Annotated in this window: 63 protein-coding genes (2 of these 63 running past the window's edge); 30 read left to right on the top strand and 33 right to left on the bottom strand. The window is 70.8% G+C overall.

Going from position 1 to position 55,249, the window contains the following annotated elements; genetic code table 11:
* A protein-coding gene (locus F4558_RS29345) for an MFS transporter (protein ID WP_167946899.1) crosses the window boundary here: on the top strand, positions 1-538 show its 3' end. Its footprint begins 746 nt before the window's first position; the window shows 538 of its 1,284 coding nt (coding positions 747-1,284); the start codon falls outside the window, past its left edge; it ends in the stop codon at positions 536-538.
* Between the two features lie 385 nt (positions 539-923).
* Here the strand turns inward: F4558_RS29345 and F4558_RS29340 are convergent, their stop codons facing one another.
* From F4558_RS29340 to mshA, 3 genes are all read right to left on the bottom strand, one after another.
* A complete protein-coding gene (locus F4558_RS29340) occupies positions 924-1,754 on the bottom strand; it encodes a hypothetical protein (RefSeq protein WP_376767604.1) in 831 nt (276 codons plus the stop codon).
* Between the two features lie 425 nt (positions 1,755-2,179).
* On the bottom strand, positions 2,180-2,695 hold the full coding sequence (locus F4558_RS29335; RefSeq protein WP_053655004.1) for a type III secretion system chaperone family protein: 516 nt from the start codon (positions 2,693-2,695) through the stop codon (positions 2,180-2,182).
* Positions 2,696-2,752: 57 nt separating this feature from the next.
* Positions 2,753-4,117: a D-inositol-3-phosphate glycosyltransferase gene (gene mshA, locus F4558_RS29330; RefSeq protein WP_053655006.1), complete on the bottom strand. Its 1,365-nt coding sequence runs from the start codon at positions 4,115-4,117 to the stop codon at positions 2,753-2,755.
* A 216-nt stretch (positions 4,118-4,333) separates the two neighbouring features.
* Between mshA and F4558_RS29325 the strand changes: the two genes are divergently transcribed.
* Positions 4,334-5,101, top strand: coding sequence for an SDR family oxidoreductase (locus tag F4558_RS29325; RefSeq protein WP_053655008.1), 768 nt, complete (start codon positions 4,334-4,336; stop codon positions 5,099-5,101).
* 25 nt (positions 5,102-5,126) lie between these two features.
* Positions 5,127-5,918, top strand: coding sequence for a class I SAM-dependent methyltransferase (locus F4558_RS29320; RefSeq protein WP_167946895.1), 792 nt, complete (start codon positions 5,127-5,129; stop codon positions 5,916-5,918).
* A 25-nt stretch (positions 5,919-5,943) separates the two neighbouring features.
* On the opposite strand, the gene F4558_RS29315 is transcribed toward F4558_RS29320, so the two are convergent.
* On the bottom strand, positions 5,944-7,026 hold the full coding sequence (locus F4558_RS29315; RefSeq protein ID WP_312877411.1) for a UDP-N-acetylmuramate dehydrogenase: 1,083 nt from the start codon (positions 7,024-7,026) through the stop codon (positions 5,944-5,946).
* Positions 7,027-7,095: 69 nt separating this feature from the next.
* Between F4558_RS29315 and F4558_RS29310 the strand changes: the two genes are divergently transcribed.
* From F4558_RS29310 to F4558_RS29285, 6 genes are all read left to right on the top strand, one after another.
* Positions 7,096-7,857, top strand: a complete 762-nt coding sequence (locus F4558_RS29310) for a maleylpyruvate isomerase family mycothiol-dependent enzyme (protein ID WP_053654207.1) — start codon at positions 7,096-7,098, stop codon at positions 7,855-7,857.
* A gap of 192 nt (positions 7,858-8,049) precedes the next feature.
* Positions 8,050-9,357 carry an ABC transporter substrate-binding protein gene (locus F4558_RS29305; protein ID WP_053654209.1) on the top strand — a complete coding sequence of 436 codons (1,308 nt, stop codon included), beginning with the start codon at positions 8,050-8,052 and terminating at the stop codon, positions 9,355-9,357.
* A 70-nt stretch (positions 9,358-9,427) separates the two neighbouring features.
* Entirely contained in the window at positions 9,428-10,423 is a 996-nt protein-coding gene (locus F4558_RS29300; protein ID WP_167946891.1) for a carbohydrate ABC transporter permease, read from the top strand.
* Positions 10,420-11,253 carry a carbohydrate ABC transporter permease gene (locus F4558_RS29295; RefSeq protein ID WP_167946889.1) on the top strand — a complete coding sequence of 278 codons (834 nt, stop codon included), beginning with the start codon at positions 10,420-10,422 and terminating at the stop codon, positions 11,251-11,253. The genes F4558_RS29300 and F4558_RS29295 overlap by 4 nt, the downstream gene beginning before the upstream one ends.
* On the top strand, positions 11,250-12,629 hold the full coding sequence (locus tag F4558_RS29290; protein ID WP_167946887.1) for a GH1 family beta-glucosidase: 1,380 nt from the start codon (positions 11,250-11,252) through the stop codon (positions 12,627-12,629). Before F4558_RS29295 ends, F4558_RS29290 begins: the two co-directional genes overlap by 4 nt.
* A 22-nt stretch (positions 12,630-12,651) precedes the next feature.
* Positions 12,652-13,659, top strand: coding sequence for a LacI family DNA-binding transcriptional regulator (locus F4558_RS29285; RefSeq protein ID WP_053654217.1), 1,008 nt, complete (start codon positions 12,652-12,654; stop codon positions 13,657-13,659).
* Between the two features lie 99 nt (positions 13,660-13,758).
* On the opposite strand, the gene F4558_RS29280 is transcribed toward F4558_RS29285, so the two are convergent.
* Complete coding sequence (locus F4558_RS29280) at positions 13,759-14,445, bottom strand: hypothetical protein (RefSeq protein ID WP_167946885.1); 687 nt, start codon at positions 14,443-14,445, stop codon at positions 13,759-13,761.
* A 155-nt stretch (positions 14,446-14,600) separates the two neighbouring features.
* Between F4558_RS29280 and F4558_RS29275 the strand changes: the two genes are divergently transcribed.
* Positions 14,601-15,014, top strand: coding sequence for a RidA family protein (locus F4558_RS29275; RefSeq protein WP_167946883.1), 414 nt, complete (start codon positions 14,601-14,603; stop codon positions 15,012-15,014).
* A 1-nt stretch (position 15,015) separates the two neighbouring features.
* Positions 15,016-15,912 carry a GNAT family N-acetyltransferase gene (locus F4558_RS29270; RefSeq protein ID WP_167946881.1) on the top strand — a complete coding sequence of 299 codons (897 nt, stop codon included), beginning with the start codon at positions 15,016-15,018 and terminating at the stop codon, positions 15,910-15,912.
* A 21-nt stretch (positions 15,913-15,933) separates the two neighbouring features.
* Here F4558_RS29270 and F4558_RS29265 read toward each other — a convergent pair whose 3' ends face one another.
* From F4558_RS29265 to F4558_RS29230, 8 genes are all read right to left on the bottom strand, one after another.
* Complete coding sequence (locus tag F4558_RS29265; RefSeq protein ID WP_167946879.1) at positions 15,934-16,518, bottom strand: TetR/AcrR family transcriptional regulator; 585 nt, start codon at positions 16,516-16,518, stop codon at positions 15,934-15,936.
* A gap of 67 nt (positions 16,519-16,585) precedes the next feature.
* Complete coding sequence (locus F4558_RS29260) at positions 16,586-17,317, bottom strand: ABC transporter ATP-binding protein (RefSeq protein WP_053654226.1); 732 nt, start codon at positions 17,315-17,317, stop codon at positions 16,586-16,588.
* Positions 17,314-18,444, bottom strand: a complete 1,131-nt coding sequence (locus F4558_RS29255; protein ID WP_053654228.1) for an ABC transporter permease — start codon at positions 18,442-18,444, stop codon at positions 17,314-17,316. The genes F4558_RS29260 and F4558_RS29255 overlap by 4 nt, the downstream gene beginning before the upstream one ends.
* A gap of 169 nt (positions 18,445-18,613) precedes the next feature.
* On the bottom strand, positions 18,614-19,129 hold the full coding sequence (locus F4558_RS29250; RefSeq protein WP_167946877.1) for an O-acetyl-ADP-ribose deacetylase: 516 nt from the start codon (positions 19,127-19,129) through the stop codon (positions 18,614-18,616).
* Between the two features lies 1 nt (position 19,130).
* Positions 19,131-19,961: an EI24 domain-containing protein gene (locus F4558_RS29245; RefSeq protein ID WP_053654232.1), complete on the bottom strand. Its 831-nt coding sequence runs from the start codon at positions 19,959-19,961 to the stop codon at positions 19,131-19,133.
* 39 nt (positions 19,962-20,000) lie between these two features.
* Positions 20,001-20,798, bottom strand: coding sequence for a MerR family transcriptional regulator (locus F4558_RS29240; protein ID WP_167946875.1), 798 nt, complete (start codon positions 20,796-20,798; stop codon positions 20,001-20,003).
* A 43-nt stretch (positions 20,799-20,841) separates the two neighbouring features.
* The gene (locus tag F4558_RS29235) at positions 20,842-21,603 is read right to left on the bottom strand and encodes an ABC transporter permease (protein WP_167946873.1); all 762 of its coding nucleotides are present in this window, start codon (positions 21,601-21,603) and stop codon (positions 20,842-20,844) included.
* A complete protein-coding gene (locus F4558_RS29230; protein ID WP_245241372.1) occupies positions 21,600-22,397 on the bottom strand; it encodes an ABC transporter ATP-binding protein in 798 nt (265 codons plus the stop codon). The genes F4558_RS29235 and F4558_RS29230 overlap by 4 nt, the downstream gene beginning before the upstream one ends.
* 171 nt (positions 22,398-22,568) lie before the next feature.
* Here F4558_RS29230 and F4558_RS29225 point away from each other — a divergent pair, with 171 nt between their 5' ends.
* From F4558_RS29225 to F4558_RS29205, 5 genes are read left to right on the top strand one after another with little or no spacing between them, the layout of a single operon-like run.
* Positions 22,569-23,477, top strand: coding sequence for an ABC transporter ATP-binding protein (locus tag F4558_RS29225; protein WP_167946869.1), 909 nt, complete (start codon positions 22,569-22,571; stop codon positions 23,475-23,477).
* A gap of 12 nt (positions 23,478-23,489) precedes the next feature.
* Positions 23,490-24,224, top strand: coding sequence for an ABC transporter permease (locus F4558_RS29220; RefSeq protein ID WP_167946867.1), 735 nt, complete (start codon positions 23,490-23,492; stop codon positions 24,222-24,224).
* 11 nt (positions 24,225-24,235) lie between these two features.
* On the top strand, positions 24,236-25,504 hold the full coding sequence (locus F4558_RS29215) for a sensor histidine kinase (RefSeq protein ID WP_053654242.1): 1,269 nt from the start codon (positions 24,236-24,238) through the stop codon (positions 25,502-25,504).
* Positions 25,501-26,142: a response regulator gene (locus F4558_RS29210; RefSeq protein WP_306273345.1), complete on the top strand. Its 642-nt coding sequence runs from the start codon at positions 25,501-25,503 to the stop codon at positions 26,140-26,142. The genes F4558_RS29215 and F4558_RS29210 overlap by 4 nt, the downstream gene beginning before the upstream one ends.
* 24 nt (positions 26,143-26,166) lie before the next feature.
* Positions 26,167-27,171, top strand: a complete 1,005-nt coding sequence (locus F4558_RS29205; RefSeq protein ID WP_053654244.1) for a helix-turn-helix transcriptional regulator — start codon at positions 26,167-26,169, stop codon at positions 27,169-27,171.
* Here F4558_RS29205 and F4558_RS29200 read toward each other — a convergent pair.
* The 6 genes from F4558_RS29200 to F4558_RS29175 form a co-directional block, all read right to left on the bottom strand.
* Entirely contained in the window at positions 27,162-28,076 is a 915-nt protein-coding gene (locus F4558_RS29200; RefSeq protein WP_167946865.1) for an SDR family oxidoreductase, read from the bottom strand. The genes F4558_RS29205 and F4558_RS29200 overlap by 10 nt on opposite strands.
* 58 nt (positions 28,077-28,134) lie before the next feature.
* The gene (locus F4558_RS29195) at positions 28,135-28,872 is read right to left on the bottom strand and encodes an alanyl-tRNA editing protein (protein WP_053654248.1); all 738 of its coding nucleotides are present in this window, start codon (positions 28,870-28,872) and stop codon (positions 28,135-28,137) included.
* 11 nt (positions 28,873-28,883) lie between these two features.
* Positions 28,884-29,771: an alpha/beta fold hydrolase gene (locus F4558_RS29190; RefSeq protein WP_053654250.1), complete on the bottom strand. Its 888-nt coding sequence runs from the start codon at positions 29,769-29,771 to the stop codon at positions 28,884-28,886.
* Positions 29,768-30,082, bottom strand: coding sequence for a DUF2516 family protein (locus tag F4558_RS29185; RefSeq protein ID WP_053654252.1), 315 nt, complete (start codon positions 30,080-30,082; stop codon positions 29,768-29,770). Before F4558_RS29185 ends, F4558_RS29190 begins: the two co-directional genes overlap by 4 nt.
* A 71-nt stretch (positions 30,083-30,153) precedes the next feature.
* Positions 30,154-30,957: a hypothetical protein gene (locus F4558_RS29180; protein ID WP_167946863.1), complete on the bottom strand. Its 804-nt coding sequence runs from the start codon at positions 30,955-30,957 to the stop codon at positions 30,154-30,156.
* Entirely contained in the window at positions 30,954-31,571 is a 618-nt protein-coding gene (locus F4558_RS29175; protein WP_167946861.1) for a helix-turn-helix domain-containing protein, read from the bottom strand. Before F4558_RS29175 ends, F4558_RS29180 begins: the two co-directional genes overlap by 4 nt.
* 113 nt (positions 31,572-31,684) lie before the next feature.
* On the opposite strand from F4558_RS29175, the gene F4558_RS29170 reads away from it, so the two are divergent.
* Positions 31,685-32,482 carry an alpha/beta fold hydrolase gene (locus F4558_RS29170; protein ID WP_167946859.1) on the top strand — a complete coding sequence of 266 codons (798 nt, stop codon included), beginning with the start codon at positions 31,685-31,687 and terminating at the stop codon, positions 32,480-32,482.
* A 242-nt stretch (positions 32,483-32,724) separates the two neighbouring features.
* On the opposite strand, the gene F4558_RS29165 is transcribed toward F4558_RS29170, so the two are convergent.
* From F4558_RS29165 to F4558_RS29150, 4 genes are all read right to left on the bottom strand, one after another.
* Positions 32,725-33,684, bottom strand: coding sequence for an asparaginase (locus F4558_RS29165; protein ID WP_167946857.1), 960 nt, complete (start codon positions 33,682-33,684; stop codon positions 32,725-32,727).
* 94 nt (positions 33,685-33,778) lie between these two features.
* On the bottom strand, positions 33,779-34,606 hold the full coding sequence (locus tag F4558_RS29160; protein ID WP_053654262.1) for a beta-keto acid cleavage family enzyme: 828 nt from the start codon (positions 34,604-34,606) through the stop codon (positions 33,779-33,781).
* Between the two features lie 23 nt (positions 34,607-34,629).
* A complete protein-coding gene (gene ygfZ / locus F4558_RS29155) occupies positions 34,630-35,742 on the bottom strand; it encodes a CAF17-like 4Fe-4S cluster assembly/insertion protein YgfZ (protein ID WP_053654265.1) in 1,113 nt (370 codons plus the stop codon).
* Complete coding sequence (locus F4558_RS29150; protein WP_082377401.1) at positions 35,739-36,143, bottom strand: Fur family transcriptional regulator; 405 nt, start codon at positions 36,141-36,143, stop codon at positions 35,739-35,741. The genes ygfZ and F4558_RS29150 overlap by 4 nt, the downstream gene beginning before the upstream one ends.
* Positions 36,144-36,235: 92 nt before the next feature.
* Between F4558_RS29150 and F4558_RS29145 the strand changes: the two genes are divergently transcribed.
* A complete protein-coding gene (locus F4558_RS29145) occupies positions 36,236-37,117 on the top strand; it encodes an aminotransferase class IV (protein ID WP_053654269.1) in 882 nt (293 codons plus the stop codon).
* A 3-nt stretch (positions 37,118-37,120) separates the two neighbouring features.
* Here the strand turns inward: F4558_RS29145 and F4558_RS29140 are convergent, their stop codons facing one another.
* Both F4558_RS29140 and mtfM read right to left on the bottom strand, forming a co-directional pair.
* Positions 37,121-37,711 carry a heme-binding beta-barrel domain-containing protein gene (locus tag F4558_RS29140; protein WP_053654271.1) on the bottom strand — a complete coding sequence of 197 codons (591 nt, stop codon included), beginning with the start codon at positions 37,709-37,711 and terminating at the stop codon, positions 37,121-37,123.
* A 19-nt stretch (positions 37,712-37,730) separates the two neighbouring features.
* Positions 37,731-37,835, bottom strand: a complete 105-nt coding sequence (mtfM, locus tag F4558_RS32025) for a small membrane protein MtfM (protein WP_053655014.1) — start codon at positions 37,833-37,835, stop codon at positions 37,731-37,733.
* Between the two features lie 12 nt (positions 37,836-37,847).
* On the opposite strand from mtfM, the gene F4558_RS29135 reads away from it, so the two are divergent.
* The 3 genes from F4558_RS29135 (at position 37,848) to F4558_RS29125 (ending at position 40,735) form a co-directional block, all read left to right on the top strand.
* A complete protein-coding gene (locus F4558_RS29135) occupies positions 37,848-38,222 on the top strand; it encodes a DsrE family protein (RefSeq protein ID WP_053654273.1) in 375 nt (124 codons plus the stop codon).
* Positions 38,223-38,303: 81 nt separating this feature from the next.
* Positions 38,304-38,684 carry an SCP2 sterol-binding domain-containing protein gene (locus tag F4558_RS29130; RefSeq protein WP_053654275.1) on the top strand — a complete coding sequence of 127 codons (381 nt, stop codon included), beginning with the start codon at positions 38,304-38,306 and terminating at the stop codon, positions 38,682-38,684.
* The gene (locus F4558_RS29125; protein ID WP_167946855.1) at positions 38,681-40,735 is read left to right on the top strand and encodes an amylo-alpha-1,6-glucosidase; all 2,055 of its coding nucleotides are present in this window, start codon (positions 38,681-38,683) and stop codon (positions 40,733-40,735) included. Before F4558_RS29130 ends, F4558_RS29125 begins: the two co-directional genes overlap by 4 nt.
* A 15-nt stretch (positions 40,736-40,750) precedes the next feature.
* On the opposite strand, the gene F4558_RS29120 is transcribed toward F4558_RS29125, so the two are convergent.
* The gene (locus tag F4558_RS29120) at positions 40,751-41,626 is read right to left on the bottom strand and encodes a hypothetical protein (protein WP_376767588.1); all 876 of its coding nucleotides are present in this window, start codon (positions 41,624-41,626) and stop codon (positions 40,751-40,753) included.
* Between the two features lie 76 nt (positions 41,627-41,702).
* Positions 41,703-42,203 carry a winged helix-turn-helix domain-containing protein gene (locus tag F4558_RS29115; protein WP_053654281.1) on the bottom strand — a complete coding sequence of 167 codons (501 nt, stop codon included), beginning with the start codon at positions 42,201-42,203 and terminating at the stop codon, positions 41,703-41,705.
* 330 nt (positions 42,204-42,533) lie between these two features.
* Between F4558_RS29115 and F4558_RS29110 the strand changes: the two genes are divergently transcribed.
* Positions 42,534-42,719, top strand: a complete 186-nt coding sequence (locus F4558_RS29110; RefSeq protein ID WP_167946853.1) for a hypothetical protein — start codon at positions 42,534-42,536, stop codon at positions 42,717-42,719.
* A complete protein-coding gene (locus F4558_RS29105; RefSeq protein ID WP_167946851.1) occupies positions 42,709-43,458 on the top strand; it encodes a PH domain-containing protein in 750 nt (249 codons plus the stop codon). Before F4558_RS29110 ends, F4558_RS29105 begins: the two co-directional genes overlap by 11 nt.
* Before the next feature lie 67 nt (positions 43,459-43,525).
* Here F4558_RS29105 and F4558_RS29100 read toward each other — a convergent pair whose 3' ends face one another.
* From F4558_RS29100 to F4558_RS29085, 5 genes are all read right to left on the bottom strand, one after another.
* A complete protein-coding gene (locus tag F4558_RS29100; protein ID WP_053654284.1) occupies positions 43,526-43,846 on the bottom strand; it encodes a DUF1416 domain-containing protein in 321 nt (106 codons plus the stop codon).
* A 2-nt stretch (positions 43,847-43,848) separates the two neighbouring features.
* Positions 43,849-44,697, bottom strand: a complete 849-nt coding sequence (locus F4558_RS29095; RefSeq protein ID WP_053654286.1) for a sulfurtransferase — start codon at positions 44,695-44,697, stop codon at positions 43,849-43,851.
* Between the two features lie 207 nt (positions 44,698-44,904).
* Complete coding sequence (locus F4558_RS32280) at positions 44,905-44,982, bottom strand: Ms5788A family Cys-rich leader peptide (RefSeq protein WP_312877454.1); 78 nt, start codon at positions 44,980-44,982, stop codon at positions 44,905-44,907.
* A 117-nt stretch (positions 44,983-45,099) separates the two neighbouring features.
* A complete protein-coding gene (locus tag F4558_RS29090; protein ID WP_053654288.1) occupies positions 45,100-45,888 on the bottom strand; it encodes an LmeA family phospholipid-binding protein in 789 nt (262 codons plus the stop codon).
* 122 nt (positions 45,889-46,010) lie between these two features.
* Positions 46,011-47,066 (bottom strand): hypothetical protein, encoded by a 1,056-nt coding sequence (locus F4558_RS29085; RefSeq protein WP_053654290.1) that lies wholly within the window; start codon positions 47,064-47,066, stop codon positions 46,011-46,013.
* Positions 47,067-47,308: 242 nt separating this feature from the next.
* Between F4558_RS29085 and F4558_RS29080 the strand changes: the two genes are divergently transcribed.
* The 7 genes from F4558_RS29080 (at position 47,309) to pstB (ending at position 54,412) form a co-directional block, all read left to right on the top strand.
* Positions 47,309-48,028, top strand: a complete 720-nt coding sequence (locus F4558_RS29080) for a winged helix-turn-helix transcriptional regulator (protein ID WP_179781168.1) — start codon at positions 47,309-47,311, stop codon at positions 48,026-48,028.
* Between the two features lie 178 nt (positions 48,029-48,206).
* The gene (locus tag F4558_RS29075; RefSeq protein WP_053654292.1) at positions 48,207-49,076 is read left to right on the top strand and encodes a polysaccharide deacetylase family protein; all 870 of its coding nucleotides are present in this window, start codon (positions 48,207-48,209) and stop codon (positions 49,074-49,076) included.
* 76 nt (positions 49,077-49,152) lie between these two features.
* The gene (mshD, locus tag F4558_RS29070; protein ID WP_167946849.1) at positions 49,153-50,079 is read left to right on the top strand and encodes a mycothiol synthase; all 927 of its coding nucleotides are present in this window, start codon (positions 49,153-49,155) and stop codon (positions 50,077-50,079) included.
* A 213-nt stretch (positions 50,080-50,292) separates the two neighbouring features.
* Positions 50,293-51,399: a phosphate ABC transporter substrate-binding protein PstS gene (gene pstS, locus F4558_RS29065; RefSeq protein WP_053654296.1), complete on the top strand. Its 1,107-nt coding sequence runs from the start codon at positions 50,293-50,295 to the stop codon at positions 51,397-51,399.
* Positions 51,400-51,438: 39 nt separating this feature from the next.
* Positions 51,439-52,530: a phosphate ABC transporter permease subunit PstC gene (gene pstC, locus F4558_RS29060; protein ID WP_167946847.1), complete on the top strand. Its 1,092-nt coding sequence runs from the start codon at positions 51,439-51,441 to the stop codon at positions 52,528-52,530.
* Complete coding sequence (gene pstA / locus F4558_RS29055) at positions 52,527-53,615, top strand: phosphate ABC transporter permease PstA (protein WP_167946845.1); 1,089 nt, start codon at positions 52,527-52,529, stop codon at positions 53,613-53,615. The genes pstC and pstA overlap by 4 nt, the downstream gene beginning before the upstream one ends.
* 20 nt (positions 53,616-53,635) lie before the next feature.
* Entirely contained in the window at positions 53,636-54,412 is a 777-nt protein-coding gene (gene pstB / locus F4558_RS29050; RefSeq protein WP_053654301.1) for a phosphate ABC transporter ATP-binding protein PstB, read from the top strand.
* A 33-nt stretch (positions 54,413-54,445) separates the two neighbouring features.
* Here the strand turns inward: pstB and F4558_RS29045 are convergent, their stop codons facing one another.
* On the bottom strand, positions 54,446-55,249 hold the 3' portion of the coding sequence (locus F4558_RS29045; RefSeq protein ID WP_167946843.1) for an NUDIX hydrolase. The gene runs 30 nt beyond the window's last position; 804 of the gene's 834 nt are visible here — the last part of the coding sequence; its start codon lies off the right edge, out of view; its stop codon occupies positions 54,446-54,448.

Raw genomic sequence — 55,249 nt, 5'->3', positions numbered from 1 at the left:
GCTGGCGATGCGCGCGGACGGTCTCGGCCCATCGGCGTACGGGGTGGTGGTGGCCCTGGGCGGCGCGCTGATCGTGCTGGGGCAACTGTTCGTGCCCCGGCTGATCGACAGGCACCGCAAGGACGTCGTCCTGGCGGTCTCGACCGCTCTGCTCGCTGTCGGTTTCGGCGTGCTGGCCGTGGCCGACGTGCTGGGCGTCTACCTGGCCGCCGCTGTGGTCTGGACGGTCGGCTCGATGCTCGCCGCCCCACCCAACGCGCAGATCAACGCGGATCTGGCGCCACCGCAGCTACGCGCCCGGTATCAGTCGGTCTTCTACCTGACCTTCCCGGCGGCGGCGTTCGTCGCACCCACGCTGGGCGGGGTGAGCCTGCAACACCTCGGCGACGGGCACTGGCTGATCGTGGGCGGGCTGGGCCTGCTTGCCGCACTTGGGCACCTGCTGGCCGGGCCGCACCGGGAGCGCCACGTCGCCGCGCTGCGCCGGGCCGCCGGCCTGGAGCCGGCTCCGGCCGTGGACCACGCGCCGGCCCGCTGACCTCACCAAATGGGAGTACGAACACGCAAAGCGCCCACCATGCCCCGAAGGTCATGGTGGGCGCCCGCTGGTGGGGCCGGCGGCGGCGGGCAACACTCACCCCCGTAAGCATCGCCCGCTCACGCCGCCGGTCCAAACAGGTGGGCACCGTCCCCCAACGGTAGATCCACCCGTTCCTCGCATCTCGCCTGGTGCACGGATCTGATCGATCCGCCGCTCCCCCGAACGTTTCCAAGCGCGACGCGGTGCAATAAAGCTAGTTCGCCCGGATTCTGGATTCAACCCAACTGGATGTCTCGCCCGTCACAACTGGCGGGTATCCCCCAGTCGGGGGTCACCGTCTCTGGTAACCGCCGCATACCCCTCGGGCATTCCCGCAAACACCTCAGCCGTCTTCCCGATCGGGTGACTCGGTCCGGAAGAAGTTGCTCTGCCGGCCGTCGCGCATCTGCTCCTGATAGATCAGGTTCAGCCGGCGCAGATCGAAGGTGTGGAACCACTGGTCCCAGGTGATCTCGCGAATCTTGCTGCTCTCGCGATAGCCGGGGATGTTGAAGGTCAACACACCCGCCCGGCCGTCCCGCTCGGTGCCGGCGATGGTGGCCGGCTTCGCGCCACGCTCCCGTGCCCAGCGCTGGATCACCTCGTGGTTCGCGGTGATCAGACTGCGCCCCGGGCGCTCCGGCCGGTCCGCGATCGACGAGATCACCTGCGAGCTGCGGACCGACCGACCGGTGCCCCGCCCGGTCCGGATGCCACCGGCCGCCGTACCGCCGCCGGCCGGACGGCTCGCGGCAGCACGCTTCGCGGGCGCCGCACGCTTGGCCGCCGGTCGCGCCGGTGCCTTACGCGCGGTACGGGCCGCAGACGTCTTCGCCTCGGCGGTGGACTTGGCTCCGGCCGCCTTCCTGGCCGGGGCCGTCTTGCGCGCCGCCGCCGGCTTCGACGCGGCAGCAGTGGTACGCGCTGTCGTCGACTTCCGCGCCGCAGCAGTGGTACGCGCTGTCGTCGACTTCCGTGCGGCGGTCGTCTTCTTGGCGGCGGCCCGCTTCGCGGGGGCGCTCTTGTTGGCCGGCGCGGCCTTGGCGCGGCTGGGTGCCGCCCTCGACGCCGACTTCTTCGTCGCGGCGGCCCGCCCGGCCGACGCCCTGCTGCCGGTGGCCCGACCAGCCGGGCCGGTGCTGCCCCGGGCCGCGCCACCGCGTTCGGAACGCAGCGAGCGCACCAACTGTTTCACCAGATCGGGCTTGCGCAGTGCGGAGATCCCGGAGATCCCGCGTTTGCGCAACTGGCCGCGGATGTCGTCCACACGCATCCGGGAGATCTCCGACTCGGAGACCCCTGGAGTATTCGGCGTCTGGTTGCCGGCCTGCCGTTTGGTCCTGGTCGCAGTCCCGCCGCGACCTGAGCTGTTCCGCTGAGCCATGGGATGCTCCGCTCCTCGACACTCCGTCCTCGGCGCGCGGGGGTCCCTGTGCCGTACCGCGCGGTGCGGCATACCCGTCAGGAGCAGTCCGAACCACAGACAACCGGCGGGCTGGAATCCGGGTCATCAGGCCAGGCGGAAACGGGCGTCAGGCCAGGCGGAAACGGGCGTCGGGCCAGGTGGAAAACGGGTGCCGGGCCGGACGGAAGCGGGCGTCAGGCCGGGTCGGGACCGGTGCCGGACGGTTCGAAGAGGTGGGCGAAGGCGGCCAGGTTCGCTGTCGACTCGCCGCGCTTGACCCGCCACTCGTACTCGCGCCGGATGGAGCTGCCGAAGCCGATCTCCAGCATCGTGTCGAACGACTCGTCGGAGTACGTGAGCACCGCGCCGAGCAGCCGGTCCAGTTCGTCGGCGTCCACACCGGCCGGGTTGACCCGCCCGGTCAGATACACGTCGCCGACCTTGTCGGTGGAGAAGGAGACGCCGTACATCCGGGCGTTGCGCTGCAACAGCCAGGCCCACAGCTCCTCGCGGCGCTCGTCGGGCTGGCGCATCACGAACGCCTCGATCCGCAGCGCGTGCTCCCCGACGATCAGGTTGCAGATCGTCTTGAGCTTGTGGGTGCCTGGCAGGGTCACCGCGTACGAGCCGGGGCCCGTCGATTCCCACACCAGGTCACGCTCGGCGCACACCGACTCGATCAGGGACGCGAGATCGCTTTTCGGGCTCACCGGACCCACTCTACGACCGGCCGGGGCGGCGCACCCGATGAGAGCCGGTGCCCTCGATCACCAGGAGCAGGACAGCGCCGGGTCACCCGCCAGGTCGGCGGCGAGCCGTGCGCGGCGCGCGGCGACCGCCTCGCCGTAGACGTCGAGCAGGCCCGAGACCGTGCGATCCCAGGAGAAGTGCCGGGCGTGCTGTTCGGCGCCCCGGCCGAGCACCGCCCTGCGGGCCCGGTCGGGAAGCAGGCGGGCCAGCGCGCGGGCCCAGTTCACCGGGTCGTGCCCGTCGATGAGCACCCCGCTCACCTGGTCCCGTACGGCGGTGACAAGCCCGCCGACGGCTGCGGCCAGCACCGGCGTACCGCAGGCCTGTGCCTCGAGCGCGACCAGGCCGAAGGATTCGTTGTGCGACGGCACCGCGACCAGGTCGGCGGCCCGGTACAGGGCCGGCAGGTCGTCGCCGGTGCGCGGCGGCAGGAAGCGGATCCGGTCGCTGACTCCCAGCGTGCTGGCCAACTCGATAAGTGCCGTCGGCCGGTCCAGACCGCTGCCGCTGGGCCCTCCGCAGATCGCGACAGTCACCTGATCGGCCAGGGCCGGGTCACGCTCGCGCAGCGCGGCGACCGCGCGGATCAGCACGTCGGGTGCCTTCAGGGGCTGGATCCGGCCGACGAAGGCCACCAGGTACCCGTCGACGGGGAGCCCGAGGCGGCGACGGGCGGCCTGTGCGGCCACGTGCCGGTCGCCGGGAGCGGGCCGGAACCGTGCCAGGTCGACGCCGGGCTGCACGACGGCGACCTGGCTGGGGTCGGCGTCGTACCGCTCGACCAGGTCGCGGGCCTCCACGCGGGTGTTGGCGACCAGGCGGTCCGCCTCCGCGACCACCTGCTCCTCGCCGATCACCCGGGCCTTGGGCTCCGGACGATCCCCGGCCGCGAGCTGGGCGTTCTTGACCTTCGCCAGGGTGTGCGCGGTGTGTACCAGCGGCACTCCCCAACGTTCCTTGGCCAGCCAACCGACCTGCCCGGAGAGCCAGTAGTGGGAGTGGATCAGGTCGTAGTGACCGGGTGGCCGGGATGCCTCGGCGCGCAGCACCCCTGCGGTGAAGGCGCAGAGCTGGCCGGGCAGTTCCTCCTTGGTGAGCCCTTCCAGGGGGCCGGAGGTGATGTGCCGGACCTGCACACCGGGGGCCATCTCGGTCACCGGGGGCAGGTCACCAGAGGTTGCCCGGGTGAAGATCTCCACCTCGACGTTGGCCTCGGCGAGCCGCCGGGCGACCTCCAGGATGTAGACGTTCATCCCGCCGGCGTCGCCCGTGCCGGGCTGGTGCAGCGGGGAGGTGTGTACGGACAGGGTGGCGATGCGACGCGGCCGGGGCCACGGTCGAGCACCTCGCTGACGACCGACACCGGTGTGCACTTCCGCCACGTCCGCTCCCTCTGCCACGGTCAACGTCGTCTCGCACGACCGGCGCATCTCGGTCAACCTGTACGCCGGATGTCATCTTCCCCACCCGACCACGGAAATTCGCCGGCACGGGCCCCGGGCGTGACGGACCTCATCACGGCCGCCTCTGTCCGGTCCGGTCCCGCCCGTGTCGACGCCGGACCGGAGCGGAGCGGACGGGCGCGCGACAATGAACGGATGACCTCTGTCGCCATCGTCACCGGAGCGTCCAGCGGGATCGGGGCGGCCACCGCCCGCCGGCTCGCCGCCGACGGTTTTTACGTGCTCGCCGCCGCCCGCCGCACCGACCGGCTCGCCGGTCTGGTCACCGAGATCACCTCCGCCGGCGGTCAGGCAACCGCGGTGACCTGCGACGTCACCTCGGACGAGTCGGTAGCCGGGCTCGCCGAGGCGGCGGCGCGGGCACCCGGGCCGGTTACCCTGCTGGTGAACAACGCCGGCGGCGCGCGCGGTCTGGACCCGGTGGAGTCCGGCTCCGTCGACGACTGGCAGTGGATGTACGACGTGAACGTGCTCGGCACGCTGCGGGTGACCCAGGCGCTGCTGCCGGCGCTGGAGGCGTCCGGTTCGGGGACCATCGTCGTGGTCTCCTCCACGGCCGGGCTGACGGTGTACGAGGGCGGTGGCGGGTACACCGCCGCGAAGCACGCGCAGACCGCCATCGCGGGAACGTTGCGGCTGGAGCTGTGCGGCCGGCCGCTGCGGGTGATCGAGATCGACCCCGGGATGGTGAAGACAGACGAGTTCGGGCTGGTCCGCTTCGAGGGCGACGCGGACCGGGCGGCTGCCGTCTACGCAGGGGTTCCCGATCCGCTTGTCGCCGAGGACGTGGCGGACTGCATCGCCTGGTGCGCCACCCGCCCCGAGCATGTGAACGTGGATCGGCTGGTGGTACGGCCGAGGGCGCAGGCCGCGCAGCACAAGGTGCACCGCGTCAACCCGTGAGGCGCACGGTCGTCGGGAGGTCACGATGAGCGGGACGGCGCGACGCCGGCCGCTCGGCGTTGTCACCCGGGGCACCACGAACCCGAACCGGCTCCGCCGGGTGGACAACTGGATCGTGGCCACCTGCGCCGACCGGCTGCGGGCTGCGGCCGACCCGCTCGTGGTCGACCTCGGCTTCGGTGCCACCCCGGTGACCGCCGTGGAGCTGCGGGCACGGTTGGCCGCGGGCGTCCGTCCGGACGTACGCCTGGTCGGGCTGGAGATCGATCCGGCCCGGGTGGCCGCCGCGACGCCGGCCGCCGACCCGCCGGGCCTGACCTTCGCCCGAGGTGGCTTCGAGCTGGCCGGATTGCGGCCGGTGCTGGTCCGCGCGTTCAACGTCCTGCGACAGTACGACGAGCGCGAGGTGCCCGAGGCGTGGCGGACGATGACCGCCGCCCTCGCCCCGAGCGGCGCGCTCGTCGAGGGCACCTGTGACGAGCTGGGCCGGCTCGCGAGCTGGCTGCTGATCGACGCCGAAGGCCCGCAGACGCTGACACTCGCCGCGAAACTCACGACCCTGGGCAGCCCCGCCGAGCTGGCCGAACGACTGCCCAAGGCGTTGATCCACCGCAACGTCCCCGGTGAGCCGGTGTACGACCTGATCGGCGCGTTGGACGACGCCTGGCGTGCCGCCGCCCCCTACGCGCCGTTCGGGCCGCGTCAACGGTGGCTGCGAGCCGTGGCCCAACTGCGCGAGACGGGCTGGCCCGTCCTCCACGGCCCGCACCGCTGGCGCCACGGCGAGCTGACCCTCCCCTGGCCACCGCGCGGCTGACGGTACGGCCGCGCCGGGATGGTTGTCAGAAGGCGCAGTTGATGAGGACCGGCTCGGGGTGCAGGGTCACGCCGAAGCGGGCGTGCACAGCGTCGCGGATGGTGCCGGCCAGGGTGAGCAGGTCGCTGGTGCTGGCGGTGCCGCTGCGGTTGGTGAGGGCGAGGGTGTGCTTGCCGGAGATGGCAACACCACCCGGGCCGGGGTGACCCTTCTCGAAGCCCGCCTTGTCGATCAGCCAGGCGGCGCTCACCTTGACTGTGTCGTCGCGTCCGGGCCACGCCGGTGGTTCGCCCAGGTCGGTGGCGCGTTCCCGGAGCAGCTCGTACGTCGCCCGGTCGAGCACCGGGTTGGTGAAGAAGGAGCCGACCGAACGGGTGTCCGGGTCGGCCGCGTCGAGCACCATGCCCTTGCCGGCGCGCAGCCGCAGCACCGCCGCGCGCGCGTCGACAAGAGGCACCTGGTCGCCCACCTCGACACCGAGCGCCCGGGCCAGCTCGGCGTAGCGCACCGGGCCGGAGAGCGGTGACCGGGTGAGCCGGAAGTCGACCGACAGCACGATCCAGCGGTCCTGGTACTTGAAGATGCTGCCCCGGTAGGCGAAGCCGCATTCGCCGGCCGGGATCATCTGGCGGGTGCCCTCGGCGCGGTCGTACACCTCGACCCCGGTGATCGTCTCGGCGACCTCCTGGCCGTACGCGCCGACGTTCTGGATCGGGGTGGCCCCTGTCGCGCCGGGGATGCCGGAGAGGCATTCCAGGCCGGCCCAGCCGTTGGCGACGGTGGCGGCGACCAGGTCGTCCCACGGCTCGCCTGCTTCGACACGTACGGTGACGGTTTCGGTGTCCTCGGCGACGACCCGCAGGCCCCGCGAGCGCACCAGCACGACGGTGCCGGGGAAGCCGGCGTCGCCGATCACCACGTTGCTGCCGCCGGCCAGGACCAGGACCGGGTCGCCCGCGTCCCGGACCGCCCGGACGAGTTCGTCGGCGTCCTTCGCCGCTACGATCCGCCTGGCCGGCCCGCCCATCCGCAGCGTGGTGTGGTGGGCCAGTGGAACCGGGATGGCACGATCGGTTTCGGTTGTCGGCTGGGCATAGGCGTCTGACACGTATCTCACCTTAGGCTGATGTGCAGCCGCAGCACCCATTGGTCGCTCGGCACCCCCGGGAGGATGGCGATGAGCAGACTGCAGGGCAGCAAGGATTTCTGGATTGGGGCACTCCGGACCGAGGGTCCGGCCTTCGCTGCGGCGGTCGCCGAGGCGCCGCCGGAGACACCTGTGCTGTCCTGTCCCGGCTGGACGGTCGGTGACCTCACCCTGCACCTCGCCGGGATCTACCACTGGGTGGGTTCGTTCGTCGGGACGGGCGAGACGAGCGCGCCGCCGCCCCGCCCGCAGCCGCCGGAGATACCGCCGGGTGTGAGTCCGCTCCAGCTCTGGCAGCAGGGGTACGACCAGCTGATCACCCGGTTCGACGGGCTCGACCCGGAGGCGCCGGCGTGGAACTGGGCGCCGCAGCCGAAGAGGGCGGGCTTCTGGCCGCGCCGGATGGCGCACGAGACGGCTGTGCACCGCTGGGACGCCCAGCTCGCCATCGCCTCTGGTGAGCCGATCGAGGCGAAGCTGGCGGCCGACGGGGTGAGCGAGGTGCTGGACACCTGGCTGCCCGCGGGCCGGCGGCGGACGCCGGGCGGCTGGCACGGCGTGGTGCAGCTGACGTCGACCGACGCGGAGCAGCAGTGGTATCTGCGGCTGCGCGGCGAGGGGGTGGCGCTGCTGGACACGGCGACCATCTTCGACCACGACGACCATCACGCCCGTGCGCAGGTAAGCGGCACCGCGAGCGACCTGCTGCTTGCGCTCTGGGGGCGGGTCAGCTTCGAGACGCTCGACGTGGCAGGGGATCGCGCGCTGCTGGAGGGCCTGCGTACCCGCTGATCTGGTAACGGGCCGACCTGGCTCGACGAGGGCGCCACCGGTCCCGGTGGCGCCCTCGTCGCATGTCGGGATCGATTCGGACAACCGAGAGAGCGCTCTCTTGACAGCGGGTCGAGGACCCACCACCCTGTCGTGAGAGCGCTCTCTTGGCTACCGCCATCACCTGACCACCTTGAGAGAGGTCCATATCCCATGGCTGTCTTCCCACGCCGCCGCCTCGCCGCGGTGGCCCTCGTCGCCGCCACCGCCCTTCTCGTCACCGCCGGCTGCGGCGGTGGCGACGACGCCGAAGGAGACGGGCCGATCACGCTTACCGTCGACGTCTTCGGCCAGTTCGGCTACGAACAGCTCTACCAGGACTACATGGCCGCGAACCCCGGCGTGAAGATCGTCGAGCGGGGCACCGGCACCAATCTCGACGAGTACTCACCGAAGCTGACCCAGTGGCTCGCCGCCGGCCGGGGCGCCGGTGACGTGGTGGCCATCGAGGAAGGCCTCATGGTCGAGTACAAGGCGAACCCCAACAACTTCGTCAACCTGCTGGACCACGGCGCCGCCGACCTCAAGGGCAACTTCCTCGAGTGGAAGTGGAACGCCGGCCTGACCGCCGACGGCAAGCAGCTCATCGGCCTCGGCACCGACGTCGGCGGCATCGCCATGTGCTACCGCAAGGACCTGTTCGAGAAGGCCGGCCTGCCCACCGAGCGCGAGGCCGTCTCCAAGCTGTGGCCGACCTGGCAGGACTACATCGCCACAGGCGAGAAGTTCGTCGCCGCGAAGACCGGTGCGTCCTTCCTCGACGCGGCCACCAACACGTTCAACACCATCCTGCTCCAGACCGCCGGCAACACCACCGGCTACAGCTACTACGACACCAGCGACAACCTGGTCGTCGACAGCAACCCGGCCATCCGGCAGGCCTGGGACACCACTATGGACATCGTCGACTCGGGCCTCTCCGGCAAGTACGGCTCCTGGTCCGAGGAGTGGGTGTCCGCCTTCAAGCAGTCGAAGTTCGCCACCATCGCCTGCCCTGCCTGGATGACCGGGGTCATCGAGAGCAACGCCGGCACTGGCGCCCAGGGCAAGTGGGACATCGCCAAGGTGCCCGGCAACGGCGGCAACTGGGGCGGCTCGCACCTCGCCGTACCGAAGCAGAGCAAGCACCAGGCCGAGGCAATCGAGCTGGCCAAGTTCCTGACCAGCGCCAAGGGCCAGATCGGCGCGTTCAAGGCCAAGGGCCCGCTGCCCTCCTCGCCGCAGGCGCTCGACGACCCGGCGATCTCCGGCGCGACGAACACGTACTTCTCCGGAGCGCCCATCGGCTCGATCTTCGGCGCGGGCGCGAAGAGCCTCAAGCCTGTCTACATGGGCCCCAAGAACCAGGCCGTACGCACCGAGGTGGAGAACGCCGTGCGGACCGTGGAACTGGGCCAGCGCAGCCCGGCGCAGGGCTGGACGGACGCGGTGACGAACGCCAAGAAGGCCGCCGCCAAGTAGCCCGAACGAGCGTGTGTGCGGGCCTCCGTCCGCCGGAGGCCCGCACACACGGCGAAAGGAGTTCCCGGGCATGACCGTCCAGCTCGACGCCCGCCCGCCGGCCGCACCGGCAACCGGGCCCCGCCGCCGATCGACGGGTCGGCTCAGCCGGCTCGACACCCGCTACTCGCCGTACCTCTACATCGCCCCGTTCTTCCTGCTCTTCGCGGTCTTCGGGGCCTACCCGCTGGTGTACACCTTCTGGGTCTCGCTGCACGACTGGGACCTGCTCGGCACCGACCACCCGTTCGTCGGCGCGGAGAACTACACCCGACTGCTCGCCGACGCCGACTTCTGGCACGCACTCGTCAACACGATGGGCATCTTCGTGATCTCCACAGTTCCGCAGTTGCTCGCCGCGCTCTGGCTGGCCAACCTGCTGAACCGGGGACTGCGCGGGCGCACCGGCTGGCGGATGGCGGTGCTCGTCCCGAACGTCACCTCCACCGCGGCCGTGGCGATCGTGTTCGGGGTGCTCTTCGGCCGCGAGTTCGGCATGATCAACTGGATGCTCGACCTGGTCGGGGTGGACGCGATCGAGTGGAAATCCAACCGGCTCGCCTCCTGGGTGGCCATCTCCACGATGGTCGACTGGCGGTGGACCGGCTACAACGCGCTGATCCTCCTTGCCGCGATGCAGGCCATCCCCCGCGACCTGTACGAGGCGGCGGCGATCGACGGCGCCGGTCGGGCCCGACAGTTCTGGTCGGTCACCGTGCCGATGCTCAAACCGACGATCCTCTTCTGCACCATCATCGCCACCATCGGCGGGTTGCAACTCTTCACGGAGCCCCGGATGTTCAACTCCGGCACCAACCCGATCCGCGGTGGACCGCTGCGTGAGTCGCAGACCCTGACCATGTACATGTTCGAGAACGCATTCGCGCCGCACTACAACTTCGGGTACGGGTCGGCTGTCGCCTGGCTCCTCTTCGCGCTCATCGCGGTTGTCGCGGCTGTCAACGTGCTGGTGCTGCGCCGGCTGGGCGGGTCCCGGCCGGGCGCCCGGAAGGGAGTCACCCGATGAGCCGGCTCTGGCGGGCCAGCCCGCTCACCTACCTGGCCCTTGTGGTCGCCGGCGGCCTGTCGGTCTTTCCGATCTGGTGGATGTTCGTCGTCGCCAGCCGCACCAACGACGCGATGGGCCAACTGCCGCCGCCGATCACCCCAGGCGGCAACCTCGGCGCGAACATCTCCCGCCTCTTCGACAACACCGACGCGTACTTTCTGACCGGCCTGATCAACTCGACCGTCGTGGCCACCACGGTGACCGTCTCGGTGGTGTTCTTCTCCAGCCTGGCCGGTTTCGCCTTCGCAAAACTGCGGTTCCGGGGTCGCAACGCGCTGCTGCTGGTGATCATCGCGACGATGATGGTGCCGACCCAGCTCGGCGTGATTCCGCTCTACATGCTCATGAGCAAGCTCCAGTGGAACGACCGGCTGCCCGCGGTGATCGTCCCGGTGCTGGTCACCGGGTTCGGGGTGTTCATGATGCGGCAGTACGCCGGCCAGGCGATCAGCGACGAACTGATCGAGGCGGCCCGGATGGACGGCTGCGGGACCGCCCGGATCTGGTGGCACGTGGTGGTGCCCGCGCTACGCCCGGCCGCCGCAGTCCTCGGTCTGCTCACGTTCATGACCACCTGGAACGACTTCCTGTGGCCGTACGCTGTGCTGAACGACCCGGCGAACCCCACAGTGCAGCTCTCCCTGCGAGCGCTGTCGGACGGCTATTACCAGGACATGTCGCAGGTGTTCACCGGGACGGCCATCGCGACGCTGCCCCTACTGCTGGTCTTCGTGCTGTTCGGGCGGCAGATCATCGGTGGGATCATGGAAGGTGCGGTCAAGGCGTGAACGAACTCCGATTTCCCGAGCATTTCCTCTGGGGAGCGGCCACCGCCGCGTATCAGATCGAGGGCGCCACCCGCGACGACGGACGCGGCCCGTCCATCTGGGACACCTTCAGCCGCACACCGGGCAAGGTCTACCAGGGCCACACCGGCGACGTCGCCTGCGACCACTACCACCGGTACGCCGACGATGTGGCGATCATGGCCGAGCTGGGGCTGCGGGCGTACCGGTTCTCCGTGGCCTGGCCCCGGATCCAGCCCGACGGCACCGGCCCGGTCAACACGCGCGGGCTGGACTTCTACGACCGGCTGACCGACACCCTCCTCGCCCGGGGAATCGATCCGATCGTCACCCTCTACCACTGGGATCTGCCGCAGTCCCTCGGCGACCGTGGCGGCTGGACCAACAGGGACACCGCCGAGCACTTCGCCACGTACGCCACAGCCGTGTACGGCCGCCTCGGCGACCGGGTGGACGTGTGGACGACGCTCAACGAGCCGTGGTGCTCGGCGTACCTCGGCTACGGCAACGGTGTGCACGCGCCGGGCGAGCAGGACCCGGCGGCGGCGTTCACCGCCGTACACCATCTGCTTCTCGGGCACGGCCTGGCGGCGCGGGCGCTGCGGTCGGCCGGGGCACGCAGCGTCGGCATCACGCTCAATCCGGCCGACGTGCGGCCGGCGGACCCGCAGAGCGCTGCCGACGCCGCCGCTGTCCGCCTGGTCGACGGCCTGCACAACCGGATCTTCCTGGACCCGTTGCTTGCCGGCGGCTACCCGGACGACGTGCGGGAGCACGTGGCTCGCATCGTCGAGCCGACGTTCATCCGCGACGGCGACGAGAAGCTGATCGCCGCCCCGATCGACCTGCTCGGGATCAACTACTACCAGCCCGGTTACGTCGCCGGTCGGCCCGACGGCGAGGGCAACGCCGCGTACCCGGGCACCGAGGGCGCTGTGCACTTCCTGCCGCCGACCGGGCCACTCACCGACATGGGTTGGATGATCGAGCCCGCGGGGCTGACCCGGCTTCTCGAACGGATCGCCACCGACTATCCCGGGGTGCCGCTGCTCATCACCGAGAACGGCGCGGCGTTTCCCGACAAGCCCGGCGTCGAGCAGGCCGGCGGGCCGGGGCAGGTGATCGACACCGACCGGATCGCGTACCTCGACGGGCACCTGCGCGCCGCGCACGAAGCGATCTCCCGGGGGGTGGACCTGCGCGGTTATCTCGTATGGTCATTCCTGGACAACTTCGAGTGGGCGGAGGGTTACCGCAAGCGGTTCGGGATCGTGCACGTCGACTACCTGACCCAGCGGCGCACACCGAAGGCCAGCGCCCGGTGGTACCAGGAGGTGATCTCCCGGAACGGGCTGTGACGAGCGGGGGTGGGGAGTCGCGATGACGACGGCGCAACGGCCGACGTTGGAGGCGGTGGCGGCACGGGCCGGGGTGTCCCGGGCCACCGTCTCCCGGGTCGTCAACGGCTCCACCACCGTCGCCGAGCCCATCCGGGAGGCCGTCAACAGGGCCGTCGCCGAACTGGGGTACGTGCCCAACCTGGCCGCCCGCAGCCTGGTCACCCAACGGACCGACTCGATCGCGCTTGTCATGCCGGAAGCGGCCACCCGGGTCTTCTCCGACGACCAGGTGTTTCCCGGCATCATCCGCGGCGTCAGCCAGGAGCTGGAGACCGCCGACAAGCAGCTCGTGCTGATGCTTGCCGGCTCCCCCGCCGGGCACCACCGGGTCGAACGGTTCACCACCGGCCGGCACGTCGACGGGGTGCTGTTCGCCTCGCTGCACGGCGCAGACCCGCTGCCCGGGACGCTGGCCCGGCTCGGCATCCCGGTGGTGTGCAGCGGGCGACCGCTCGGCGACGTGCCAGTGCCGTACGTGGACGTCGACCACGTCGGTGGCGTCACCGCAGCCGTCCGCCACCTGATCGACAGCGGTCGGCGGCGGATCGCCACGATCGCCGGCCCGCAGGACATGGTCGCCGGCATCGAACGGCTCCGCGGCTACCGGGAGGCGGTCGCCGCCGCCGGCCTGCCCGAGCTGATCGCCGTGGGTGACTTCACAAGGGAATCCGGTGCGGAGGCCACGCGCCGGCTGCTCAGCGAGCACCCCGACATGGACGCCGTGTTCGCCGCCTCCGACCTGATGGCCCACGCGGCTCTGCGGACGCTGCGCGAGGCCGGCCGGCGGGTGCCGGAGGACGTGGCGGTGGTGGGCTTCGACGACATCGAGACCGCCGCGTACACCGAGCCGCCGCTGACCACCGTCCGGCAGCCCATCGTGGAGATCGGTCGCCAGATGACCCGGCAACTGCTTCGGCTGGCCGCTGGCGAGACCATCGAGCAGGCGATCATGCTGCCTACCGAGCTGATCATCCGCGAGTCGGCGTAACCGGGGGCTCTCCTCGTCGAGGAGAGCCCCCGGCTCACTGGGTATTCCGGGGCCGCTGCCCGTGCTGGCCGATCAGCCCTGCGCGTCCCGGCGACCCGATCAGCCCTGCGCGTCCCGGCGACGGCGCACGGCGATCAGCGCGACGCCGAGCGCCACGGCACCGACGCCGAGGATGGCCATGGGGACCAGGGTTCCCCCCGCTGACGTGCCGGTGATCGGCAGATGGCTCTTCGTCGGGGTAGCCGTGGGCGGCGCGCTCGTGGGCGGCGCGCTCGTGGGCGGCGGGGTGGTGGGTGGCGGGGTGGTCGGCTGGCCGCTGGCGGCACAGGTGTGGGTGAGCACGAAGAAGTCCGCCGTACCCGTGATCACCGCTGTGGCGTCGGTCAGCGTCCAGCCGGCGGGCAGTCGGATCCACGCCTTGCTGGTGCCCATGTCGTTGACGATCTCCCCACCGTCAGTGGGGATCGTCCGGTTCACGGTGCCGTCGTCCGGGATGGTCCAGGTGCCGGTGACCGTGACGAACTGACCGGAGGTCTGCGGGTTCCCGGGCAGGTTGAACACCCACACGTCCTGGTCCGGGAACGGGCCACCGCCGAGGTTCGGGTCGCATTCCTGGCTGTACACGGCTGCGGTCGTGGGAACGTTGCCCGGGTTGATGTCGAGGGTGCTGACGTTGGGCACCGGCTGGGTCGGGTCCGGCTGGGCGAACGCCGCACCTCCCGTCCCCACCAGGAACGCACCGGCTATGGCCCCGGTAGCGACGAGTTTGACGAGTACTGCTCTCACGATTCCCCCTGATATTCACGATGTTTCCACCGTTTTAGGAGGTTAATCCCATCTAGGCTGATTGTGGACTTAGTTTGCTTTTTTATCCCTAACGCAGGGTTAGACGGCCGGTTAATCCGTCGCTCACGCTTCCGATCGTCGCTAGCCTCGCCGGCATGCCCGATCCCGTCGCCCTGCTGCACGTGCCCGCCCTGTCCGACGCCGCCGAGTACGCGTACGCGGCCACCGTCGAGCCGCCCGCCCGGTTGGTGTTCACCGCCGGCGCGTGCCCGCTGGACGCCGACGGGCGTACCGTCGCGCCCGGTGACCACGCGGCGCAGGCCCGGCAGGTGATGGCGAACCTGGAGACCGCGCTCACGGCAGCCGGCGCCACCCTCACCGACGTGGTCAAGACCACCGTCTACGTGGCGTCGTCCCGGCAGGCGGATCTGGTGGCCGCCTGGGAGGTCGTGCGGGACCGCTTCGGCGACCACGACCCGCCCAGCACCCTGCTGGGGGTCGCCGTGCTCGGCTACACCGACCAGCTCGTCGAGGTCGAGGCCGTCGCCGCCGTACGGACGGGGGCCTGACGTGCGGATCCGTGTGGCGCAGCCCGACGACGCGCCGGCCGTGGTGGCGCTGCGGGCGACCGTCTACCCGTACCTGGTACGCGGGGTCGAGTCGACCCGCAGGATGATCGCCGAACCGCCGCCCACCCCGGGCTGGACCGCCCTGGTGGCCGAGGTCGACAGCCAGGTGGTCGGCTGGGTGACCGCTGAGCGCGACAACACGACCTCGACGGCCAACTTCGGCAACATCAGCCTGCTGCACGTCCACCCCGAGCACCGGAAGCGCGGCATCGGCACCGCGCTGCTGGCTGCCGCGACCGGGCACCTCGTCCCGCTGGGCGTCCGCCGGGTCCGGGCCTGGGCGCAGCCGGAGGCGCTGCCCTTCGCCCGCCGGCACGGCTTCGAGCCGAGCCGGGAGATGCGGTATTCGGCCCTCGACCTCGACTCGCTGTCCGCGCTTCCCGATCCACCCCCGGGTGTACGCCTGCGCCCGATCGCCGAGTTGGACCCGCATCTGATCTACGCGGCGGACGTGGCGGCGGCCGTCGACGAACCGGGCGACGTGCCAGTGGACGCGATGAGCTACCAGAGCTGGCAGTACGACGTGTGGGACAACGTCGGGCTGGACAAGACGGCAAGCACTGCCGCCGAGGTCGACGGCGAGGTGGCCGCCTTCAGTCTGGTCAAGCGCGACGGTGACCGGATGTGGTCGGATTTCACAGCGAGTGTCCCGGCGTACCGGGGTCGCGGGCTTGCCCGGCTTGCCAAGACGGCGGCGCTGCATCGGGCCGCCGCCGCGGGTGTCCGCGTGGCGTACACGTCGAACGACGAGGCGAACGCGCCGATGCTGGCGATCAACGCCCGGTTGGGTTACCTGCCGGTCGCGGCCCAGTGGTCCTGCCTGGCCGACCTGACCTGACGTCAGGTGCGGCGACCGGCCTCAGGCTCTGCCGCCGTCGAGGTACGGGCTGAGGAGTTCGCGGCCGAGGCGGGTAGCCGCCCGCAGGGAGAGCCCGCCCTCGATCATCCGGCTGAGGGCGTAGACGATCGACTGGACCAGCTCGGCCATCCGGACCGGGTCCGAGGAGCCGTGGTCGGTGAGCGCGGTGCGCAGCGGGGCTTCCAGGCGGTCATGCATGAGTCGGCTGGAGCTGGCGAGTGCCTCGCTGCTGCTTGCCGACGCCAGGGCGCGGGCCAGAGCGTGGTCGCCCCGGGCAACCAGTTGCAGGTTGGAATCCACGTACGCCTGGATCTTCTGCCCGGGTGTGGTGGCGGCGTCCATGCGCTTCTCGACGTAGGCCGACCAGCGGGGGAACGTGTCGGTGACCAGGGCGTCGAACATGTCGGCGCGGGACTTGAAGTAGGAGTAGACGCTGGATCGGGCGAGGCCGGCGTGCTGGGCGACCTCGCCCAGGCCAGGGATCCGCTCGGGGTGTTCTGACAGCAGGGTGCGGGCCGCGTCGAGCAACGCGGCGCGTTGGGATGCCCGGTGCTCGACGACGGTCGGAGCCTGGATCTTCGGCACGCCGTCCTCCCTGTTCCGGATGGACGTGACCTTCTCCTGCGCCCCGCCCGCACCCTGCCGTCGTCGTTCAGCTGGTGGCCGCGAGCTTGCCGTCGACCATCTCGTAGACGGTGTCACAGTAGTGCAGCACATCGTGGTCGTGGGTGACCATGACCACCGCGACCGAACGCTGCCGGGCCTCATGGGCCAGGAGCTTCACGATGTCGTGGCTGCGTGCCCGGTCCAGAGCCGCGGTCGGTTCGTCGACGAGCAGCACGCTCGGCTCGGTGACGAGCGCACGGGCGATGCCGACCCGCTGGCGCTCGCCGCCCGACAGCTGGTGCGGGCGACGATCGGCCTTGTCGGCCATGCCGACGTCCGCCAGCAACTCCAGCGGGTCCCGACCGGACCGCTCCGATCGCGGCCCCAGGTGCAGCGGCAACCGCAGCTGGTCGGCGGCGGTCAGCGCAGGCAGCAGGTTGCCCGACTGGAACACGAAGCCCACGTGCTTGCGGCGCAGGGCCGTCCGCGTGCGGCGACTCGGCACGGTCATGTCCTGACCGGCCACCGTGACAGTGCCCTCGTCGGGCCGGGCCAGGCCACCCGCGACGGCGAGCAGGCTGGACTTGCCGGCGCCGGACGGACCCACGACGGCGGCGAGTTCGCCGGGTCGCACTGTCAGATCCACGTTGTCGAGCGCCTGCACGGTCTCGGCGGCGTTGCCGTGTCGCAGGGACACCGCACGCATCACCAGCCCGAGACGCTCGGCTGCGTCGGTGGTGGGTGTGGTCGCGGCGGTCGAAGCGGAATGCCTGCTCATCGGTTACCTCCCAGAGCGGTGGCCGGGTCGACGGAGGTGATGCGGATGACGGCAGCACCGGCTCCGATGAGGCCGAGGACGATGAGGCCGACACCGGCGACGGAGATGCTCGGCATGCTCAACGCGAACGGAATGCCGCTGCCCGTGATGAGGGCGCCGAGCGCGAGGCCGACTCCGACACCGATGGCGACGGCGGCAGCCAGCAGCACGAACGCCTGCGTGAGCGCGTCCCGCAACACCCAGCCGGTCGAGGCGCCGAGTGCCCGCAGAACGGCCACCTCGGGCTTGCGCTGGATCGCCCACACGGCGAAGAACGCTCCGGCCACCAGCGCCGAGATCGCGTACAGGAATCCCTGGATCAGTTGCAGGGTCGTCGTCTCGGCGGTGTAGCCCGGCGAGGCGCCGTAGGACTCCTTCAGGGTCAGGCTCTCGGTGCCCGCGGCGGTGTCACCGGCGGCCATGTCGAGGGACTTCCCGTCCTCCGCGCGGATCGCCACCGCAGTGATCTCCGTTGCGGCGCGCTGCGGCAACTCGGCCTCCGGAGGGGTACCGGACTTGATGGCCTGCCATGCCGCCAACGGCACGTACGCGACGTCCACGTGCCCGAACGTGTCCTGCTGCTCCGTGACACCGACGACCCGCAACCGCGTGCCGAGCCGGTCGATGGTGACGATGTCACCCATCTGCAAGCCCGCGTCCAGTGCGGTCGGGCTCACCACGATCCCGTCCGCCGTGCCCAACCGGTCGCCCTGGCTGACCGAGGGCGACAGGAACGAGTCGGGCAGGACGCCGAACAGCGCCAGGTCCACCTCGGTTCCCCGGTCGGTACGCGTGTTCACGAGCGTGTTGCCGAAAGGCGTCGCGTCCGCGACTCCCGGCTGGGCAGCCCACGTCTCCACGGCCGACAGGTCCACGACGCTACGGGAGAACGCGGAGTCCTTCTGGACGTCCTTCGCGAAGGCGAATGAGGTGACCGGCAGGTTCTGGAGCCCGGACACACCGTCACGGACCAGCCCCACCGACAGCCCTGACAGCATCACCATCAAGACGGCGATCAGCGCGATCACAGCACCCATCAGAACGAACCGCAGCCGGGCGAAGTTCAACTCACGTATCGCGAGGAACATCAGCGCCCACCCTCGTGGATTGTCGACATCATGTCGACATGTTATCAACACCTTGTCGGCAAAGACGACGAGGTGGCTGTCTCCCCCGCCACACCGCGGCCTGCGGAAACGGCATGGCGGAGCGACAACGGGCAGCCGTGATCACGGGCGCTGCCGCAGCGGTGAGGGTTCAGGCGGCGTCGAGGACGCGGCGGGCCACGGCGTGGGTGTCCGCGCCGAACAGCACCAGGCGCGCCTCGGCGACGTTTGCGGGCGTGGCCGCGCGCAGCACCGACAGCGCCTGACCGACAGCGTCGTCGACAGGCCAGCCGTAGATGCCGGCGGAGATCAACGGGAAGGCGAGCGTGGCAGCGCCCAACTCGTCGGCCACCCGCAGGCTGTTGGCGTAGCAGTCCCGCAACAGCGCCGAGCGGTCCTCGTCGGCCGACCAGACCGGCCCGACGGTGTGGATCACCCAGCGGGCCGGCAGCTCACCGGCCGTGGTCGCCACCGCCTGTCCGGTGGGAAGGCCCCGGCCGTACCGGGACGACCGCAGTGCCCGGCACTCCTCAAGGATCGCCGGGCCGCCGCGCCGGTGGATGGCACCGTCGACCCCGCCGCCACCCAGCAGTGACGAGTTGGCCGCGTTGACGACGGCGTCCACCCGCTGGACGGTGATGTCCCCCTCGACCAGGACGATCTCCACGTCAGCCCTCCACGGCCGGTGTGCCGGAAGGCGGCGCGGACAACGGACCGTCGATCGACTGGCCGAGCGAGCGGCGGGCCAGCAGGGCGGCGCCCGCCACCGCCGCCGGCATGATCAGCACGGCACCCAGCGGGATGAGGAAGCAGAGGAAGACCGCCACCCCGAAACCCAGCGCTGTGGGCCGGTCGGCCTTGAGGATCGCCCGGCGCTGCGGCAACCGCATGCCCCGCCTATAGAACGGCGCGCCGACCAACTCGACGGCGAGGAACCAGCCACCCACCGCCGCCCCGATCACCGGCACCACCGTCTGCCCCACCACCGGAATGAAACCGGCCACGAAGAGCGGGATACCGACGAGCAGGGAGAGGGCTACCAGACGTGCCGAGTCGGCGAGGCTGCGGCGCAGCGACGGCCAGAACGGCACCTCCACCGCGTTCGGCGTGCCGCCGTACCGCTCCTCCACCCGCTCGGAGATCTTCTCGTAGAACGGGTCGCCGATGACAAGTGTGACCGCCGTGAAGGTGAGCACACCGACAAGCCCACCGATGCCCAGGATGGCCACTCCGGCGATCACCCGGGCCAGGCTGCGTACGGTGCCCGACCAGTCATCGGCGAACGGCGTGACGAGCGCGGCCAGGTCGTCCACGAACCACACGAGGGTGGCGAACGCGCCGAGGAACAGCACGCCGGAGATCAGCGCCGGTATGACGCCCAGCAGCATCAGACCGGGGCTGCGCACATAGAGGCCGAGGCCACGAAGGAGCAGGCCCGCTCCGGAGAGGAACCGGCCGAGGGACCCGGTGACCGGGCGGGCGATGCTGCTGACATCCACGAGCGAAGAGCCTAGATGAGCGCGGCCCGGCACGCCGGTCTAGCAGGCGACCGGAGGTGGGTCGGGCGGCGGCGACAGCCGCTCCATCCTGTTCCAACCGGACCAGCCACGCTCGCGCATCAGCTCCCACAGTCGCTCGACCCGCGGGTCGGACTCCAGAGCGAGAGCGTCGATCAGGTCATGCGGGAGGTCGTCGGTGGCCTCATAGCCGGCAACGACAGTTCCGGCGTCGTACGCCTGCTCGGCCAGGGACGCCATGATGTCGGCGACCTCCGCCATCCGCGAGTCGTCGTCCTCCGTGGTGTCGAAGATTTCCGACAACAGCTGGTAGAGCCGGACGATCTGCGGGTCGTCCAGCTCGGCGACCTTCGCTGGCATCCATTCGCTGATGCGGTCGGGCCAGCGCGCCGCAACCAGGATCCACCCGTCCCGTTCGGCCTCGACGATCCGCTTCGACGCCCCGATCTGGCGCAGCCGATCCAGATAGGAGGCCACCTCCGGCGGCAGCGCCAGGCTGTCACCGGCACTGAGCTGCGCGATGTGCCTGCGGCTGGTCTCCAACCGCTCGATCTCGTCGCGCAGGTGGTCGTCGATCGCCCGAACCGCCTCGGCGAAGCCCTCCGCGTCGGCTTCGAGCATCCGGCTGATCTGCGACCGCGGCACACCGGCGTCGGCGAGCGTACGGATCTTGATGAGGGACACGACAGCTGTCGCGCCGTAACGGCGGTAACCCGAAGCGTCCCGTTCCGGCTCGGGCAGCAGCCCGATCTGGTGATAGTGCCGCACCGCCCGCACCGTGACGCCCGCGTACGCCGCGAGTTGCCCGATCGTCAGCATGCCCCAGATCCTGCCCTCGACCGACCCGGTCCGACGCCCCTGTTCAGGAGATCCGGCGCCGGTAGGACATGGTGGCGAACAGATACGCGACGACGAGGATGCCGACGCACCAGGCGAGGGCCGTCCAGAGGTCGGCACCGACCGGCTGAGACGTGAACAGGTCGCGGATCGCGTTGACGATGGAGGTCACCGGCTGGTGCTCGGCGAAGGCGCGTACCGGGCCGGGCATCGTGCCGGTGGGCACGAAGGCCGAGCTGATGAACGGCAGGAAGATGAGCGGGTAGGAGAACGCGCTCGCACCGTCGGCGGATTTCGCGCTGAGGCCCGGGATCACGGCGATCCAGGTCAGCGCCAGTGTGAACAGGATGAGGATGCCGGCGACCGCGAGCCAGGCCAGCACTCCGGCACCCGAGCGGAAGCCCATGGCCAGGGCGACCAGGACGACGACCACGAGTGAGATCACATTGGCGACCAGCGAGGTCAGGACGTGCGCCCACAGCACGGCTGGCCGGGCGATCGGCATGGACTGGAAGCGCTCGAAGATCCCGCCCTGCATGTCCAGGAAGAGCCGGAACGCGGTGTACGAGATGCCCGAGGCGATGGTGATGAGCAGGATGCCGGGCAGCAGGTAGTTCACGTACGAGTCGGCCCCGGTCTCGATCGCGCCGCCGAAGACGTACACGAACAGCAGCATGAAGGCGATCGGCATGACAGCTGTGGTGATGATGGTGTCCGGGCTGCGGCTGATGTGCCGCAGGGAACGGCCCAGCAGGACGGCGGTGTCGCCGAGGAAGTGCTTGTTCATCGTTGCCCCTTGTCCGTTCTGGTGCCGACGAGGCTGAGGAAGACGTCCTCGAGGGTCGGCCGCTTCTCGACGTACTCGATCTCGGCGGGTGGCAGGAGTTGTCTGAGCTCGTCGAGGGTGCCGTTCACGACGATCCGGCCCTCGTGCAGGATCGCGATCCGGTCGGCGAGTTGCTCGGCCTCGTCGAGGTACTGGGTGGTGAGCAGCACTGTCGTGCCGCCCTCGGCGAGTTCCTTGACGGCGTGCCACACCTCGATGCGCGCCTCCGGGTCCAGCCCGGTCGTCGGCTCGTCGAGGAAGATGACAGGCGGATTCCCGATGAGGCTCATCGCGATGTCCAGGCGGCGGCGCATACCACCGGAGTACGTCGCCACCCTGCGGTTGGCCGCCTCGGTCAGCGAGAAGCGCCTCAGCAGGTCGTCGGCTATCGCACCCGGGCCCGGGAGGTGCCGCAGCCGGGCCACCAGGACGAGATTCTCCCGCCCGGTGAGGATCTCGTCGACCGCAGCGAACTGCCCGGTGAGGCTGATGGCAGCGCGTACGTCGGCGGCCTGGGTCCGTACATCGAAGCCGTTGACCCGGGCGGTCCCGGCGTCGGCCCGGAGCAGCGTGGACAGGATCTTCACAACTGTGGTCTTGCCGGCGCCGTTCGAGCCGAGCAGGGCGAAGATGTCGCCCCGGGCCACGTCGAGGTCCACGCCCCGCAGGACATTGACCTGCCCGAACGACTTCTCCAGGCCCTGTACGGAGATGGCGGTCTGCTCGACCTGACCGGTTGCCGGCGTAATGCTCATGACGGTCAGCATGGAGGGTTGACGCAGCGTCAAGGTCAAGCCGACATCAACCAGTTGGTGGATCGGCCGCATCAACCGGGGCCCGAAAGATCACCAACTGCCGGTCGATCCGCCGTCCGGCCGCCGCCAGCAGGCTGAGGGGGCACGGATACGACGGCGGAGGGCGGGGCGATGCCGGTCATCGAGGTGACCAGTCTGCACAAGCGATACGGCGACCTGGTGGCCGTGGACGACGTGTCGTTCGCGGTGGAGGCGGGAGAGATCTTCGGGATCCTCGGGCCGAACGGCGCCGGCAAGACCACAACGGTGGAGTGCGTCTCCGGGCTGCGGACCCCGGACTCCGGCACGGTTTCGGTGCTCGGGCTCGACCCCCGCAAAGACGCGAACCAGCTCCGCCAGCAGGTGGGGGTGCAGCTTCAGGAGAGCCAACTGCCCGACCGGCTGCGCGTCGCGGAGGCGCTGGAGCTCTACGCGTCGTTCTACCGGAACCCAGCCGACCCGGCCCGACTGATCGACAAGCTTGGCCTGGGCGAGAAGCGGAACACCGCGTACAAGAAGCTCTCCGGCGGTCAGAAGCAGCGGCTCTCCATCGCGCTGGCCCTTGTCGGCAACCCGAAGATCGCCATCCTCGACGAGCTCACCACCGGGCTGGACCCGCAGGCTCGGCGGGACACCTGGGCGCTCATCGAACAGGTACGCGAGAGCGGCGTGACAATCGTGCTGGTCACCCACTTCATGGAGGAGGCCGAGCGGCTCTGCGACCGGGTCGCCGTGATCGACCGCGGGTCGGTGGTCGCGCTGGACAGCCCGGCCGGTCTGGTGTCGACGGTAGTGCCGGAGCAGCGGGTCCGGTTCCGGCCGTCCGCTCCCCTGGACGACGAACTCTTCACCGGTCTGCCCGAGGTCAGTGCCGTGCACCATTCCGGAGGCCAGGTGGTGGTGACCGGTACGGGCGACCTGCTGCACGCTGTCGCGTCGACGCTCGCCCGCCACCAGATCGTCGCCGCCAACCTACGGCTGGAGCAGTCCACCCTCGACGACGCCTTCGTCGAGCTGACCGGGCACCGGCCCGCCGAGTGAGGGAAGACGACAATGAGCGCCTTCGGGCAGATCCTCAAGATCGAAACGAGACTGTTCCTGCGGGACCCCGCCGCGCCGCTGACCACCATCGCGTTGCCGCTCGCGCTGCTCGTGGTGTTCGGATTCATTCCGGCGCTGCGTAGGCCGGACCCGATATTCGGCGACCGGACCTTCATCGAGTACTTCGTCCCGTCGCTGCTGGTGATCACTGTCGCCATGGCGGCAGTGAACATCCTGCCCACAGTGCTCGCCACCTACCGGGAACGTGGGGTGCTGCGTCGGCTCGCCACCACGCCGGCCCACCCGGCCGCACTGCTCGCCGCCCAACTGGTCATCTCGCTCGCCACCATCCTGACCAGCGCCGTGCTGCTCGTCGTCGTCGGCCGGCTGGCCTTCGACGTGCCGCTGCCCCGACATCCACTCGGCTTCACGCTTGCCCTCACCCTCGGCACGGCGGCGCTGCTCGCGCTGGGCCTGCTGGTGGCCGCGGTGGCCCGCACGACGAAGGCGGCGCAGGCCCTCGCCGTGCCGGTGTTCATGGGGAGCATGTTCTTCGGCGGCGTCTATCTGCCCCGGTTCCTCCTGCCGGACTTCCTGGCTCGGATCGGCGACTACACGCCGCCCGGCGTGCAGGCACTGCTCGACGCCTGGACCGGAGACTCCCCGCAACCGCTGCACCTGGCGATAATGGCCGTGATCACAGTGCTCGTCGGTTCGGTGGCAGCAAAGCTGTTCCGCTGGGAGTGAGCGGGGATTCGATGACCAGCAGCGATGGGCCGGACCGTCTGACCAATTGGCGAGAGCGCGAGGCACGTGTCTTCCGCGTACTCCCCTATGGAGGACTGGTTCTGGGCACCCTGCTGGCCCTCGTCGTCCCGACACCAAAGGGCCTCGGGGCGGGGCCCACCCTCGCCGTCGCCGTGGCGACGGGGTGCTGGATCGCCTGGTTCGTCACCCTGCACCCCGGCTGGCAGAGCCGGCTCAAGCTGATGGCGGTCTACTACGCCGGGCTGCTCGCGTTCGCCGCCGTGCTGGTGGCGGCCAGTCCGTGGTACGGCTTCTTCGCCTGGGTCGGTTACATCCACGCCTTTCCGGTGCTGCCCAAGCGCTGGCGGATCGCCGGGGTGACCACCACTGCCGCCCTCGTCGCCACCTCCCAGGGCGGTGGCCTGGCGATAGCGCTGTCGCACTGGCCGCTCTGGCTGGTGCTCGTGCTCTTCAACCTGGGAGCGGCCGGCTCGGTGAGCTGGTTCGCGATGGTCGGCGAACAGGAGGACGCCAAACGCCAGCGACTGATGGCGGAACTCGGCGAGGCCAACCGCCAGCTCACCGACACCGTCCGGGAGAACGCCGGGCTGCACGCCCAACTGCTCACCCAGGCCCGGGAGGCCGGCGTGCTCGACGAGCGTCAACGGATGGCGCGGGAGATCCACGACACGCTGGCCCAAGGGCTGACCGGCATCATCACCCAACTGGAGGCGGCCGAGCAGACCCGCGACCGGTCCGCAGACTGGCGTCGGCACGTGGACAACGCGCTCGCGCTGGCCCGGGAGAGCCTCACCGAGGCCCGCCGTTCGGTACGGGCGGTCCGTCCGGAGTCGCTGGAGACGGCCCGACTGCCGGACGCCCTCGTCGAGCTGGGCGAACGCTGGTCGGCCCTGCACGGCGTACGCGCCGAGGTCAGCGTCACCGGCCAGGCCCACGCGCTGCACCCCGAGGTGGAGGTGACACTGCTGCGGACCGCCCAGGAGTCCCTGGCCAACGTGGCGAGGCACGCCGGCGCGTCCCGCGTCGGGCTCACCCTGTCGTACATGGGGGACGTGGTGACGCTTGACATCCGCGACGACGGGGTGGGCTTCACGGTCGTCGAGCCGCTCGCCGCCCGCCAGCCAGCTGGCGGCTACGGTCTGACAGTGATGCGGCAGCGGGTGACCCAGGTCGGCGGGGAGTTGGCGGTGGAGAGCGAGCCGGGGGGCGGCACCGCCGTGTCGGCGTCGGTGCCCGCGCTGGCCGGGAGCGCCGGGTGAGCCTGCCGATCCGGCTGCTGATCGTCGACGATCATCCGGTGGTCCGGGACGGGCTGCGCGGCATGTTCACCGGCGACCCCGACTTCGAGGTGGTCGGCGAGGCCCGCGACGGCGCCGAAGCCCTCGCGCTGGCCGCGAACAGTCGACCCGACGTGGTGCTCATGGACCTGCGGATGCCCGGAATGGACGGGGTGACAGCGATCGGCCGGCTGGTCGGCTCGGGCAGCCCGGCGAAGGTGCTGGTGCTCACGACGTACGACACGGATGCCGACGTACTGCCGGCGATCGAGGCGGGTGCCACCGGCTACCTGCTCAAGGACGCGCCCCGCGAGGAGCTGGTCCGGGCGGTACGGGCCGCCGCCCGGGGTGAGGCGGTGCTCTCCCCATCCGTGGCCGGCCGGTTGATGGGCCGGCTGCGCGCGCCCGCCGAGGAACCGCTGAGCCACCGCGAGCTTGAGGTGCTGGCAATGGTGGCGAAGGGCACCTCCAACCGGGAGGCGGCAGCCCGCCTGTTCATCAGCGAGGCAACTGTGAAGACCCACCTGCTGCACGTCTACGCCAAGCTCGGCGTCAACGACCGGGCGGCCGCCGTGGCCGTCGCGTACGACAGAGGGCTGCTCACCCCCGGCGGACGGTGAGCGACGCCGAGGCAGGATGGGCGGGTGCGCGCATCCCGGCTGATCTCCCTGATGTTGCTGTTGCAGGCACGTGGGTCGATGACAGCGGGCGAGCTGGCGCAGGAGTTGGAGGTGTCCGAGCGGACCGTCTATCGGGACGTGCTGGCGCTCTCCGCCGCCGGCGTCCCGGTCTACGCCGATCGGGGCCGGGCCGGCGGCTACCGCCTGCTCGGCGGCTACCGGACCCGGCTGACCGGGCTGAGTCGGGACGAGGCGGAGGCGCTCTTTCTCGCCGGGCTGCCCGGACCTGCCGGCGAGATGGGGCTCGCCGACGCGGTCGCCGCCGCCGAGCTGAAGGTGCTCGCCGCGCTGCCGCCCGCTCTCCGGGACGCCCCGGCCCGCGCCGGGCAACGCTTCCACCTGGACGCGCCGGGCTGGTTCCGGGAGACGTCCCCACCGCCGGGGCTGACCGAGCTGGCCCGCGCGACCTGGCGGGACCGGGTGGTGGACCTGCGGTACCGGCGCGGCGAGCGGGAGGTCACCCGCCGCGTCGAACCGTACGGGCTCGTGCTCAAGAGTGGGATCTGGTACCTGGTCGGCCGGGTCGACGACGGCCACCGCACCTACCGGGTGGACCGGGTGACAGGCGTCGACGTCAGCGAGGAGACGTTCGACCGGGACGAGGGCTTCGACCTGGCCGGGCACTGGCGGGAGCAGGCCGGATCGTTCCTGCGGACCATCCTGCGGGCCGAGGTCACCGTCCGGCTCAGCCCTGCCGGCCTGCGCCAGCTCCGGCGCCTGGTCGATGCCCCAATGGTGTACGAAGATGTGCTCGCCGCCGCCAGCGGCAGCGACGAGCAGGGCTGGGTGGTGACCCGGCTGCCCGTCGAATCGACCGATGTCGCCTACGCCCAGTTGCTCGCGCTGGGGCCGGAGGTCGAGGCGCTCGACCCACCGGAGCTACGCGAGCGGATGGCCGACGCGGCACGCCGGGCCGCCGCACGGTACGCCGGCCCGGCACGCCGTGACGATCCGCAGGGTCAGCGGTAGCCGGTGACGTCCGACGGCTTGCCCGCGTCGACCACCTCGACGATGTACCGGAAGCCCTCCGGCTGACTGCCGTCCAGGTCGGTGAAGCCGTACACCTTGGACAGGCTGCCCGCGTCGACGGATTTGCCGTTCCAGCGGGCCTTGTCCTCGTCGGCGGCGAGGGCTGCCACCGCTCGACCAACGAAGGCCGGGCTCTCGGAGATGAGGAAGTTCGGATCGGTGGCCGCGCCGTCGCGCCAGTTGTCCTCGGTCACGCCGAAGTGCTCCAGCATCGCCTCGGAACGGATCCACCCTGGGGTCAGCGCCACGGCCGTACAGCCATGCGGCTTCAACTCGTGCGCCTGGCTGAAGGCCAGCCGGTTGACCGACACCTTGGCGAGGTCGTAGAAGACCGACAGCCGATAGTTGTTGTCGTTGTACGCCTTCGTCCCGTCGCCCATTTCCACCACCAGACCACCGGGGTTGCGGATCAGCAGCGGCAGCGCGAAGTGACTGGTGATGATGTGCGTGTCGACCGCCAGCCGCAGGGTGCGGAAACCGGCGTCCAACGGCTGCTCCCAGACCGGCTTCTCCCAGGTCACCAGCGGGTCGGCTCCCCAGATGTCGTTGACCAGCACGTCGAGACGGCCCTGCTCGGCGTCGATCCGGGCGACGAGGTCACGGACCTGCTCGGGCACCAGGTGGTCGACCCGTACCGCGATGCCCGTACCGCCGGCTGCGGTGACCAACTCGGCGGTTTCCTCGATGGTCTCCGGTCGGTCCATCTCGGAACGGCCGGCACGGCTGCTACGGCCCGTGGCGTAGACGGTGGCGCCGGCCGCCCCGAGCTGGACGGCGATCTGTCGGCCCGCACCCCGGGTCGCCCCGGCGACGAGCGCGATCTTTCCTTCGAGCGGTGGTGTCATGCCTGCGACGTAATCAGCAAAAGCTGACACCCGCCGTCCGAATTACCGATCGTGCTGCTCAGTCCACCAGTCTGACGCGGACGCGGCGGTTGGCCCGGCCCTTGCTCTCCACCTTGACCACCTGCACCTTGCCGATCTGGGCTGTGGACGCGACGTGCGTGCCTCCGTCGGCCTGCACGTCCAGTCCGACGATGTCGACGATCCGGACCTCCTGCTCGTCCGGCGGGATGAGGTTGGACTGGGTACGGATGATGTCCGGCAGAGCCAGCGCCTCGGTACGCGGCAGCACCCGGGTGGCGACCGACCGGTCGGCGGCCACCTCGGCGTTGACCAACTCCTCGATCCGGCTCTTGAAGTCGGGTGGCACCTCGGGGAGGTTGAAATCCATCCGGGCCTCGCCGGGCTCCATGTTGCCGCCAGTGACCAGGGCACCGAAGTCGCGGAACACCACGCCGCAGAGCACGTGCAGCCCGGAGTGGGTACGCATCAGTCGGGTCCGCCGGTCGTCCTCCACGGCGCCCACGACCTCGGTGCCGACCGGTGGCAGCGGGTCACCCTCGGCGGGGATCAGATAGGGGTCGTCGCCCTTGCGGGTGCCGACGATCCGGGTCTGCACGCCCTGCCAGAGCAGCACCCCGTGGTCCGGTGGTTGACCGCCGCCACCCGGGTAGAACGCCGAACGGTCCAGCACGATGCCCTGCTCCGGGTCGGAGTGCAGGACAGTGCAGGTCCACTCGCGCAGGGTCGGGTCGGCGAGGTCCAGCCGGTGCGTCCGGCCGTGTTGTGTGACGCCCATGACCGGGGACGTTACTCGTTGAGGAACCCGGACACGCGGCCCCGCAGATCGGCGCGTTCCGACCAGAGCACGCCCGGCCTGTCGTACACGTGCAGGGTGGCCCGGGGCAGCGCGGCGGCGAGCTGCTCGGCGACCTCGACCGGGTGCAGGTCGTCGCCCGCGCAGCCGATGACAAGCGCCGGTGCGTCGACGGCCGCCAGGGCGGAAGCGTCGCGCAGCGGCGCCTGCTCCGTCAACGTGGCCAGTCCGTCGGCCAGGCCGTCGCGGAGCAACTGGTCGAGCCGCTGACGCAGGTACGCCCAGCCGGCCGGGGTGTTGCGGACCGCCGGTGGCAGCTCCAGCGAGACGACGTCGGCGACCGCCGAGGCATCCCCGCTCTCCACGGCTTCGAGCAGAGCGGTGAGCCGCTCCCGGGCGACCGGGCCACGCGGTTTGTCGAGCACCGCTGGCAGGAAGAAGACGAGCTTTTCGAAGCGTTCCGGGCTCTCGACGAGCAACCGGCAGAGCGCGCCGGCGCCGAGACTCGCCCCGAACGCCCGGCTGGCACCGCCGAGGTCCGCGATGGCGCGCAGGTCCCGGGCGAGGTCCAGGTAGTTCCACGGGCCGTCCGGCGCTTCGGAGCGGCCGTGCCCACGGAACTGGAAGAACACCTTGCGGCCGGTCACCCCGCTGCCGAACGGTCGGGTGGTGGCGATCCCGTTGCCCAGCCCGTGCGCGAACACGGTGACCGGATCACCGGTGCCGGTGACCAGCCGCTCCAGCCGCACGCCGTGCGGGGTGGCGACCAGTTCGGTCTCCGGCTCCGGCAGCGCCGGCCGACCGGTACGCGGCCCGCCCGGACCCGGCCCCCAGGTGCGGGGGCCTCCGTCGGGCGGCGGCGGCCAACGGAAACCTCTCACCAGAACCCTTTGCCGTCAGTGAGGTCGCGCAGGCCGACCCGGACGTCGAGCAGGTAGATGAGTGCGGCGGCGATGCCGATCAGTCCGAAGAGGCTGATCGGACCGAAGCCGAGCAGGGTCAGCACGAGGCAGACCGCCAGGATGGCGATCCAGCCACCCTTGGGCAGCGTCCCGATGGCGGAGAAACCGTCGGATCGCTGGGTGACGGCGTGCACCAGCGCGACGCCCTGGATGATCAGCGCGAAGACGAGCAGGATCAGCTCGATCACGTAGCGGACTTCGAACGCGAAGATCGGCGCAGCGTTGGCCATGCCGGCAAGCTTATGTCGACGGCCCCGGCTACGTCCGACAAGGACGCCGCCGGGACCGTCGACGTCGCGAACTATTCGGCGGCCGGGCGGGTCCGCTTGGTGGCCCGGGGCAGCTTCGCCGACGGGGTAGCGGCCGACTTGGCAGCCTTGGTGGTCGGAGCAGCGGCCGTCTTGGCGGTCGAGGTGGCGACCGGCTTGGCCGCCTTCGCCCGGGTGGCCTTCTTGACTGCGGCCGGCTTGGCCTCGACGATCTCGGCCACCTCGGCCGGGGTCGGCACCTCGGTCGGCGCAGTCGCCGCAGTCGTGGTGCCGGCGGTCACAGCCGGGGTGGCGGCGGTCGGCGTGGCGGTCGTGGCCGGCAGGCCCTCGGTGGCCTCGATGTCGGCGTTCACCGTCTCGGCGGCCTCCAGCACACCGGCGCCGACGACCCGCTCACCGCGGGCGACGAGCGCGCCGTACGCGGCGAACGCCCGCTCCTGGGCGGCGTGGGCGCTGGCGACGACAACGGCGGCGTTGCGGGTCGCGGCGGCGCGCAGCTTGTCGAGGTCGGCCACCTCGCGCAGCTTGTCCAGGTCGGCGACCTCGCGCAGCTTTGCCAGGTCGGCGGACTCGCGCAGCTTCGCCAGGTCCAACTCGGCCTGCGCGCGGCCCTTCAGGGTCTCCGCGGTCTCGTTCGCGGTACGCAGCGTCTCGGTGGCCTTCTGGCGCAGCTCAAAACCGGTCAGGACCGCCCGACCACCCAGGTCGGCGACGACCCGGGTGCCGAGGACACCGACCACCGACGGCAGCTTGCGCAGCTGCTCGAAGGCCAGCTCGCCAACGCCTGCGGCGGCGTAGATCGGGGCAGGGATGCGGTTGGTCTTCGGCTCGGTCATGACGTCTCCTCCTCGGCCGTCGGGGCGGCCTTCTTCTCAGGGGTGTTTGTGCTTTTCGGAGCGGGAGCGGTGCCCGCCTCGGTGACGGCTACCGACTCGAGGACGGCCTCGGTCGGGGTGCCACCGGCAGTGGTGGGGCCGGTCGCGGCCAGGTTGGCCACGTCCGCAGGCTGATCGACGACGTCGGTCGGGGCGGTCGGCCCGGTCGCGTCGCCAGTGGTGTCCGGGGTGTCCGTGCGGGTGCCCTCGGCGGCGGCCTGGGCCTCGGCCAGCCGCGCGTTCTCCCGTCGGAAAGTCTCGTAGATCTGGGTCAGCGACTGCTTCTGGGCCATCGTCAGGTCGGGGTCCACTGCGATGGAGGCGAGCACGCCGTGCCCCTCCTTGTCGTCGAGCAGCCCCGCCCGCAGGTACATGGCGGGCGTGGAGACCCGTAGCGCGTTCGCCAGTTGCTGGAGCACCTCGGCGCTGGGCTTGCGCAGGCCACGCTCGATCTGGCTGAGGTACGGATTGCTGACCCCCGCCTGGTCGGCGAGCTGCCGCAGCGAGATCTTGGCGTTACGCCGCAGATCACGAATGAACCCGCCAACGTCGGGGAGATCCTTGGGTGTGGCCATGACCCAGACGCTAATCCGCGCTGCTAACTCCTGCAAGCAAAACGCTAACCAGAGTTAGCAACGTCTCAACATCCCATTTGCGCGCCACTCGTCCGTTCCGTACGGTCCGTTCCGTGCACAAGATCACAATCAACGGTGCAGCCCTCGCGTACGACGAGGCCGGCACCGGCACCCCCGTCGTACTGCTGCACGCCGGCATCGCCGACCGCCGCATGTGGCGCGGCGTGCTGCCCGCGCTCGCCGCCCGGCACCGGGTGATCGCCCTCGACCTGCGCGGGTACGGAGACTCGGAACTGCCGGCGACGCCGTTCGCGCACCACGACGACGTGGCCGGCCTGCTGGACGCGCTCGACATTCCCCGGGCCGCACTGGTCGGCTGCTCCTTCGGCGGGTCGGTCGCCATCGACACCGCGCTCGCACACCCGGACCGGGTCACCGCGCTCGCACTGTTCGGCACGGCGGTGTCCGGCAACGAGTGGTCCGAGGAGGCCAATGACCTGTGGGACGACCTCGTCGGTGAGGTCGACCCCGACGACTTCACCGCCGGGGCGGCAGGCGAGGTGCGGTTCTGGGTGGTCGGCCCGGCCCGCCAGCCGTCCGACGTCGACAGCGACCTGATCGCGTTCGCGCAGGAGATGGATCAGCGCGCGCTCGCCGCCGAACTGGCCCTCGGCGCGGTCGAGGTGGGCGAGCTGACACCGCCGGCGATCGACCGTCTCGGCGAGCTACGGGTGCCCGTCCTGGTCACCGCCGGCGCGGCCGACGTGCCGGACATCCGCCGGCTCGCCGACCGGATCGCCGCCGAAGTGCCCGACGCGGTACGGCTGCCCGACGTACCGGACGCCGCGCACCTGCTGCCGCTGGAGCGCCCCGAGCCGGTAAACGCCGCAGTGCTCGACTTCCTGAGCTGATCCACACCGCATCGATGCCCTCCAGGAACGCCTCGGCGCCGTCCGCTCCAGAGCCGCAGCTCGGCGCCCTGTCACCCGAACAAGCTTGATGCCTCAGAGTCATCAATATGCCTCTGAGGCATCAGGCCCATTCATGGCCTCCGCCCCGGCGGCGGCCGGCGGTGCCTACGCTGGCGCTTGCCTACCGCACCGCACACGCAGGCAGGGGCACATTTCCCCGCCTGAAGGGGCCCGCCCTTCGCTCACCAGAGCGCGCGGACCGCGCCGACCGGGACGCCGCCGCCGAAGAGAGGCACCTCGGCGTACTCGGCCAGCACGGGAGCGTCCACGCCGAGCCGGCGCAGCGCCGACACCAGCACCGGCATCCGGGCCCGCTCGGCCCCGTCGTCGATCTTCAGGGCCACCGCTCCGACGCCCGGCAGTCCCACCGCGAACACGCCCTCCGCGCCGACCTTGGCGAGCAGACCCGGGGCGCCGCGCATCAACCGGGTGTCGTCGGCCTGGCTGCCGCCGACTATCTCCGGATGGGCACGCATGGCGTCGGCGACGGCGCGCGCCGCCGAGCCGGGCTCGGCATCGACAAGCCTGAGGTACGCGCCAGCCAGGCCGGTCAGCGACACCGCGAGCACCGGGGCACCACAACCGTCCACCCCCACCGCCGCCGCCGGCTCGTCGGTGAACTCCTCGATGGCTGCCCGTAGCCGCTGCTGCAACGGGTGTTCCGGCCGCCAGTAGCCGTCCAGCGGCCACCCGGCGGCCTGGCAGGTCAGCAACATTCCGCTGTGCTTGCCCGAGCAGTTCATCTGGACCCTGGAGGGGCCGCCACCGGAGCGCAGTACCGCCTCCCGGGCCGCCGCACCGGCCGGCAGGTCGGGCGGGCAGTGCAACGCGGACGCGTCCAACCCCGCACTGTCCAGCAGAGCGCCGACACGCTCCAGGTGGAACGCCTCACCCGCGTGGCTGGCCGAGACCAGTGCCAGGTCGGTCGGGTCGGTCAGCGACAGGCCGGCGCGGAGCATTCCGATCGCCTGCATCGGCTTGCTTGCCGAGCGGGGAAAGATGGGTGCTGTCACATCCCCGGCGGCGGCCACCGGCACACCGGCCGCGTCCAGCACCACCACCGAGCCGCGGTGCGCGCCCTCCACGAACCCGGAGCGGACCACCTCGGCGAGCGGCACGCCGCCCTCGTACGTCTTTGCCACGGCTGGACGGTACCGACGGTCCGGGACCGCACGGCGGCGGGGTGACCAGGCTTTCCACCGCCCGGGTGACAGGGGCGTAGGACAGGGGCCGGCCTTACAACCCGAGCAGGGTACGAGCTTCGACCGTGGTAAGCGGCGGCCGCTGGGCGAGCTGGGCGAAGCCGACCGCACGGGCGACCAGCTGCATGTTGGATTCCACCGGGCGCCCCTTGGCGTACGTCACTGTGTCCTCCATGCCGACGCGCAGGTGCCCGCCTGTCGACAGCGAGGCCAGCAGGACCGGGATCGTGCTCCGACCGACACCGGTCGCCGAGAACGTGGTGCCCTCCGGCAGGTCCCGCAACATCCGGTGCGCAGCGACGAGCGTCTCGGTGGTGCCCGGCATCCCGCCCGGCACACCCATCACGAAGTCGACGTGCACGTGCCCACCGGCCGGCAGCCCGTACTTGCCGAGCAGCCGCTGCAACGCCGACAGGTGACCGAGGTCGAAGATCTCGTACTCCGGCACGATCCCCCGCTCCTGCATACGGGTGTGCAGATCGACGATGAACTCCCACCGGTTGAGGAAGACGTCGTCGCCGAAGTTGACGGTGCCCATGGTGCAGGAGGCCATGTCCGGGCGGGCGTCGAGCACTGCGAGCCGGGACGCCTCCGGGTCGGTCACCGCGCCGCCGGACGAAAGCTGCACGATGAGGTCGGTGCTCTCCCGCAACGCCGCAACGGTCTCGGCCAGGCGCACCGGGTCGAGGGTCGGCCGCGCCGCCTCGTCACGGATGTGGACGTGGATCACGGCGGCACCGAGTGCCTCGCACTCCTTGGCGGTGCGCAGCAGCTCGTCGAGCGTCACCGGCAGCGCCGGCACCTCGGCCTTGGCCGACTCCGCGCCGGTCGGGGCCACCGTGATCAACGTTCCTGTCGTCATGCCGGCGATCCTAGACGGCTCGCTCAGGACGGGTCGATCGCTGCCGCGGTCTCGTTGATCATGAGGGCGGCGTCATCCGGGACGTTCCGCTTCAACACGGCGAGCGCGACCTGACCCAACTCGTGGTGCAGCACGGCGGTGCCCACGAAACCCACAGTCCGGCCGTCGAGGGTCACCGGCGTACCGGCGGTCGGTGGCTGATCGGTGGTCACCCCGTCCAGGTGCAGCAGCACCAGACGACGCGGCGGCCGGCCCATGTTGTGGACGCGGGCCACCGTCTCCTGACCTCGGTAGCAGCCCTTGTCCAGGTGGACCGCCGGGCCGATGAGATCCACCTCGGCCGGGATGGTCCGGTGGTCGGTGTCCACCCCGACCCGGGGCTGCTTGGCGGCCACCCGGATCGCCTCGTACGCCCAGAGGCCGGCCAGTGGTACGCCTGCGCCGCGAAGCTCCGCCACCACCTGCTCCATCGCCGGGCGGGGCACCAGCAGGTCCACCCCGAGCGGCCCCCTCCGAGCCCAGCCGCCAGCCGGCAGCGGTCGGACGTCGTACCGCACGCCGGCCCGGGGTGGGACGGCGCCGGCGACGAACTTCGGGCCGGGCACGGGAAGCAGGTCCGGGGCTGCCAGCCCGGTCACCCCGAGCGTGGCCAGGGCGTCCGGTGCCGCCGGACCGACCAGTGACAGCAGCGCGCGCTCGGCGGTGGCGTCGCGGGGTTCGACCTTGCTGAAGAACCGCATCTTCTCCAGATAGCCGAGCAGGCCCTCGGTCGCTCCGGGGTCGGTGTCCAGCCAGGTGGTCTCGCCGTCCTCGGCGACAAACGCGTGCTGCTCGATGTGGCCGTGCGGGGACAGCACCAGCAGCTCGGTGCCTTCGCCCGCGGCAAGCGTCGTCAGATGCTGCGACGTGACAGTGTGCAGCCAGCTGGCCCGTTCCTCGCCGGGCACCGCGACGACACCCCGGTGCGACCTGTCGACGAGCCCGACCTCGGTGTCCAGGATGCGCTGCTCACGCAGCGGGTCGCCGTAGTGGGCGGCGACCCCTCGTACCCCGGCCGCGACGTGCGCCGGATCCGGCTGGTCGCGGGTGGCCTCGTCGATGCTCTCGACGGCCACCGCGCCCGCGATGTCGATCATTTCTGGTCCCCGTTCTGGCAGCGTGCGCAGACGCCGAAGAGTGACACGTGCCCGATGTCCACCTGGAAACCCCGCTGCGTGGCCAACTGGTCGGCAAGCGGCCGGAGCATCTCGGGTTCGATCTCGTCGATAGCGCCGCACTCCCGGCAGACCAGGTGGACGTGTTGGTGCTCACCGGCCGCGTGGTAGGTGGGCGAACCGTGCGACAGGTGGGTGTGCGTCACCAGGCAGAGCCGCTCCAGCAGCTCCAGCGTGCGATAGATGGTGGTGATGTTGACTCCGGCGGCGACCTCGCGGACCGCGGTGTGCACCTGCTCCGGCGTGGCATGGCCCAGATCGAGCACCGCCTGGAGGACGAGCTGCCGCTGGGCTGTCAGCCGCAGGCCGCGGGCTCGGAGCATTTCCGCGAGCGAGGATTCGGACACCGTCCGATCATAGTTCGGCAATCGCGACCCCTCCTGCCCGCGACCGACCGCCGCTAGGCTCGACGGTCATGGTGACGTCACCCACCGGCACGACCCCGACCACAGCGAGCGCCCGCCTCGCCGTACTCGGGCGGGGTCTCATCCCTGCCGACGAGCCCGTCCTGAGGGGCGACGACCTGGGCGTTCTGCGCGGCGACGGGCTCTTCGAGTCCATGCATCTGCGCCAGGGCCGGCCGTGGCTGCGCGACGAGCACCTGGCCCGGCTCGCCACCGCGGCGGCCGCCGTCGACCTGGACCTGCCCCCCACCGACGCGCTCATCGACCTGCTCGACACTGTGCGCGCGGGCTGGCCGGCAGAGGTGGAGGGCGCGCTACGGCTTGTGTGCACCAGAGGCTCGGAGGCGGGCGGCCCACCGACCGTCTACGCCACGCTTACCGAGGTGGCGGCGGCGTCCCAGGCGACCCGGCGCACCGGGATCACAGTGGCCTTCCTGCCGCTGGGGATCCCCGCCGACGCGCGGACCGGCCTGGACTGGCTGCCGGCAGGCATCAAGTCCACGTCGTACGCGGTGAACACCGCCGCCCGTCGCTGGGCGAAGCTGGCCGGCGTGGACGACGTGCTCTGGCTCTCCTCCGACGGGTACGCCCTGGAGGGGCCCACCGCCAACGTGGTGTGGCTCACCGGAGACACGCTCTGCACCGTGCCGGCCGCCACCACAGGCATCCTGCCCGGCACGACAGTGGCGTGGCTGCTCGCCCACGCCGGCGAGCTGGGCCTGGACGCCGCCGAACGGATGGTCACGCCGGAGGAGCTGCACGCCGCCGACGGGGTGTGGTTCAGCTCCTCGGTGCGCGGGCTCACCGAGGTCCGGGTGCTGGACGGGGTGCGTCGGGACCACTGCCCTCGCACCCCAGCCCTGCACGCCCTGCTGGGCTTTCCCGTCGACTGAGCGTCAGCCGCCGACCCGGATGAGCCGGGCGGACAGGTGCGGGCTGAGCGGGTGCCCCATGGCCGCCATCTCCTGGGCGTAGAGCAGCGCGCCCTCGACGATGCCGAAGAGGCGGCGCCCTCCGGTGACCTCCTTGGCGGTCGGCGACCGGACGACCGCGTCGGTGGCGAACTCGACCTGGGTGCCGGTGCGCTTGCCGAGATGCAGCTCCATCACACCGGTGGGGGTCGTGATCAGCGCCTCCAGCTCGTCGGTGGCCCGACCGTCCACCATCACCGGCCGCCACCAGCCAACCTCACGACCCGCCGGGCGCACCGGCCTGCTCTGCTCGTCGAGAAGCCAGGCACGGGATTCGTAGTGCAGGAACGGCCGGCCGTCGTGGCTGATCCGGATTTCCTGTGCGTAGTCGAAGTCCTCGATGGTGGGGAAGCCACCCTTGCCCCGGCCACGCCAGAGCCCGACGTAGGGCAGCAGGCCGTCCAGCGCCGGGTGCAGCTTGGGCCCGACCCGAAGGTCGTAGCTCTCCTCGTACGGGTACTCCTCGACCGGCGGCGCGTTCAGCCACGGTGGTTGCAGGGGGTTCTCGTCGCTCAACCCGGCTCACTCCTCGCGCTCACCAGCGTCCTCTCGAAATGCGTACGGCAAGGTACAGCAGGCCACCGGCGAGCCCGCCCAGGCCGGCGACCAGCAGGCTGACGAACCCGATCTCGGTAACCATCCAGCCCATCCTATGCTGGGCGTCATGGCCCGCTCTCTCGTCGTCAAGGCCACCGCAGGGGCGGACGCCCCGGAACGGTGCGCGCAGGCGTTCACTGTCGCCGCCACGGCGGTCGCGGCCGGGGTGGACGTCTCGCTCTGGCTCACCGGGGAGTCGACCTGGTTCGTGCTGCCCGGCCGCGCCCAGGAATTCGAGCTGCCGCACTCCGCGCCGCTGGCCGAGCTGCTGCACGTCATCCTCACCAGTGGCCGGGTGACCGCCTGCACCCAGTGCGCGGCCCGCCGGGGAATCGGCCCGGACGACGTCCTGCCCGGCGTCCGGATCGCCGGTGCTGCGGCGTTCGTCGAAGAGGCGATGGCAGAGGGCGCACAGGCGCTCGTCTACTGACCGCCCGCGCGCCGCCACGGGACAGGCCGACGGAGTACGGATACCGGCCCGGCGACCCCACCGGCTGCCTACGATTCGGAGGTGACCGAGGCGACGGAGAGGTTCTTCGAATCACTGCCGGCTCGTGGCCCCACGATCCTGCGTGGCCTTGTCGAAGGAACCCTTCAGATCGATCTCGAGGACGGCCAGCAGTCGGAGCACTGGCTGGTACGGATGCAACCGGGTGCGGTGCGGAGCGCCCGCGAACGGGGGCCCGCCGACGCCATCTGGTACTGCCGTGCGGCCCTGTTCGACAAGCTGATCACAGGCGAGGCCCAGGGGATCGCCGCCGTGCTGCGCAACGAGAGCACGTTCAGCGGCAACGTGGTGCTCTTCCTGGCCTTCCGTCGCTTCTTCCCGAACCCGCCCGGCACCCGCGACCCCCGTGAGGTGGCCCGAAGGGCAGCCGGGCGGCTGGCGTGAAGGATCTCGTCAGCATCCTCGATGGCAACACCTTCCTGGTCAGCGACCGGGCGGGCGACATCGAGCCGTCGTACGACTTCCCGACCGGCTTGTTCTCCTTCGACACACGCTTTCTGTCCAGCTGGGTTCTGAAGATTAACGGCGAGCGGCTGCACACCCTCTCGATGGACGACCGCGAGTCGTACCGGACGAAGTTCTTCCTCGCCCCCGGCGAGCCCACCCACTACCTGGACGCCAAGGCGTCGGTGATCCGCAGCCGGTCGATCGGCGGCAGCTTCGAGGAGGAGCTGACCGTGCTGAACCACTCCGGCAAGCAGGTCGAGTTCACAGTCCGGCTGGAGATCGGCAGCGACTTCGCCGACCTGTTCGAGATCAAGCACGCCCGGCAGAAGCAGGGCCGCACAACGGTTTCGGTTACCGACAACGAGCTGCGGTTCACCTATCGACGGGAGGCGTTCCACCGGGAGACGGTGGTCGCCTCCAGCATGCCCGCGCAGGTCGACGCCTCCGGAATGACCTTCGACATCCGTGTCGATGCCAAGGGCGAGTGGACCACCAGGCTGTGCGTATCGACAGTCGTCTACGGGGCGCGGGGAGAGGACATCCGGGCCACCCTGCCGTTCGGCGGCGGCCGCAGCGCGGACGTCATCCGCGTCGAGCAGCAGGAACTGATCGACAGGGCGCCGAAGCTCGGCTGCGACTGCGAGCCGCTGGCCGGGGCGTACCGGTGCAGCCTCAACGACCTGGCCGCCCTGCGCTACGAGTCGATCACCCTGGGCGTACGGCTGATCGCCGCCGGGCTGCCCTGGTTCATGACGCTGTTCGGCAGGGACAGCATCTTCACCTCGTTGCAGGTGGTGCCGTTCCTACCGGAGCTGATCCCGCCCACCATCCTGATGCTGGCCGGTCTTCAGGGACACCGGGTGGACGACTTCCGGGACGAGGAACCCGGCAAGATCCTGCACGAGCTGCGCTACGGCGAAACCGCAGGCTTCGAGGAGCAGCCGCACTCGCCGTACTACGGGTCGGCCGACTCGACGCCGCTGTTCATCATCCTCATCGACGAGTACGAGCGCTGGACCGGCGACTCCGCGCTGATCCGTCGGCTGGAACCGCAGGTCCGCGCGGCACTGGAGTGGATCGACACGTACGGCGATCTGCTGGGCACCGGCTACCTCTGGTACCAGACCCGCAACCCGAGCAGCGGCCTGCAGAACCAGTGCTGGAAGGACTCCTGGGACGCCATCTCGTACGCCGACGGCCAACTGCCCGGCTTTCCCCGGGCTACCTGCGAGTTGCAGGGCTACGCGTACGACGCGAAGATCCGGGCCGCCCGGTTGGCCCGGACGTTCTGGAACGATCCCGAGTTCGCCGACCGGTTGGAGCGGGAGGCCGCCGATCTCAAGCAGCGGTTCAACCACGACTTCTGGATCGCCGAGCGGGGCTACTACGCGCTCGCGCTGGACGCCGACGGCCGCCAGGTGGACGCGTTGACGTCGAACATCGGGCACCTGTTGTGGAGCGGCATCGTCGACGAGAGCCGGGCCGGCAAGGTGGTCGGGCATCTGCTGGGGCCGCGCCTCTTCTCCGGCTGGGGCGTGCGGACCCTCGCCGAGGACCAGGGCCGGTACAACCCGATCGGCTACCACGTGGGCACCGTCTGGCCGTTCGACAACTCGATCATCGCTTGGGGCCTGTGGCGGTACGGATACCGCGCGGAGGCCGGCTTGATCTGCGACGCGATGCTGGCGGCGTCCCGCTATTTCGGGGGTCGGCTTCCGGAGGCGTTCGCCGGCTACGCCCGCGACCTCACCGACTATCCGGTGGAGTATCCGACCGCGTGCAGCCCGCAGGCGTGGTCGACGGGCACCCCGCTGCTGTTGCTGCGGGTGATGCTGGGGCTGGAGCCGCAGGGTGAGCACCTGATCATCGACCCGGCGGTGCCACCGGGCATGGGCCGCATCGAGCTGCTGGACATTCCCGGCCGCTGGGGCCGGGTGGACGCCCTGGGTCGCAGCCGCGATTCGCAGGGCGGAGCGACCGACAGCTGACCGGAGTTGGTCGCGTCAGTCCGGGCAGCCGACGGTGGCCGCCAGTCGTACGGCGCCGTCGTCCGGGCCGGCCTCGGCCAGCACTGTGACGTCGCCGGCGCGGTACGCGTACACCGGAGGTTTGTCCAGCAGTGGAGCATCGCCGGCCAACTGCGCGAGTGCGCCGGCCGGCGGAACCGGGCCGGGCTCGGCGGACCGGGCGGTACGGGCCAGCGCGCCACCGGGACAGGGCGCGGTGACCACCTCCGGTGCGGCGGGGTTCGGCTGGCCGAGAGCCTTCAGCGCGGCCGTCAGCACCAGGCTCAGCCCGGCGACCTCCGGGCCTGCGGCGGCGGACGTCGGGGTGTAGCCGGAGCCCACCGGCCGGCAGCCGGTCTCGACCGTCAACCGGACCCGGCCGTCCCCGGTCGGCCGGCCCTCGACGGAGACGAACTCGCCGGCGTCGGCGCGCAGCTCCGGGCCGTCCAGTCCGGGGCCGACCCAGGCCCGCCAGGTGGCGGGCAGTCGGTCGGCGATGCCGGTCAGCACGGCCCGTTCGGTGCCGGCGGGCGCGAGCACGCCGACCTCGCGTCGCAGGGCGGCACCGTCGGAGATCGGGGTGACCCGGCAGCCCGAACGGACCCGGGCCGGACCGACTTCCAGCAGCCCCGCCGGACCGGCGGCACGGGCCAACTCGCCGGCCGCACTGTCGACGATCGGGCCAGCCTGGTCGAGGGTGCGCTGCTCGCGCACTGTCGGCGGGTCGTCCCGAGCCGACGTCCAGGCGAGCCCGGCCAGCAGGACGCCCCACAGCACGGACGCGACAAGCAGCCAACGCCGCCAGCGCCGGGCGGGTGCCGGCGCGACAGGACCGTTCGACGACGGCCAACCCGTCTGCACAGCACCGCTCACCCGGTCATGGTGTCACGGGCGGTCCGCCGGCTCGGAGGCAGCGGTCGGTCGGCAGCACGGTACGGCGGTACCCGTCTCAACCGGACCGGGGCGGCGGGTCGATCCGGTAGCCGACCCCCCGCACGGTGTGCACCCGCGGGCCGTCCGGAAGGTCGCGCAGCTTGTGGCGGAGCCGCTTGACCGCGGAGTGCAGGATCGACGAATCCCCCAGGTACGCGCCGTTCCAGACGGCGGCGAAGAGCTGTTCGTAGCTCCACACCACCAACGGCGGGCCGATGAGCCGGGCGAGCAACTCGCGTTCGATGCGGGTGAGTGGAATCGGCCCGCCGCGCCAGGTGACCACGTGCCCGGCCCGATCGACGACCAGCTCACCCCAGCGGACCGGCCCCTGCTGCGCCACCGGCGGGACGACGGCCGGTGCCGGGCCCGCCGTTGCTGGGAACAGCATCGCCCGCAGCTGGGACAGGTCGGCACAGCTCAGCACCGGGCCGACCCCGTCCAACTGGCGCAGGACCCGCTCACGCACCGACACGTCCGCACTGACGCAGACGACGATCGGGACGTCCGCACCGGACACGTCGCCTCCAGCCCACACCCACCGTGACTTCACCCATAGATAGTGACGTACACCGATGTATTTCGGGGGGCTGCCGCGCGATGACCGACCGGGCTCTCGGTTACGTCCCGGATGCCGGCCAACATCATCCACAAGCCCGACTTCACCCTGACCGGGCCTCGTTCACGACTGTCGCTCAACCGACAACTGCGCGTCCAGACGGCCGGTTTCAAAGATAGACGTTGGGTAGTGGAATGGTAACGCTCGGACCGGCGTTAACGGTCCCGAGCGTCGGAGGGAGGCAGTAGGGTGACGCCAACAGCGACGTCGTCGACGGCGAGAGGACCAGAAATGGGAACCGCCATCGTCAAGACCCCTGACGAGCTGCGCCGGTGGCGGGCTCGGCTCCTGGAACGCGTCCACATGAACAAGGAGACGCTGTACGACCTGGGGCGGAACTTCGAGCTCCGGCCGGACGAGCGCAACGTCTACGAGATGGTCCGCTCCATCGACTACCTGCTCGGCGATGAAGACTGACGGCGCCGCCGTCGACCCAGACCTGATCGCCAGAGCCAGCGCATTCGCCGACGACATCACCAGTCGGCTACATCGTGTGGTGAAGACGGAGAAGAGCCTCTCCGCACTGCTGATGCCGGGCAGAAACGGCGGCCGGGTCATGGTGGGCATCGTCGAGGACGACGGCTTCGGCACCTTTCCCCTGTACATAGACGACAAGCACCGCCTGGACCTGCTGCTCAAGTTCAACTGCTGCATGGATTCGAGCGGCAAGCACCTCGCCACGGACGCCTCGTGGTTCCACATCACGGCCAAAGGCGACAAGGCACCTCTGTTCCGATTCGAGTACGTGCGGGATTTCCAGACCGGGTTGCCCTGCGCCCACCTGCACGTCCATGGCCATCGCGACGAGTTCGCCTTTGCCATGCAGGAGGGTGGACGAGGGCGTCCGAAGGCCCGCAAGCGCAGGCACGAGGTGCCCCGGCTCGCAAAGTTCCACTTCCCCCTCGGCGGCCACCGCTTCCGACCCTGCGTGGAGGACATCCTGCAGGCCGTGGTGGAGGAGTTCTGCGTGGACACCGTGGATCGCTGGCGGGACGCCGTCGAGGAGGGTCGGGAAAACTGGCGCCGCCTCCAGTTGCTCGCGGCGGTGCGGGATGCCCCCAGCATCGCCGCTGAAGGGCTGGAAGCCTTGAACTACAAGGTGGTACCACCCGACTCGCCTCCTGCCGTCAACCAGAGCAGGATGCGGGCCTACTGATCCCCTCTGATCGACCGGGCCGGTCACCCTCGAAGGAGTGACCGGCCCGGTCGATCAGAGCAGTGGGTCAGGCGACGGTGACGGTGACCTCGTTGAGGCCCCGGGCGGCGGTGACGGCGGCATCGCCGTTGCCGTGCCGGGACAGTGCCCGCAGCGTCCAGGAACCCGGCGCGGCGAAGAACCGGAACTGCCCGGCTGCCGAGGTGACCACCTCGGCGGTGAACTCACCGGTCGAGTCCAGCAGCCGAACGTACGCGCCCGGCACGACCTCGTCCGCCGCGGAGCGAACGATGCCCGTGATGACGGTTTCCTTCTCCAGGTCCAGGCTGGCCGGCAGCGGCGCGGCCTGGTCCGGGGCGGCGCAACCCGCAGCCGTGGGAGCGGTCATCGTCAGGCCTCCCCGGGCTCGTCGCCGAGCGCCACCGGCACACCGACCAGCGAGCCGTACTCGGTCCAGGATCCGTCGTAGTTCTTGACGTTGCGGTGACCGAGCAGCTCCTGGAGCACGAACCAGCTGTGCGAGGAGCGCTCGCCGATCCGGCAGTAGGCGATCGTCTCCTTGCCGTCGTCCAGACCGGCGTCGGCGTAGATCTTGCGCAGCTCGTCGTCGGACTTGAACGTGCCGTCCTCGTTCGCCGCCTTGGACCACGGGACGCTGATCGCGGTCGGGATGTGACCGGCCCGCTGCGCCTGCTCCTGCGGCAGGTGGGCGGGGGCGAGCAGCCGGCCGGCGAACTCGTCGGGGCTGCGCACGTCGACAAGGTTCTTGGTGCCGATGGCGTCGACGACCTCGTCACGGAAGGCGCGGATGGAGGTGTCCGGCTCCTGCGCGACGTACTGCGTCTTCGGCCGCTGAACCGCGTCGGTGACCAGCGGGCGGGCGTCCAGCTCCCACTTCTTGCGGCCGCCGTCGAGCAGCTTCACGTCGCCGTGGCCGTACAGCTTGAAGTACCAGTAGGCGTACGCCGCGAACCAGTTGTTGTTGCCGCCGTAGAGGATGACGGTGTCGTCGTTGCTGATGCCCCGCTCGGAGAGCAGCGCCTCGAACTGGGTCTTGTTGACGAAGTCCCGGCGGACCTGGTCCTGAAGGTCGGTCCGCCAATCGATCTTGACGGCGCCGGCGATGTGGCCGGTGTCGTAGGCCGAGGTGTCTTCGTCGACCTCGACGAAGACGACGCCCGGGGCGTCGAGGTTCTTCTCGGCCCACTCGGCCGAAACGAGTGCGGTGTCGCGACTCATCGAATCACTCCCTGGTGAATGGATGGTGAGTCAGCGCGCGAATGTCGATGGATGCAGTTTGTCGCACCGCGCGCGGGACCCAGCGGAAGGACGGGATCACGGGTTCGTGCGACGGCGCCGCTGCCGGGCGTTCGGTGGGATCACCGGAGGGGTCGAGGACCCTGCAAGCCGGTGGCCGCCATCAGGCGGCCGAAAACAGCCCCGCCGTCAGATGACGGGGCGACACAGGCAGGTGGCCACGCGGCACAGGTCGACCGCGCGCCGTTTGGTGAGGTGAATCCCCATGGTCACGGAGCCTACCAGTGAGTGACGGAGCTGCCACAGAGCCGACCAGCATCCGGGAATCGCCCCGGCTGTCGAACCATTGGCGTGTCCCACCGCCGGAGAAAACTGACGTGCCACTCAGCCTGCGGAGTTGATCGGCACGTCCTTCGCGTCGGCGGTGACGGCCAGACCTTCGGGCAACGGCCGGACCTCCCGGACCGCGAGCTGGAACGGCAGATCCGGCAACGGCACGTCGACGGAGATGCCCTTGGCGTAGTTGTTCAGGACGGCGCGGGCCAGCGGCAGGTTCGGCAGACCCTCGGCGTCCAGGTTGCTGAAGCGCAGCGCGACAGCGCCGTTCTCGGCGACGGTGACGTCGGCGGTGCCGCTGACCGTGAAGTTCTGGCCGAGCACGTCGACAGGCGCGGTGACCGCGAGCTTGCCGCCCTGCTCGCCGAGGGTGAGCCCGGGCCGGTTCAGCAGTGCGGCGAGGCTGTCGTAGCTGATCGTGCCGGTGCCGTTGACGGTGTCCGCCACGACGTCGCCCTGCCCGGTACGCAGGGTGTCCAGCGATGCCCGCACGTTGCGGGCGTCCACGTCGAGCACCGGCAGCCGTACGGCGTCACCTTCGACCGATGCCTGCACGTCCCGCAGCTGGATGGAGATCCGCTCGTAGCGACCGTCGAGCACCTGGGTGAGGAACGGCGTCCCGGCGACCTCCACCTTGGGAGCGGCGGCCTGCGCGCCCTGCTTGCTGACCTCCTGGCTGACCCGGTCGGCGATGAGGCGCTCGGCCACACCGACAGCCACCCGGTCGGCGACCACCAGCAGGCCCCCCACCACCAGGAGCAGCACGACCAGGCCGATGAGCAGCTTGCGACCGCGCCGTCGGGGCCGGGCATCGCCGGCCGGATACTCCTGGGCCACGCCGCCTCCTGTCTCCACCCGCCGCGGCGCGGCGGGGCGTGCGTACCGGTGCCGCAGCGCGGCGCCTCCGTAGGTACCCGACCGGCGCCGCGCTCAACCGTGACTCACGGCCCGACGATGGATCAAAGAAAGAGCATGCACATCGCGTACGCCGCCGGCGCCGCCAGGGCGAAGCCACCGAGCGGCCCCTGCATGTGCCGGGCCACCCACATTGTGGGCAGTTCGCCGGCCATCATTCGACCCGCCTCCGCGTACCCCACGGCGAGGTCGGAGAGCACGGCGGTGACCGCCGCGACCAGGCCGAGCACCGCGGCCCTCGTCGGCGTGAAAGGTGCCACCAGGTAGCTCCCGAGCACCGCGCTGACAAGCGTGCCGACCATCGCGCCAGCCACCACGCCAGCGGCACCTCGGGGCACCTGCGGGGCCAGCCGGGGCCACGGCAACACCGCGTCGGTGAGCCGGGCGACTGTCAGCGCGACCCCGCTGGCGGTCAGGCAGACCATGATGGCCTGGGTGCCGGCCGGGATGCGGCTGAGCACGATCAGGGTGCCGAACGCCACCACGCCGACCACGATGAGCAGCGTGGCGCCGAGTGAATCGGTGACCCGGGCACGGTCGACCCGACGGACCAGTTGACCGAGCACGGCGGCGAGGAAACCGCCGACGGCCAGGTAACCCAGTGGTGCCAGCCCGGCGACGTCGGTCTGCACGGCGGCGACGTCGACGCCTGCGGCGACCACCGCGCTGACCCCGGCGACCAGCAGCACCGCCGGTGGGCGCATCGCCATCGTCCAGGCGAGGATGAAGAGCAACTGGACGCCGAAGACGACGAAGGCGAACGGCAGCCGGTTGCCCGGCCCGGAGGTCTGCGCACCGAGCACCAGACCGAGACCGAGCAGCGCGGCGAAGCCGGCGATGGTCAGCGCCAGCGGGCGGCGCACCTCGACCGGGGGTACGACCTCCTCCTCCGGCTCGTCGACCTCGTCCTCGGAGCGGCGGGCGGGCTCACCGGCGCGGCGAGCCCGGCGCGGCCCACCGCGCTCACGGCGTTCGCCATCGGTGCCGGCCGGGCCGGTGCGCGGCGCCGGCGGTTGGCCACGGGTCGGGGCGGCCGGACCCGAGCGGGGGCCGTCGGGCCACGATTCGCGATCGGCGTCGGACGAGGTGGAGGGAAACACGCCCCGATCGTGCCAGACCGACCGCCCGACACGGTGGTCCCGGGTTTCAGCAACGTTAAAAAGTGCGCCACGATCAGGGGCAAGCTAGACAAACAGGAAAGGGCCTGATGGTGCGGGCGAGGCGATCGGTTAGTCTCAGACGCGTTACCCGCCCGTCAGCGACGCCGGGACCACGCAATTTCTCAGCGCACTCCTCGATGAGTGTGTCTGGTCGCGCGCGGCGATGCGCCGCCGGGACGGAGGTGATCGTGGAGATCCTGCTGCTGGTGACCGCGCGAGCGGGGGAGCCGTCGGCTGTGCTGCCGGCACTCGACCTGCTGCCGCACTCGGTTCGCACCGCGCCGCGAGACGTCCGCACACTTGTCGCCGGGCCCAGCCCGGACGCGGTGCTTGTGGACGCCCGTTCGGAGCTGAGCGAGGCCCGGGCGACCTGCCGGATGCTGCACGCCACCGGGCTCGGTGTGCCGCTCGTCGCGGTGGTGACCGAGGCCGGCCTGATCGCGCTGAACGCCGACTGGGGCGTCGACGACGTCATCCTCGCCTCGGCCGGCCCCGCCGAGGTGGAGGCGCGGCTGCGCCTGGCGGTCGGGCGTCTGAGCAACGCGACCGCCGGTGCCGGCGGCTCGATCCGCGCCGGTGAGCTGACGATCGACCCGGACACGTACGCGGCGAAGCTCAAGGGCCGCCCGCTCGACCTCACCTACAAGGAGTTCGAGCTGCTGAAGTTCCTGGCCCAGCACCCGGGCCGGGTGTTCACCCGCGACCAGCTGCTGCGCGAGGTGTGGGGTTACGACTACTTCGGCGGCACCCGGACGGTGGACGTGCACGTCCGGCGGCTGCGCGCGAAGCTCGGCTCGGAGTACGAGTCGATGATCGGTACGGTCCGTCAGGTGGGTTACAAGTTCGTCGTGCCGCCGTCGCGGTCCCTGCCCGAGGCGGAGCACGCGCCACTGCCCGTCTGACCCTGACCCGGGATCGCCGAGGACGCGATCCCACCTCCGGACGATTTCCCATATGCCCCTTTTGCGCAGCTCGCCGGCTCTATTCTGACTGCCGGGTTTGTCGGAAAAGGGGGGCGACGGTGCGCGCAGGTACCACGGGGGCAACGGGCGGGCGCGCCCTGTCGACGAGGCGGAAGCCGTGATCCGGGTCAACTCGACCGCGCGCGCCGCGGCGATAGTGACGCTGGTTGTGGTCGCACTGCTCGGCTCGGCGTACGTGCTGGGCCGCAGTCTCGTCCCGGAGCAGCCCCGACGGCACGCCACCGGCGCCACCACGAACGGCGACGAGCCGCACTACACCGACCAGCTCCCTCCCGACGAGCCCAGCGGCACCCCGAGCGCCAGCCAGAGCACCGGCCCCACCGAGGCAGGTCAGGACGGCTCGGGGCGGGACGCCAGCGGCGATCGGCTGTTCGGCGCGCACACCGGCACCGGCAGCGACCGACTCGCGCTGACCTTCGACGACGGGCCGGACCCGCGCTACACCCCGCAGGTCCTCGCCGCTCTGCGCGAGTACGACGTCAAGGCCACGTTCTGCGTGGTGGGCGAGAACGCGCAGAACCACCCGGACCTGATCCAGGCGATCGTGGCCGACGGGCACACACTGTGCAACCACTCCTGGCACCACGACGTCTCGCTGGGCAACAAGTCGACCGACCAGATCCGCGCCGACCTGCTGCGCACCAACGCCGCGATCCGGGCCGCAGTGCCGGAGGCGCCCATTGTCTGGTACCGCCAGCCCGGCGGCGCCTGGACGTATCCGGTGGTGTCGGTGGCACGGCAGCTCGGCATGACCCCGCTGCACTGGTCGGTGGACCCTTCCGACTGGCAGGCACCTGGCGCCGGCAAGATCGCCGCGACGGTGTCCACCCAGGTGGGCCCAGGCTCGGTGGTGCTGCTGCACGACGCGGGCGGCGACCGGCAGGGCACCGTCGACGCGCTACGCCGGATCCTGCCGGAGCTGAGCACGCACTTCGAGTTGGAGGCGCTGCCCACCGACCCGACGTGAGCCAGGCATCCACGGCGGGCGCGGCTTTACCTGGCGACGGTCCGAGCGTCACGCACCCAACGGATACGGTGGCGGAATGAGCAGCGCGGAGCCGACCAGCGACCAGGTGACCCGGACCGACCGACTGGCTCCGGCGGAGATCGCTGACGTGCTGGCCCTGGCCGGCGCCGCTGGCGACACCGACGGCGCGGACCCGCTCGACGAGCACGTCCTGCTCCGGTTGCGTGACCCGGAGGCCAGCGCCGTACATCTGCTGGCCCGCGCCGACGACGGCACCCTCACCGGGTACGCGCACCTGGACACCACCGACCCGGTGGGCGGCATCGGCGTGGAACTCGTTGTGCACCCCGGCTACCGGCGGCGGGGCACCGGTCGGGCGCTGGCCCGGGGCGTGCTCGCGTCGGCCACCGGGCCGCTGCGGGCGTGGGCGCACGGCGACCACCCCTCGGCCGCGGCACTCGGCGTGGACCTCGGTTTCACCCGGGCGCGGGTGCTCCTGCAACTGCGCCGGCCGCTGACCACCCCGCAGGGCGAGCCGCGCCTGCCCGACGGGGTGGCGCTGCGCGCGTTCCGGCCGGGGGCGGACGACGCGGCGTGGCTGGCCCTCAACGCGCGCGCCTTCGCCGAGCATCCCGAGCAGGGCCGGTGGACCTCGGAGGACCTGCGCGTCCGCCTCGCCGAGCCGTGGTTCGACCCGGCCGGCTTCCTGCTCGCCGAGGAGACCGCGACCGGCCGGCTGCTCGGCTTCCACTGGACAAAGGTCCATGAGCGTCCGGGGTCGGCCCGCGTCGGCGAGGTGTACGTCCTCGGCGTGGAACCGACAGCGCACGGCGGCGGGCTCGGCCGCGCCCTGACCACTGCGGGGCTGGCGTACCTGCGGGACAAGCGGGGCCTGGACCGGGTGATGCTCTACGTGGACGAGTCGAACAGCGCAGCGGTCGCGCTGTACGAGCGGACGGGCTTCGCCCGCTGGTCCGCGCACATCAACTACCACCTCGGCTGAGCTGCAACGGGGCACTGAAGTGCCCTGGTTCACTTAACGGACAACTCACCCTCAGCGAGCGGTCATCTTCCAGGCCGTACGTGTTCACCTTGCGTTCACTTGTGACCGGCAAACCGGCTACCTGGCACTTCTAACTTTCGTGTCAGCCGGCCAGTGCCGGTCCTCGGGCCCCGGATTCGGGGTGCCAAGTCAGACGCGAAGGGAACCCCTCAGGTGAAGCTCCAGCGGTACGGCGCTATTGCCGGCCTCGCCCTCGCCGCGACGCTCGGCCTCAGCGCATGCGGCTCGGACAACAACGAGCCCGCTGCCGGTGCCGGCGCTTCGGGCTCGGCCGCCGCGATCGACTGCGCTACCGGAACGCTGAACGCCCAGGGCTCGTCGGCGCAGAAGAACGCCATGGCCGAGTGGATCAAGGCGTACCAGCAGAAGTGCCAGGGCACCACTGTCAACTACGAGCCGACCGGTTCCGGCGCCGGCATCCAGGCGTTCATCGCCGGGACCGCCGACTTCGCCGGCTCGGACTCCGCGTTGAAGCCGGAGGAGCAGCCGCAGGCCGACGCCAAGTGCGTCGACGGCAAGGCCATTCACCTGCCGATGGTGATCGGCCCGGTGGCCGTCGCCTACAACATCAGCGGCGTGGACAACCTCCAGCTCAAGCCGGCCACCTTGGCGAAGATCTTCGCCGGCAAGGTCACCAAGTGGGACGACCCGGCCATCAAGGCCGACAACCCGGACGCCAAGCTGCCGGCGACCACGATCCAGACCGTGCACCGCTCGGACGAGTCGGGCACCACCGACAACTTCACCAAGTTCCTCTCCAAGACCGCCGAGGCCGACTGGACGCTCGGCAACGCCAAGGCGTGGAAGGGCCCGGGCGGCACCGGCGCCAAGGGCTCGGACGGCGTGGCCAGCCGGGTCAAGGGCGCCGAGGGCTCCATCGGCTACATGGAGTGGTCGTTCGCCGAGAACGCCGGCCTCAAGATGTCCAAGATCGGCAACGGTAACGGTGAGTTCGCCGCGCTGACCGCCGAGACGGCAGGCAAGACCATCGCCGGTGCCGAGGTCGAGGGCCAGGGCGACGACCTCAAGCTGAAGATCGACTACAACACCAAGGAGGCCGGGGCCTACCCGATCGTCCTGGCGACGTACGAGATCGTCTGCAGCAAGGGCCTCGCGGCCGACAAGTTGCAGCTGGTCAAGGGGCTGCTGGGCTACGCCGCCAGCGCCGAGGGCCAGAACTCGCTTACCGACCTGGGCTACGCCCCGCTGCCGGAGACGGTTCGCACCAAGGTCGAGTCCGCGGTCAAGAACCTCTCCTGACCCGACCCCAACACCTCAGCAACCGAATCGAGCGAGCAGATGGGTGAAACCCCTCACCGCTCGGCCGACGCCGGCACCGGCGGGACGCAAGTGACCCAGAGTCACGAGTGGCCCGCCGGTGCCTCGGCGCACGTGGCCGAGGCACCAGTCAGCACCCGTTCCCCGGGCAGCGGGGGGCTGGGCGGCGGCGGCGCGTTGCCGCGCAGCCGTAAGTTCGGCGCCGAGCGGGCCTTCCGCGGTCTCACCCTGGCCGCCGGCACCACCGTTCTGGTCATCATCGCCGCCATCGCGATCTTCCTGGTCGCGAAGGCGGTGCCGGCCCTGCGCGCCAACACCGAGAACTTCTGGTCCTACGAGGGCTGGTCCCCCAACGACACCGAGCCGAAGTTCGGCATCGGTGCCCTCGCCTTCGGCACCGTCCTCAGCTCGGCACTCGCGCTGCTCGTGGCGGTTCCGGTGGCGCTGGGCATCGCGCTCTACCTCTCGCACTACGCTCCCCGCCGGCTGGGCACCGCACTCGGCTTCCTGATCGACCTGCTCGCCGCCGTACCCAGCGTGGTCTTCGGCCTCTGGGGGCGCGACGTCTTCAGCGGCCCGGTCCGGGACTTCTCGATCTGGCTCAACCAGCACTTCAGCTGGATCCCGCTCTTCGGCGGCGACGGCCCGTTCGGCGCCTCCGTCATGCTGGGCGCCCTGGTGCTCGCGATCATGGTGCTGCCGATCATCACCTCGCTGTCGCGTGAGGTGTTCCTCCAGACGCCGACGGCGAACGAGGAGGCCGCCCTTGCTCTGGGCGCCACCCGCTGGGAGATGCTCCGCACCGCGGTACTCCCCTACGGTCGCCCCGGCATCATCGCCGCCGTGATGCTCGGTCTGGGCCGGGCGCTAGGCGAGACCATCGCCCTGGCGCTGACCCTCGGCATCACCTTCGGCATCTCGTTCAACCTGATCCAGAACGGCGGTAACACCATCGCCGCCAACATCGCCAACGCGTTCGGCGAGGCGAACGAGACCGGCCGGGGCGCGCTGATCGCCTCCGGTCTGGTGCTGTTCACCATCACGCTGATCGTCAACATCACGGCGCGGGCGATCATCTACCGCCGCCGGGAGTTCACGGAGTCGGCCGCATGACCACAACCGCCACTTCCCACCGCACCCGTCCGCCGGCCCAGCCCGACTCGCTGCGGGCACGCCGGCTGCCCCGGTACGCCGCACCGGCAATCGCCGTCGCGGCCCTGGCGCTCTCCGCCGTGATCGTCTACGGCGCCGGCCTCGGCGGCCCGGTCCTCGTGATCGTCCTCGGCGCGATCCTCTACCTGGTGGGGCTCTTCGGCGCCGCCAACGCCGTCGAGGGACGCCGATCGGCCCGGAACCGCACCTGGAGCGCGCTGATCCACTCCGCGTTCGTGCTGGCGGTGCTGCCACTCGTGTCGGTGGTCTGGACGCTCGTCAGCAAGGGCGCCGAGCGGCTGGACGTCAACTTCTTCCAGACCTCGATGAACAACATCGGGGCGCGTGACGCGAACGGCGGCGCGTACCACGCGATCGTCGGGACGCTTGAGCAGGTCGGCATCGCCACCCTGATCACCGTGCCGCTCGGCATCCTCTGCGCCATCTACATCGTCGAGTACGGCCGGGGCAAGTTCGCCTTCGCGATCCGGTTCTTCGTGGACGTGATGACGGGCATCCCGTCGATCGTCTCCGGCCTCTTCGTGCTGGCGTTCTGGGTGCTGATCGTCTCGCCGTGGTTCAACGACGGCCGGCCGAGCTTCTCCGGTTTCGCCGCCGCGCTCGCGCTGAGCGTGCTGATGCTGCCCACCATCGTGAGGTCAACCGAGGAGATGCTCCGCCTCGTTCCCGCGCCGCTGCGCGAGGGCGCGTACGCGCTCGGCGTACCCAAGTGGAAGACCATCCTGAAGGTGGTCCTGCCGACCGCGCTGCCCGGCATCGTCACCGGCGTCATGCTCGCCATCGCCCGCGCGGCCGGCGAGACCGCGCCGGTGCTGCTGGTCGCCGGCGGCGGTGCCGCGATCAACGTCAACCCGTTCGAGAACAACCAGTCGTCGCTGTCCCTCTTCGTCTACCAGCAGGCAAGTGACGCGTCGCGGTACGCGCCGGCGCGGGCGTGGACCGCAGCGCTCACGCTTGTCGCCCTCGTACTCGTCCTGACGATCGCGGCGAAGCTGCTGGCCCGTCGCAACCGGCTCGGCCGATGAACCCCGGAGGTACCACCACAATGGCCAAGCGTGTCGAAGCCTCGAACGTCACCGCGTACTACGGCGGTTTCAAGGCGATCGAGAACATCAACCTGACCGTCGAGCCGAAGACGGTCACCGCCCTGATCGGCCCGTCCGGTTGCGGCAAGTCCACGTTCCTGCGGTCGATCAACCGGATGCACGAGGTGCTGCCGGGCGCCCGGGTCGAGGGCAGCCTGACCGTCGACGACCAGGACATCTACGACCGGGACGTGGACGTCACAGCTGTCCGGCGCATGATCGGGATGGTGTTCCAACGGCCGAACCCGTTCCCCACCATGAGCATCTTCGAGAACGTGGTGGCCGGGCTGAAGCTCAACGGCGTCCGGAAGAAGTCGATCCTGGAGGAGGCGGCCGAGAAGGCGCTGCGCTCGGCGAACCTGTGGGACGAGGTCAAGGACCGGCTGGGCAAGCCCGGCGCGGGCCTCTCCGGCGGTCAGCAGCAGCGACTGTGCATCGCGCGGACCATCGCGGTCGAGCCGCAGGTCGTCCTCATGGACGAGCCGTGCTCGGCCCTGGACCCGATCTCCACGCTGGCGATCGAGGACCTGATGTTCCAGCTCAAGGACAAGTTCACGATCATCATCGTGACCCACAACATGCAGCAGGCCGCTCGGGTGTCGGACCGGACCGCCTTCTTCTCGATCGAGAAGACCGGCGACCCGGGCCGCCTCATCGAGTACGACAACACGCAGAAGATCTTCAGCAACCCCGGCGTGAAGAAGACCGAGGACTACATCACCGGCCGCTTCGGCTGAGCTGACCCCGTCCGGTCGCCGGCGAGCGGCGTGTCAGCCGAGCACGAAGCGGGGTTCGCCGTCGGGCGGGAGGTCCAGGCGTGGGGTGATCGGCGTGGCGGCGTCCCGGTCGGCCGCCGCCCGCGCCACTCCGGCCAGGTCGCCGGCAGCCGCGACCTGCTCCAGCGTGACAAGGGTCGGCGGCAGCATCGTCAACTCGCCCGCCGCGTGGCGGGCCAGCGCGTCCGCCGGACGGATCCAGAGGGTGTGGTCGGCCTCGCCGGAGACGTCCCGGGTCCGCTGCCCCGCGGGCAGCAGGGCCACGAAGAAGTACGTGTCGAAGCGGCGCGGCTCGAACTCGGGTGTGATCCACCGGCTCCACGGCAGCAGCAGGTCCGATCGCAGCGTCAGCCGACGGTCGGCGAGCAGCGCCGCGAAGCCCAGCCGGCGCCCCTCCAGGTCCTGCCGGGCGGCCTCCCAGTCGTCGCCGCTGACGTCGCCCACCACTGTCGCCGGGTCCGGGCCGGCCAGCAGCACGCCGGCCTCCTCGAAGACCTCGCGGGCCGCTGCGCAGACGACCGCCTGGGCGGCGTCCGGGTCGACCCCCAGTCGCTGCGCCCATCCGGTCGGCGGCGGGCCCGCCCAGTCCAGGTGCGCCTCGGAGTCGGAGCGGTCGACCCCACCGCCGGGGAAGGCGTACACCCCGCCGAAGGTCATCGACGCGACCCGGCGGATGACGTACACCTCGAAGTCGGTGTCGGTCGGACGCAGCAGCAGCACTGTGGCCGCGACCCGCGGCACCGCCGGGGTGCCACCCTCGGCCTGGAACCGGCGGGCGTGCTCGACCAGGGCGGCCGG

It is taken from the genome of Micromonospora profundi (assembly GCF_011927785.1).
In the GTDB taxonomy this organism is placed as follows: Bacteria; Actinomycetota; Actinomycetes; order Mycobacteriales; family Micromonosporaceae; genus Micromonospora; species Micromonospora profundi.
Note: the sequence above shows the minus strand (reverse complement) of the source record. Positions and strands in the feature narration are given on the sequence as shown.

What these genes read in the sequence shown, in the direction of transcription:
- F4558_RS29325 (WP_053655008.1), top strand. Translation starts at nt 4,334, where the DNA reads ATGACCTCTGTCGCCATCGTCACCGGAGCGTCCAGCGGGATCGGGGCG.
- F4558_RS29320 (WP_167946895.1), top strand. Translation starts at nt 5,127, where the DNA reads ATGAGCGGGACGGCGCGACGCCGGCCGCTCGGCGTTGTCACCCGGGGC.
- F4558_RS29310 (WP_053654207.1), top strand. Translation starts at nt 7,096, where the DNA reads ATGAGCAGACTGCAGGGCAGCAAGGATTTCTGGATTGGGGCACTCCGG.
- F4558_RS29305 (WP_053654209.1), top strand. Translation starts at nt 8,050, where the DNA reads ATGGCTGTCTTCCCACGCCGCCGCCTCGCCGCGGTGGCCCTCGTCGCC.
- F4558_RS29300 (WP_167946891.1), top strand. Translation starts at nt 9,428, where the DNA reads ATGACCGTCCAGCTCGACGCCCGCCCGCCGGCCGCACCGGCAACCGGG.
- F4558_RS29295 (WP_167946889.1), top strand. Translation starts at nt 10,420, where the DNA reads ATGAGCCGGCTCTGGCGGGCCAGCCCGCTCACCTACCTGGCCCTTGTG.
- F4558_RS29285 (WP_053654217.1), top strand. Translation starts at nt 12,652, where the DNA reads ATGACGACGGCGCAACGGCCGACGTTGGAGGCGGTGGCGGCACGGGCC.
- F4558_RS29275 (WP_167946883.1), top strand. Translation starts at nt 14,601, where the DNA reads ATGCCCGATCCCGTCGCCCTGCTGCACGTGCCCGCCCTGTCCGACGCC.
- F4558_RS29260 (WP_053654226.1), bottom strand. Translation starts at nt 17,317, where the DNA reads ATGAGCAGGCATTCCGCTTCGACCGCCGCGACCACACCCACCACCGAC.
- F4558_RS29255 (WP_053654228.1), bottom strand. Translation starts at nt 18,444, where the DNA reads ATGTTCCTCGCGATACGTGAGTTGAACTTCGCCCGGCTGCGGTTCGTT.
- F4558_RS29240 (WP_167946875.1), bottom strand. Translation starts at nt 20,798, where the DNA reads ATGCTGACGATCGGGCAACTCGCGGCGTACGCGGGCGTCACGGTGCGG.
- F4558_RS29235 (WP_167946873.1), bottom strand. Translation starts at nt 21,603, where the DNA reads ATGAACAAGCACTTCCTCGGCGACACCGCCGTCCTGCTGGGCCGTTCC.
- F4558_RS29230 (WP_245241372.1), bottom strand. Translation starts at nt 22,397, where the DNA reads ATGAGCATTACGCCGGCAACCGGTCAGGTCGAGCAGACCGCCATCTCC.
- F4558_RS29225 (WP_167946869.1), top strand. Translation starts at nt 22,569, where the DNA reads ATGCCGGTCATCGAGGTGACCAGTCTGCACAAGCGATACGGCGACCTG.
- F4558_RS29220 (WP_167946867.1), top strand. Translation starts at nt 23,490, where the DNA reads ATGAGCGCCTTCGGGCAGATCCTCAAGATCGAAACGAGACTGTTCCTG.
- F4558_RS29215 (WP_053654242.1), top strand. Translation starts at nt 24,236, where the DNA reads ATGACCAGCAGCGATGGGCCGGACCGTCTGACCAATTGGCGAGAGCGC.
- F4558_RS29200 (WP_167946865.1), bottom strand. Translation starts at nt 28,076, where the DNA reads ATGACACCACCGCTCGAAGGAAAGATCGCGCTCGTCGCCGGGGCGACC.
- F4558_RS29195 (WP_053654248.1), bottom strand. Translation starts at nt 28,872, where the DNA reads ATGGGCGTCACACAACACGGCCGGACGCACCGGCTGGACCTCGCCGAC.
- F4558_RS29185 (WP_053654252.1), bottom strand. Translation starts at nt 30,082, where the DNA reads ATGGCCAACGCTGCGCCGATCTTCGCGTTCGAAGTCCGCTACGTGATC.
- F4558_RS29180 (WP_167946863.1), bottom strand. Translation starts at nt 30,957, where the DNA reads ATGACCGAGCCGAAGACCAACCGCATCCCTGCCCCGATCTACGCCGCC.
- F4558_RS29175 (WP_167946861.1), bottom strand. Translation starts at nt 31,571, where the DNA reads ATGGCCACACCCAAGGATCTCCCCGACGTTGGCGGGTTCATTCGTGAT.
- F4558_RS29160 (WP_053654262.1), bottom strand. Translation starts at nt 34,606, where the DNA reads ATGACGACAGGAACGTTGATCACGGTGGCCCCGACCGGCGCGGAGTCG.
- ygfZ (WP_053654265.1), bottom strand. Translation starts at nt 35,742, where the DNA reads ATGATCGACATCGCGGGCGCGGTGGCCGTCGAGAGCATCGACGAGGCC.
- F4558_RS29150 (WP_082377401.1), bottom strand. Translation starts at nt 36,143, where the DNA reads ATGCTCCGAGCCCGCGGCCTGCGGCTGACAGCCCAGCGGCAGCTCGTC.
- F4558_RS29145 (WP_053654269.1), top strand. Translation starts at nt 36,236, where the DNA reads ATGGTGACGTCACCCACCGGCACGACCCCGACCACAGCGAGCGCCCGC.
- mtfM (WP_053655014.1), bottom strand. Translation starts at nt 37,835, where the DNA reads ATGGTTACCGAGATCGGGTTCGTCAGCCTGCTGGTCGCCGGCCTGGGC.
- F4558_RS29135 (WP_053654273.1), top strand. Translation starts at nt 37,848, where the DNA reads ATGCTGGGCGTCATGGCCCGCTCTCTCGTCGTCAAGGCCACCGCAGGG.
- F4558_RS29110 (WP_167946853.1), top strand. Translation starts at nt 42,534, where the DNA reads ATGGGAACCGCCATCGTCAAGACCCCTGACGAGCTGCGCCGGTGGCGG.
- F4558_RS29105 (WP_167946851.1), top strand. Translation starts at nt 42,709, where the DNA reads ATGAAGACTGACGGCGCCGCCGTCGACCCAGACCTGATCGCCAGAGCC.
- F4558_RS29100 (WP_053654284.1), bottom strand. Translation starts at nt 43,846, where the DNA reads ATGACCGCTCCCACGGCTGCGGGTTGCGCCGCCCCGGACCAGGCCGCG.
- F4558_RS29095 (WP_053654286.1), bottom strand. Translation starts at nt 44,697, where the DNA reads ATGAGTCGCGACACCGCACTCGTTTCGGCCGAGTGGGCCGAGAAGAAC.
- F4558_RS32280 (WP_312877454.1), bottom strand. Translation starts at nt 44,982, where the DNA reads ATGGGGATTCACCTCACCAAACGGCGCGCGGTCGACCTGTGCCGCGTG.
- mshD (WP_167946849.1), top strand. Translation starts at nt 49,153, where the DNA reads ATGAGCAGCGCGGAGCCGACCAGCGACCAGGTGACCCGGACCGACCGA.
- pstC (WP_167946847.1), top strand. Translation starts at nt 51,439, where the DNA reads ATGGGTGAAACCCCTCACCGCTCGGCCGACGCCGGCACCGGCGGGACG.
- pstA (WP_167946845.1), top strand. Translation starts at nt 52,527, where the DNA reads ATGACCACAACCGCCACTTCCCACCGCACCCGTCCGCCGGCCCAGCCC.
- pstB (WP_053654301.1), top strand. Translation starts at nt 53,636, where the DNA reads ATGGCCAAGCGTGTCGAAGCCTCGAACGTCACCGCGTACTACGGCGGT.